We start from the raw sequence: 45,171 nt of genomic DNA on the forward strand, positions 1-45,171 counted from the left end.
CCCCCCCCCCCCCCCCCCCCCCCCCCCCCCCCCCCGACCCAAACCCAGCTGCGGCTTTGAGCCACCCCGCGAGGGGGTCCCACCCGTTCGATCACCCACCAATCGCACGGCGCGCGCCCAATTTGCCGCATAATCGACAGATGACCGAACACCGCATCATTGGCGCCGACGCCACCCGCGAGGATGACGCCGTCGATGCCAGCATCCGCCCCAAACGCATGGCCGATTACCTCGGCCAGGTGCCGGTGCGCGAGCAGATGGACATCTACATCCAGGCCGCCAAGGCACGCGGCGACGCGCTGGACCACGTGCTGATCTTCGGGCCGCCGGGACTGGGCAAGACCACCCTCAGCCATGTCATCGCCAACGAGCTCGGCGTGGCGCTGCGGGTCACCTCCGGGCCGGTGATCGAAAAGGCCGGTGACCTGGCCGCGCTGCTGACCAACCTGCAGCCGCACGATGTGCTGTTCATCGATGAAATCCACCGCCTGTCGCCGGTGGTCGAGGAAGTGCTGTACCCGGCCATGGAAGACTTCCAGATCGACATCATGATCGGCGAGGGGCCCGCAGCGCGCTCGATCAAGCTCGACCTGCCACCGTTCACCCTGGTCGGCGCGACCACCCGGGCCGGCCTGCTTACCGCGCCGTTGCGCGACCGCTTCGGTATCGTGCAGCGGCTGGAGTTCTATACCGCCGAAGAGTTGACGCGCATCGTGCGCCGCTCGGCGAAGATCCTCGGCATCGACTGCACCGCCGACGGGGCAGGGGAGATCGCACGCCGTTCGCGTGGCACTCCGCGCATCGCCAACCGGCTGCTGCGGCGCGTGCGCGATTATGCCCAGGTCAAGGCCAATGGGCATATCGACCAGGACGTCGCACAGGCCGCGATGGTGATGCTGAAGGTCGATCCGGAAGGCTTCGACGAGCTCGACCGGCGCTTCCTGCGCACCCTGGTGGACTACTTCGATGGCGGCCCGGTGGGCGTGGAATCGATGGCCGCGGCGCTGTCCGAAGAGCGCGGCACGCTGGAAGACGTGGTCGAGCCCTACCTGATCCAGCAGGGCTTCCTGGTGCGCACCGCGCGTGGCCGGATGGCCACGCATCGTGCGTATCGCCATCTGGGCCTGAAGCCGAAGGCGCCCCCGGTAGACCTTTTCGCCGAGCAATCCGACAATGAGTGAGCCGCGGTTCAGTTGGCCGACACGCATTTACTGGGAAGATACCGACGCAGGTGGGGTGGTCTACCACGCCCGCTACGTGGCTTTCATGGAACGGGCACGCACCGAATGGATGCGGGCGCTGGGCTTCGGCCAGGAGCGCATGCGCAGCGAACACGGCATGGTGTTCGCGGTCCGCTCCATGGAGATGGACTTCATCAAGCCGGCGCGACTGGACGATGCGCTGCAGGTGAGCGCCACGCTGGTGCAGTGCCGGCGCGCCAGCATGGTCTTTGCCCAGCAGGTGCTGCGCGATGGCCAGCTGCTGCTGGACGCGCAGGTCAGGATTGCCGCACTGGATGCGGAATCCTTCCGCCCGCGCGGCATGGACGATGCACTGCTGGCGGTCCTGAAGTCCCACGAACACCCTCTTACTCCTACTCCACACAATCCTAATTTGCAGACTGAGGAACAACGATGATCGCAATGCTTCTGGGCCTGCAGGCCACGGTGGTCGAGGCGCTGCCGGAGGACGTCACCAGCGCCGCCGCCGAAACCGCCGTACAGGCCTCGCGCAGCGGCATCAATTACTGGGAGCTGATGACCAAGGCCAGCATCCCGGTGATCATCATCGTGCTGCTGCTGCTGGCCGGTTCGTTCATCAGCTGGGTGATCATCTTCCGCAAGGCCCGCGTGTTCTCCCAGGCCACCCGTGAAGCCGATGAGTTCGAGAACCGCTTCTGGTCCGGTGCCGACCTCGGCAAGCTGTACTCCTCGGCCACCGACCGCAACCGCAGCGTGGGCGGCCTGGAAGCCATCTTCGAAGCCGGTTTCCGCGAGTACAACCGGCTGCGCGATCGTCGCGGGCTGGACGGCCGTGCCCTGCTGGAAGGCGCGCAGCGTGCCATGCGCACCACCTACACCCGCGAAGTGGACCGCCTGGAACGCAACCTGGAGCTGCTGGCCAACATCGGTTCCACCGCCCCCTACGTGGGCCTGGTCGGCACCGTGTTCGGCATCATGGTGACCATGCACGACATGATCAACAGCGGTGAGCAGGCCGGCATCGCGTCGGTGGCGCCGGGCATCTCCGAAGCCCTGTTCGCTACTGCGATCGGCCTGTTCGTGGCCATCCCCGCCGTGTGGGCGTACAACCGTTTCACCACGCGCGTGGAGCGCATGGCAGTGCGGTTTGAAACCTTCGCCGATGAGTTCAGCTCCATCCTGCAGCGCCAGACCGGCGCAGACGACTGAGCCCAGGCGAGGAGCCCACCATGAGTGCCATCGGTCGCCGCAAGCGGCGCAAGCTCAAATCCGAAATCAACGTCGTGCCGTACATCGACGTCATGCTCGTGCTGTTGATCATCTTCATGGTCACCGCGCCGCTGCTGACGCTCAGCTTCGAGGTTGAACTGCCCCGTTCCAACGCGAAGGCGCTGGAGAGCAAGCAGGATCCGATCGTCGTTTCCGTGCGCGCGGACGGCCAGCTGAGCCTGAAGCTGTCCGACGAAAAGCAGCCCACGGCGATGTCCGCCGAGGAGATGCAGGCCCGGCTGGGCGGCATCGTGGCGCAGGACAAGACGGTCCGCGTGATCGTCGCCGCCGACCGTGCCGTGGCCTATGAAAAGGTCGTGGCGGCAATGGACGTGCTGAAGCGCGCGAACGTGGAAAAGGTTGGCCTGGCCACCGATGCACAGTGACGCCTTGCCGCCGCCGCGCGACGAAGAACAGGGCTGGGCCTGGCCGGTAAGCCTTGCCGCGCTGGTCCACCTGCTGCTTGCACTGGTCTTCATCGTGGCCTGGCTGTGGTCGCCCGAGCGCAACACCGAAGCCGCTGCCGGGGACCCGGCGGTGCAGGCCGACATGGCCCTGTCCAGCGCCGAGGCCTCGGCGGCACGGCAGGCGCTGCGCCAGTCCGAGCGCCTGGAAACGCTGCCCGAGCCGATCCCCGAGCCCATCGCCGAGCCCGAACCGATCCCGGAAGACACCATCCCGCCGCCGCAGCCGACCCCCGAACCGCGCCCGATGGACGCGCCCACGCCGCAGCAGTCGCAGGCGCAGGAGCGCGTGGCGCAGCCAGACAAGGTCGACCAGGACGCGGTCAGCGCGCTGGCCATTTCGCAGGAAAAGGCCAGGCAGGAGCAGGAGGCGAAGCGTCGCCAGGAGCAGATCGACCTGACCGAGCGAAAGCGCCAGGAAGAGGCCGAACAACGCGCACGACTGGCCAAACAGCAGGAAGCGGACCGCCAGAAGAAGATCGCCGAGGACGAGCGCAAGGCCAACGAAACCAAGGCCGAGGCGGACAAGCAGAAGAAGATCGCCGAGCTGCGTTCGCGCCGTGAGCAGGCCGAGAAGGAAGCCAAGCTGGCCGAGCAGCGGCTGCGCCAGGTGGCGGCCGCGCGCAACGCGGCGGCCGCGTCCAATGCCAGTGCCAGCAGCAGTGCGGCCTCGCAGCCGGCGGGTGGGGCAGGCGGCACCAGTGACGATCTGACCGCCAAGTACGCCGCAGCGATCCAGGCCAAGGTGCAGGACGCCTGGATCCGTCCGGACAACATCGCCTCCGGCCAGCGCTGCCAGATCGTGATCACCCAGCTGCGCGGTGGCCGCGTGCTGTCGGCCAAGGTCGGCGCCAGCTGTCCGTACGACGAGGCCGGCAAGCGCTCGATCGAAGCGGCGGTGCTGAACGCCCAGCCGCTGCCGTACGCGGGGTTCGAGCAGGTGTTCAACCGCGAGCTGATCCTCAACTTCCGCCCGGATTGACCCGTGCCGGTGGGTGACGACCGTTGGTCGTCACGCCTCGGACAGGAAGAGCGTGACGACCAACGGTCGTCACCCACCGAAGCCCCATCCACCGAAGCCCCATCCACCGAAGCCCCCGTTAGCTCGTACCGACCTTGCTTTCACACCGGTCTGGTTCATGATTGCGAAACCGTTCACCCCGTTCCTGCTATCCCTCGCTGTGGTTCCTTGACTGAGCATTCCATGAAAAAGATGCCCCGCTGGATGGTCGCGTTCGCGGCCCTGTTGCTTCCCTTTGCCGCGCTCGCGCAGCAGAAGGGCCTTGAGATCGACATCGTGGGCGGCAGTGCCTCGGCCACGCCGATCACTGTCGTGCCGATGCCCTACGAGGGTTCGGCCGCCGCGCCGCAGACCGACGTGGCCGCGGTGATCCGCGCCGACCTGGACCGTTCGGGCCAGTTCCGCACGCTGCCCGAAGCGCAGATCGTGGAAAAGCCCACCCGCGGCGGTGACATCCAGTTCCCGACCTGGCGCGCGCTGAAGCAGAACTACATCGTGGTCGGCCGCGTGCAGGACGCCGGTGCCGGCGCGTACCGCGTCGAATACGAGCTGTATGACGTGCCCAAGGGCGAGCGCCTGCTGGGCTTGGCGATGACCGCGCGCGGCAACGCCATGCGCGATGTCGCCCACCAGATGGCCGATGCGATCTACGAAAAGATCACCGGCGTGCGTGGCGCGTTCTGGACCCGGATCGCCTACATCACCGCCAGCGGCCGCGGCGATGCCATGCGCTACGCGCTGATGGTGGCCGATTCGGATGGCTACAACCCGCAGACCATCGTGCGTTCGGCCGAACCGCTGCTGTCGCCTTCGTGGAGCCCGGATGGCGGCAAGCTGGCCTACGTCAGCTTCGAGCGCGGCAATTCGGCGATCTACATCCAGAACATCGCCACCGGTGCACGTGAGCTGGTGACCAGCTTCCGCGGCATCAACAGCGCCCCGGCGTTCTCCCCGGACGGCCGCAAGCTGGCCCTGACGCTGTCGCGTTCGGGCAATCCGGAGGTCTACTCGATGGACCTGGGCAGCAAGCAGCTGACCCAGCTGACCAACCACCTGGCCATCGACACCGAGCCGACCTGGGCCCCGGATGGCAGCGCGGTGTACTTCACCTCCGATCGCGGCGGCCGTCCGCAGGTCTACAAAGTTGCTGCAAGCGGCGGCAGCGCCGAGCGCGTTACCTTCCAGGGCAATTACAACGCCAAGCCGTCGGTTTCCTGGGACGGCAAGAAGATCGCCGTGGCACAGGGTTCGGGCAACAGCTACAAGGTCGCGATGATGGACAGCTCGCTGGGTTCGCCGCGCTGGAGCACGCTCTCCACCGGTTCGCTGGATGAGTCGCCCAGCTTCGCGCCGAACGCCAGCATGGTGCTCTACGCCGCGCGCGAAGGCGGCCGTGGCGTGCTGTACGCCGTGTCGGCCGATGCCCGTGTCCGCCAGCGACTGGTGCTGGCCGACGGCGATGTTCGCGAGCCCGCATGGTCGCCATACCGTACCAAGCGCTAAAAGAGTGTTAATATTTTCCGAGATTTACCCCATTCACCGGCTTAGGAGCCTCAAAGGTATCGCCATGAACAAGACCACCAAAGTTCTGCTTGTTTCCCTGTTGTCCGTGGCCGCCTTGGCCGGTTGCTCGAAGAAGGTGAAGGAAGTGCCGGCCGAGCCGGCCACCACGCCGACCACCACCCAGCCGACCGGCCCGTCGACCTCCGGCCTGTACGGCCCGGGCGACCTGGACACCGATGCCTGCCTGCGCCAGCGCGTTGTGTACTTCGACCTGGACCAGGATTCGGTCAAGGCCGAGTTCCAGGCGATCATGGCCTGCCACGCCAAGTACCTGCGTGACCGTCCGTCCTCGCGCATCACCCTGCAGGGCCACACCGACGAGCGCGGTTCGCGTGCGTACAATCAGGCCCTGGGCGAGCGTCGTGGCAACGGCGTCAGCTCCGCGCTGCAGGCCAACGGTGGTTCGGCTTCGCAGCTGACCGTCGTGTCCTACGGTGAAGAGCGTCCGGTCTGCACCGATTCGAGCGAGTCCTGCTGGTCGCAGAACCGTCGCGTCGAAATCGTCTACACCGCGCAGTAATCCATGCGCATCGGCATCAATCTGATGCTGGCCGTGGCGGCAGCCTTCATGGCTGCCGCCCCGGCGTACGCGCAGCGGCAGAGCCTTGCCGACCGCGTCGGCGCGATCGAGCAGCAGCTGTACAACAACAGTGCCAACACGGACCTGTTGAACCAGATTACCCAGCTCCGCCAGCAGGTCGGGCAGATGCAGGGCACGATCGAACAGTTGCAGCACGATAACGCCCAGCTCAAGCAGGGCAACCAGGACGCGTTCCTGGACCTGGACGAACGCCTGAACCGCCTCGAAGGTGGCGCAGCGCCGGTCGTTCCGTCGGCACCCGGCAGCAATGCACCGCTTCCCCCGGTTCCGGCCGTGCAGCCTCCCGCAGCGGCCACTTCAGAGCGGCCGCCTTCGGTACATGGCGACGCAGGCAGCCTGGCGGTCAGCGGCGATGAGCGCACCACCTACAACGTCGCCTTCGATGCATTGAAGGCCGGCAAGTACGATGACTCCGCGCAGCTGTTCCTGAGTTTCCTGGAGTTGTACCCCAGCGGTGTCTACGCCCCCAACGCGCTGTACTGGCTGGGCGAGAGTTATTACGCCACCCGCAATTTCCCGATGGCCGAGCAGCGTTTCCGTGAGCTGATCTCGCGCTATCCGACCCACGACAAGGCCTCCGGTGGCCTGCTGAAAGTCGGTCTTTCCCAGTTTGGCGCAGGCCAGGTGGAGCAGGCCCAGCAGACGCTGGAATCGGTCGTGGCGCAGTACCCCGGCTCGGACGCCGCGCGCACCGCGCAGGACCGCCTGCAGTCGATCCGCCTGGGCCAGCAGATCCGCTGAGGCCCGCATGGTGGTGATTTCCCGTAGAGCCGAGCCTAGCTCGGCTGTTTGCGTTTCAGAGTCCATGATCCTTGTATGAAGTCGATTCCCGCCAACGCCGTTGCCACGCCCAGTGACATCGTCCAGTCGCCGCTGCCGCGGCTGAAGATCACCGAGATATTCACGTCGCTGCAAGGCGAGGCGGATACCGCGGGCTGGCCCACCGTGTTCGTGCGCCTGACCGGCTGTCCGCTGCGCTGCCAGTACTGCGACACCGCCTATGCCTTCCATGGCGGTACCTGGTGGGATATCGACGATATCGTGGCCGAGGTGCTCGCCCAGGGCGTGCGCCACGTCTGCGTGACCGGCGGCGAGCCGCTGGCACAGAAGCGCTGCCTGATCCTGCTGCAGAAGCTGTGCGACGCCGGCATGGACGTTTCGCTGGAAACCTCCGGTGCGCTGGATGTGTCCGAGGTGGATCGGCGCGTGTCGCGCGTGGTTGACCTGAAGACGCCGGGTTCTGCCGAGATGGCGCGCAACAAACTGGAAAACCTGCCCCTGCTGACCGCGCGTGACCAGGTCAAGTTCGTGATCTGCAGCCGCGAGGACTACGACTGGGCCAAGGCCATGGTCGTCGAACACGCGCTGTCCGAACGCACGATGGTGCTGTTCTCGCCCAGCAAGGGTGAAATCACCGCCCGCGAGCTGGCCGACTGGATCGTCGCCGACCGGTTGCCGGTGCGCTTCCAGATGCAGCTGCACAAACTCCTCTGGAATGACGAGCCGGGCAGGTAAGCTGCCGCGTCGTTCCTGGTTCACCCCGGCGCGGGACAGCGTGCTGGCTCCCCTCCCCAAACCGGATGATTCACCCATGAAGAAGGCAGTCGTGCTTCTCTCCGGCGGCATGGATTCGGCCGCCGTCATTGCCCTCGCTCAGGAACAGGGCTTCGCCGTGCATGCGCTCAGCGTGCGCTACGGGCAACGCCACACCTCCGAACTGGAGGCCGCCGCCCGCGTGGCCGCCGCCCAGGGCGTGGTGCTGCACAAGACCGTGGACGTGGACCTGCGCAGCATCGGCGGTTCGGCATTGACCGATGACATCGACGTACCCGAGGCGGGCGGCGAGGGCATCCCGGTCACCTACGTGCCGGCGCGCAACACGATCATGCTTTCACTGGCGCTGGGCTGGGCCGAAGTGATCGGTGCCAACGATATTTTCTGTGGCGTCAACGCGGTGGACTACTCCGGCTATCCCGACTGCCGTCCGGAGTTCATCGCCGCGTTCCAGGCGCTGGCCAACCTGGCCACCAAGGCGGGGGTGGAAGGGGCGGGCATCACCGTGCACGCACCGCTGCAGTTCCTCAGCAAGGCGCAGATCGTCAGCGAAGGCGTGCGGCTGGGCGTGGATTTCGGGCTAACGGTGTCGTGCTACAACGCCAACGCCGAAGGTGCCGCCTGCGGCCACTGTGATGCCTGCCGGCTGCGCGCACAGGGCTTCGACGAGGCCGGCATCGCCGATCCCACCCACTACGCCTGACATGCGCGGGCGCTTCACCTCGGCACCCGAATCAGGGTAGAATGCACGCCCCCGGAGCAAGGCCGGGGCAGCAATGGGCCGTTAGCTCAGTTGGTAGAGCAGAAGACTTTTAATCTTTTGGTCGATGGTTCGAATCCATCACGGCCCACCATTGCAGGCAGTAGCAGAAAAGCGCCCCGGAGGCGCTTTTTTTGTGGGCTACTGATGGTCGAAATCGAAAATTTCCTGGCGCGGGAGCCCCGAGGTATTGGAGTCACCCCGCGGGGCGATGTAGTTGATGACCGACCACAGGACATAGCCCAGTGTCGCGGCACCCAGCACCTTGCTGCCCGCCTGCAGTGCACGTTGCCCGCACGCTATCGGCGTGTCCCTCCGGTTCGGCGGCAGCAGTGTGTTGCTGCGGGCTGGCAGGACACACAGTGACGGCGCTATAAAAATCGCTCAGCGGCACGCTGCCGGCGTGCACCATTCCGCGCTGCGCCATGATCGGCCGCGCGTCGCTTCTCCGTCTCATTCAGAGCTGACATGGCAGGCGAGTATGGTCAAGGTTGGTTCGGGAGGACAGCGCACAGATGGCGAAGTACGAACGGCAGGACAACTCTGAAACACGCTGGTTGAGTTTCAGGCTACGCAACGGGCAGTCGATCGCGCCAGCCAAGCTGCGTGCCGGCTGGGCGGCAGCCGCGGCGGTGCCGGGCATCTCGGTACGTCGGGAAGACATCGAAAGCGGGACGGTGGTCTACGCCCTGTACGGCCCCAGCAGCCTGGGCGCACCGCAGGTAGCGGAAATGCGCATGCGGCAGTTCCTGATGGACGAAGGCTACACCTTCACCATGGGCACTCTGGGTGCGCGGCCGGGCATCCGGCTCTGATCCGCTGAAAGGCGACGCCGGGTAATGCCCGGCACCGCAGGGCATCACGCCAGATACTTCCGGAACCACCCCAGCGTGCGCTCCCACGCCAGCGTGGCGGCAGCTTCGTCGTAACGCGGCGTTGAATCGTTGTGGAAGCCGTGGTTCGTGCCGGGGTAGACGTAGGCCTCGTACGTTGTCCCGGCCTTCTTCAGCGCCGCCTCGTAGGCCGGCCAGGTGGCATTGACGTTGTCATCCTTCTCGGCGAAATGCAGCAGCAACGGCGCCTTGATCCTGACCACATCGTCCGGCTTGGCCTGGCGGCCGTAGAACGGCACCGCCGCATCCAGTTCCGGATACGCCACGGCCGCCGCGTTGGACACCCCGCCGCCGTAGCAGAAACCGGTGATGCCGACCTTGCCGGTGCCCAGTGCCGACCCGCGCAGGTACTCGATGGCGGCGAAGAAATCATTCATCAGCTTTTCCGGGTCGACCTGCGCCTGCAGCTCGCGGCCGCGTACGTCGTTGCCCGGATAGCCGCCGACCGAACTCAGTCCATCCGGCGCCAATGCGATGAAGCCGGCCTTGGCCACGCGCCGGGCGACGTCTTCGATGTACGGATTCAGGCCACGGTTTTCGTGCACCACCACGATGGCGGGCAGCTTGCCGGCGGCCTTGGCCGGCTTGACCAGATAGCCACGCACCTGGCCATGGCCATTGGGCGAGGGATAGGTGATGTACTCGGCAACGATGTCCGGATCGGTGAACTGCACCTGCTGGGCCAGCGCGTAATCCGGGCTCAGCGCCGCCAGCAGGGTGGTGGCGGCCACGCCGGCCATCGCAAAGGCGGCAGCGCGGTCGAGGAACTCGCGACGGCTCAGGCGGCCATGCACATAGCCGTCATACAGTTCCAGCAGGTCCGGATGGAAATCCTTGGCGGTCAGTCGGGTCACGGGCGCAGCCTCTGCGAAAGCGGTGCACTGAATCTAGCACCGCTTCTGCGGGCGCGCCCGTGGCAGGCCACTCAGGCGGCGCGTGGCGCGTCGTGCGGCAGGCCTTCACCGGAATGGCGGAAGCAGATGCGGATGGCGTCGAGCAGTTCGCTCATGTTGTACGGCTTGGGCAGGAAATGGATGCCTTGGTGCAGCAGCGGCAACACCTCGTGCTGGCACATGCCGGAGGTGACCAGGATCGGCAGGCGCGGGAAGGCCGCACGCACACGGTTGGCGGCCTCGATGCCGCTGATGCCGCCCAGGCAGACATCGGTGAACAACATGTCGAAGCGCTCGCCGGCATTGAGCAGGCCCAGCGCGGCCTCCGCCGAACTGACGCCCACCACTTCACAGGCCTGGCTTTCCAGGGTGAGGCGGCTCAGTTCGAGGGTTTCCTCGGAATCTTCGATCAGCAGCACTCGCGGCTGCACATTCTGCTTTGACAACAACATGACGCACGGGCTCCGTGACACGATTGGAACAAGGGCGGCGGAGGCTCCAGGCCCCAGCGGCGCGCAAGTATGCGCGGGCCGTGGGTGAGCCCTGCGTGCAGGAATCGGTAAGTTCCGGTTACAACGGGGCGGTGCGGCGTGCACGGGGCGGCAGCAGTGCCCACAGCAGCAGCACGGCCAGCCCGGCCGCGCCAAGGCGCAGGCCGATACCCTGCCAGCCCATGGCGATCGCATCGGGCACGCTGATCACGTTCCAGGCCAGGTTCAGCGAGACGTGCAGGACCAGCCCGCTCCACAGGGTGTAGCCATCCAGGCGGTTCAACACGGCAAACACGAAGCCGCTTATGCCGGTCACCGCGAACACCAGCGCGGCCATCGCCCCGCCTTCCGGACCACCGAACCCGAGCCAGTGGACGGCGCCGAACAGCACCGCCTGCACGCTGGCGGCCAGCCACCAGGACCACCCCAATACGCGCTGGGCGAACACGAAGCCGAGGCCGCGGAACAGGATTTCTTCGGCGAGCGGAAACAGCAGGGCCAACATCAGCAGCGAAAGCAGGTCGATGTCGGCTGCCAGCGCGCCCAGCCACCACAGGCCGATCCAGCAAGGCACGGTGGCCAGCAGCACCAGCAGCGGCCCACGCGCGCCGTTCCACTGCAGGCCCAGGCTATGCAGCAGAGAGCGCCTTGGTGCCAACAGCAGGATGGCGGTGATCACGGCGACCAGCGTGGCCAGCAGATTGTCCAGCAGGCTTCCACCGAAGGGCATCGGCAACGCAGGGATAGGCATGCCGATGCCCTTGGCGATATCGCGCACCCATAACCCGAGCGCGACGGCGAGCACCAGCGCGACAGAGGCCGGCAGGACCGGAAAGCGGGAGGTCGTGTTCATCGGGGCATCCTTGCGTGGGTCACGTGGCACTATGCCGCCGCCGCAGCACGCCGGCATGCGCCGGAGGTCCATGTGCCGATCGTCAGGGCCGTTGCCATGCAGTCATCGGCGGGCGGTTACAGTGCAGGTCTCCCCCCTAGCAGGAGTGCCAGCGATGCTGTGCCCCGTTTGCAAGACCCAGGCGCTGACCATGTCCGAACGCCAGGGCATCGAGATCGATTACTGCCCGCAGTGCCGTGGCGTGTGGCTGGACCGTGGCGAACTGGACAAGATCATCGAGCGTTCGGCCTCCGCGCCGGCCGTGCCGCCGCCCGCACCGGTACAGGCTGCGGCCCCGGCTTACAGCCAGCCGCCACCGCCGCCGGTGGCCGTGCAGCACCGCGATACGCGCCACCTGGGCCAGCGCCACAACGACGGCTATGCGCAGCAGGGCCAGTACAACCAGCATGGCTACAGGAAAAAGAAGAAGGAAAGCTTCCTGTCGGACCTGTTCGACTTCTGAGGCAGTCAGGCGGGACGGTGCAGGATGTACTCGCGGTCACGCGAGTCGCCGACGATGAAATCGTACTCGCCCACCTTGTGGCAGCCATGACGCGCGTAGAAGCGCTGCGCGCCGTGGTTTTCCGACCACACGCCCACCCACAGGGTGCGCCGTGACGGGCTGTCCAGCCATTCCAGGAACGCGCCCATCAGCCGCTCGCCGTGTCCCGCATTCTGGTGGCTGGCCAACACGTACAGTCGCTTGAGTTCGATGTCCCCGGCCGCAGCCAGCGGATGCGGCAGGCTGTTCGGGCCGGCGGCCAGATACCCCACCGCGCGTCCATCGGCTTCCAACAGCCACGCTGCAGCGTGCGGGTCAGCCAGTTCGGCGCGTTGCGGTTCCAGGCTGTAGTGCGCGTGCAGGAAGGCCTGCAGGTCCTGCGGCGGATACGAATCGCCGAAGGTTTCGGTATAGGTGGCAATGGCGATGTCTGACAGTGCAGCGGCATCGTCCACGAAGGCGCGGCGCAGGGTGGTGGGCATGGCCCATTGTAGAAGGCCCCGGCACACAGCGTGCACCGGGGCCTGCGGCAACGCGTCCTAGAACCACATCCTGACGCCGGCCACCCAGCGCGTATCGCGGACATGATCCGCGTCGGCCCGGTCGGCGGTATCGCCGAACAGGCGCTCATGGCTGATGCCGATGTACGGTGCAAAGCGGCGGCTGAACTCATACCGCAGGCGTACGCCCGCTTCGACCTTGTTGAGTCCGCGCCCGATGCGCTGGGCCGGCTCATCACGTGCGGCCAGCGTGGCCTCGACCATCGGCTGCAGGATAAGCCGGTTGCTCAGCAGCACCTCGTATTCCACTTCCGCGGTGGCCATCACTTGGCCGCCGGAGCCGGCGTAGAGCGTGGCGGAGGTCTCGAACTTGTACGGGGCCAGGCCCTGGATGCCCAGTGCCGCCCAGGTGCGCGAGTCCGCCGGCCGGAAGTCCTGCTTCACACCGGCCAGCACGTCCCACCACGGGGAAATGCTGCGGCCGTACAGTACTTCCAGGTCCGCCGCATCGGTGCGGCCGCCGCTGCGTTCGCCTTCACTGCGCAGCCACACGCGGTTGATGTCACCGCCGATCCAGCCGCTGGCTTCCCAGGCCTGGCCGGTGCCATGGCGGCCGTCCCACTGTTCCAGCCGATCCACCAGGAGCAGGCTGTTGATGGAGGGGGCGTGCTGCATGGCGGCGTGGTCGATGGCGGGGAAAGCCGCTGCACGGTCGGCGGCGGTGACCGCGGGAATCGGCTCGCGCGGCAACGCGGCAGCATCATGCTGCGCGTGGCCCATCTGCGAATGATCCATGCCGGAATGGTCCATCGTGGAATGGTCCATCTTCGAGTGGTCCATCACCGACGCTGCGGGGGCGGCGTGGTGGTCGTGCGACTGCGCCAGCGCAGGCAACGCCGCCAGCATCGCCAGGCCCATGGCACTGCGCGCAAGGTTCAAGGAGACGCTCATTCTTCGATCCTCACTTCGCGCATCATGCCCGCTTCCATGTGGTACAGCAGGTGGCAGTGGAACGCCCAGCGGCCCAGTGCATCGGCGCGCACCCGGTAGCTGCGGCGGGTCCCCGGCGGCATGTCCACGGTGTGCTTGCGCAGCTGGAAATCGCCCTGTGCATCTTCCAGGTCACTCCACACGCCATGCAGGTGGATGGGGTGCTGCATCATGGTGTCGTTGACCAGCACGATGCGCATGCGCTCGCCGTAGTTGAGTCGCAACGGTTCGGCCCCGGCGAAGGGGATGCCATCGAAGGACCAGGCGAACTTCTCCATGTTGCCGGTGAGGTGCAGTTCCACCTCGCGTCCCGGCTCGCGTCCATCGGGATCTTCGAACAGGCTGCGCATCGCGCCGTAGGTCAGTACCTGGCGGCCGTTGTCGCGCAGGCCGATGCCTGGATCGTCCAGCTTCGGATCGGTGGCGCTGCTCTGCATGTCCACCAGCGGATTGCCGCGCTCGCTGTGCGGGTGGTCGACCTTCGTGGGCATGGCGGCGCCTGCAGCGTTAGCCCCACGGCCGGCGTGTGTGCCGTGATCCATGGCCGGCATGGTGTGGTCCATGCTGTGTCCGGACATGCCGCCGTGGTCCATCGCATGGCCCATGTCGTGCCCCATGTCGGCCATGGTCAGCAGTGGACGCGGATCGCGTGCCGGCACCGGTGCCTGCAGCCCGTGGCGCACCGCCAAGGTGCCGGCGGCAAAGCCGGTGCGGCCCATGTCCTGGCAGAAGATCGTATACGCGTCCTGGCCGCTGGGTTCCACCAGCACATCGAAGGTTTCGGCCGGGGCGATGCGGAACTCATCGATGCTTACCGGGTGGATGTACTGCCCATCGGCGGCGACCACGGTCATCTTCAGGCCGGGGATGCGCACGTCGAAATAGGTCATCGAACCGCCGTTGATGAAGCGCAGCAGCACTTTCTCGCCACTGCGGAACAGCCCGGTCCAGTTGCCCGCCGGCGCCGTGCCGTTCATCAGGTAGGTGTAGGTATTAGCGTTGACATCGGAGATGTCGGTCGGGGTCATCCGCATCCGGCCCCACATGCCACGGTCGGACAGCGCCGCGCCCCAGCCATCGCGGCGCGCATCGCGCAGGAAGTCGGGCAGGGTGCGCTTGTAGTAGTTGTCGTGCTCGGCGAGCTTCTTCATGCGCCGGAACAGCGCGCCGGGATCCAGGTCGGTCCAGTCCGAAAGAAGGATCACGTGTTCGCGATCAAACGCATACGGCGGCGGCTGCGCCGGGTCGATGATCAGCGCGCCGTACAGCCCTGCCTGCTCCTGGAACATGGAATGGCTGTGATACCAGTAGGTGCCGGACTGCTTGAGGGTGAAGCGGTAGTGGTACGCCTCGCCGGGGGCGATGCCGTTGAAGCTGAGGCCCGGCACGCCGTCCATGTTGGCCGGCAGCAGGATGCCGTGCCAGTGGATCGACGTGGGGTGGTGGGCCAGCGTGTTGCGCACGTGGATGTCCACGGTCTGGCCTTCGCGCCAGCGCAGGATCGGCGCGGGCAGGCTGCCATTGACCGTGATCGCCGGACGGGTGCGGCCGGTGAAATTGGCCGCCGATTCGCCGATCGCCAGTTCGATGTGGGAGTGGCCGAGGACCTGCGGCGCGGTGGCCAGGGCAGGACCAGCGGCAGCGAGCGCGCGCGAGGGAAGGCCGGTGACGGCGGCCCCGGCGACCACGCCACCGGCGGCCAGGCCCTGCACGAACAGGCGGCGTGACGGTTGGGCCGGGTGGCCCGGACCATTGGAAGAAGAAAAACGCATTGTAGGAAACTCCAGACGCAGGACATCACCGGTCCGGCGCAGGGGCGCGCGGGCCAGCATCGAGTCACGCCACGGGCGTGGGCGTTGGAATCAGCCGATGGGAGGGCGTTGGATGGGTGGCAGCGCGGGCGTGGGCCGGCCCGGTGCATGCTGCTGCGGGGGCCGTGTGCCGGCGTAGTCGGCGGCCAACAGGGCGAGTCCTTCGGCAGCCAGTGCCGGTTGCTGCGCGCAGGTACGCACGCATTCCTTCAGCTTGCAGTGGGCGTCGTCAGGCGCTGCCAGGGTCTGGTGATCGCTGGCGTGCGGCGGTTGCATGCCGGCCGGTGCGGGGGCGTGCCCGTGGCAGGGAGGCGCTGCAGCGGGCGCTGTTTCAGGCGCATCCATTCGGTGTTCTCCGGCCATGGCTGCGTTCAGTCCGTTGAGCAACAGACTGATCATCAGCACCACGCGCAGCAGGAGGGAGGCCACGGACATGCCGCTACCTTAGCCGGATCGGCGGATCGATGCAGCCCCGCCTGAACCGCTGGTTCAATCGTGGAGCAGCACAAGGCATCCGCGGTCAGCCTTGTTCACGCACCACCTCGATCAGCTGTGGGCCATAGCGCGACAGCTTGGTGCCGCCGATACCGCCGACCCGGGCCAGTTCGTCCAGCGACGTCGGGCGCTGTTCGGCGATGTTGCGCAGGGTGCTGTCGTGGAAGATCACGAAGGCCGGCACATTCTGCTCGCGGGCCAGTTCGGCGCGCAGCCCCCGCAGCGCGTTGAACAGCGCCAGGTCCTGCGGCAGCACCGACAGGCCGCTGCCGCTGCGCTGGGTGCTGCGTTCGCGGCTGCTGCTGGGGGCGCTGTCGCGGCGCATGCTGATCTGCCGCTGGCCCTTGAGCACCTCACGGCTGGCGTCGGTCAGGCGCAGGCCGCCGTGGCCGGCGGTGTCCACTTCCAGCACGCTGGTGGCCACCAGCTGGCGGAACACGCTGCGCCAGGTCCGCGCGTCCAGGTCCTTGCCGATGCCATAGGTGCTCAGCTTTTCATGGCCGCTCTGGCGCACCTTGTCGTTCTCGCTGCCGCGCAGGATGTCGATCAGGTGGCCCACGCCATAGCGCTGGCCACTGCGGTACACGCAGCTGAGCGCCTTCTGCGCCGGGATGGTGGCATCCCAGGCGGCCGGTGGGGTCAGGCAGTTGTCACAGTTGCCGCAGGCCTGCGGATAGGTCTCGCCGAAGCCCGCCAGCAGCACCTGGCGCCGGCATTGCATGGATTCGCAGTAGCCCAGCAGGTGGTCCAGCTTGGAGCGTTCCAGTTGTTTGCGTTCTTCCCCGGCCTCGGACTGTTCGATCATCTGCTTGAGCAGCACTACATCGCCCAGGCCGTAGCACAGCCAGGCTTCGGCGGGCTCGCCGTCACGGCCGGCACGGCCGGTTTCCTGATAGTAGCCTTCCATGGACTTGGGCAGGTCGGTATGGGCGACGAAGCGCACGTCCGGTTTGTCGATGCCCATGCCGAAGGCGATGGTGGCGCACATCACGATGCCGTCCTCACGCAGGAAGCGGCGCTGGTTGTTGGCACGTACTTCGGCCGGCAGGCCGGCGTGGTAGGGCAGGGCGGTGAAGCCCTGGCTGCACAGGAATTCGGCGGTTTCCTCGACCTTGCGCCGCGACATGCAGTAGACGATGCCGGCCTGGTCGCGGTGGCTGCGCAGGAAGCCGGTCAGTTGCTGGCGCGCATTGTCCTTCTGCACCACGGTGTAGCGGATGTTGGGGCGATCGAAGGAGCTGACGAAGTGCCGCGCCTGGGCCAGGTCGAGGCGTTCGGCGATTTCGCGCTGGGTGGGCGGGTCGGCGGTGGCGGTCAGGGCCAGCCGCGGGATGTCCGGCCAGCGCTCGTGCAGGACGGTGAGTTGGCGGTATTCCGGGCGGAAGTCGTGGCCCCACTGTGACACGCAGTGCGCTTCGTCGATGGCGAACAGGGCGATCCGGCTGCGCGAGAGCAACGACAGGAAGCGTCCGGTCAGCAGGCGTTCGGGAGCGACGTACAGCATGTCGAGCTCGCCGGCCAGCAGGTCGCGTTCGACGCGCGCAGCGGTTTCGCCATCCAGGGTGGAGTTCAGGAATTCGGCGCGCACGCCGAGCTGGCGCAGGGCTTCGACCTGATCCTGCATCAGCGCGATCAACGGAGAAATGATGATGCCGCAGCCGTCCCGCAGCAGGGCCGGGACCTGGTAGCAGAGCGACTTGCCGCCGCCGGTGGGCATCAGGACAAGGGCATCATGGCCGGCAGCGACGTGCTCGACGATGTCCCGTTGCGGGCCGCGGAAGTCGTCGTAACCAAAGACGCGGCGGAGCAGCTCGTGCGCGGGACTGGAAGGCATCCCGCTAGTTTACCCGTTCGGGCGGGGTGCTGTTCTGCGTTGCGTTCTGCGCGAACGTCAAAAGCGGCAGGGCTGGGTGGTGGGTGGGGCGGGGAGGCTGTGCAGGACGCGCCGTGAACCCGTCCATGGGGGCTCGCTGTTGCCATCCATGGCAACAGACGGTCTGTACAGCCTCCCCGCCCCACCTCCGACAGGTCCATGGCGGCCACGGGCGTGCGGTGAGGCAGGCCCTGGTAGCGCCGAGCCACGCTCGGCGGAAACCACCAGACACCAGGAAGGCCGCCCCCACATGACCCCCACCCTGTGCAAGCCCCCCTTTGTTAAGGGGGGCGCGCCGACAGGCGCGGGGGATAGGAGGGATGCGGGGGCAGTAAGGCAGCGGGGCTTCGCCCCGCGGCCTTACTGCAGCAGCGAGCGCAGCATCCAGGCGTACTTTTCGTGGGTCTGCAGGCGCTGGGTCATCAGGTCTTCGGTGGGGGCGTCGTCGGCGTCGTCGGCCACGTCCAGTACCTGGCGGGCGGTGCGGCAGACCGCTTCGTTGGCGACCACCAGCTGGCGTACCATTTCACGCCAGTCGGCGCTGTTGGTCAGGCCGGGCTCTTCCGGGATGGAGGTCAGCGCGGCGAATTCGCGGTAGGAGCCCGGTGCGTTGAAGCCCAGTGCGCGGATGCGCTCGGCCACTTCGTCCAGTGCGGCCCACTGTTCGGTGTACTGGGTCTCGAACATGGCGTGCAGCGAGTTGAACATCGACCCGGTCACGTTCCAATGGAAGTTGTGGGTTTTCAGGTACAAAGTGAACGCGTCAGCCTGGTAGCGCGACAGACCGTCGGCGATCTTCTTGCGCTCGCCTTCCTTGATCCCGATATCAATGCCAGGTGCGGAAGGTGCTGCCGAGGCGAGCTTCTGCTTGCCAGTCTGGGCGGCCTTCGCGTTGGCCAGTGCCGGGGCCTTGGTGATGCTCTTGGTCTTTGCCATGGGGACGTTTCTCCTTGTGGATGAGATGATCTTCACGATAGACCAGAACTAATGTCTGGTCGCTATCAAGTTTTTAAACGAATCGATTGATGAACTCTATTGAAAAAAACCCGGCCTCCCGCCTGTCGCAGCAGCGGACCGCCCTCGACGGCGCGATGACCCGCGACCGGGGGCGCCTGCTCGGCATGCTCGCGCGCTGGCAATCCAAACCGCAGGATGCTGGCTTGGCGCAAGCGTTCGAGCAGGCACTGCAGGCGTCGGTACAGCGCCGCCAGGCAAGGGCCAGCCAGAAACCGGCCATTACTCTGGACCCGCAGCTGCCGATCGCGCGTGAAGCCGAGTCGATCATCGCGCTGATCCGTGACCATCAGGTGGTGGTGATCGCCGGTGAAACCGGTTCGGGCAAGACCACCCAGCTGCCCAAGCTGTGCCTGGCTGCCGGCCGAGGCGAAGCCGGGATGATCGGCTGCACCCAGCCGCGGCGCATCGCGGCGCGTGCCGTGGCCAGCCGCGTGGCGCAGGAATTGAACAGCGAACTGGGCCAGCTGGTGGGGTTCCAGGTGCGCTTCAACGACAAGGTCAGCGAAGACAGCCGCATCAAGTTCATGACCGACGGCATCCTGCTGGCGGAAATCGCCAGCGATCGCTGGTTGTCGCGCTATGACACGATCATCGTCGACGAGGCGCACGAGCGCAGCCTCAACATCGATTTCCTGCTCGGCTACCTGAAGCAACTGCTGAAGAAGCGGCCGGACCTGAAGTTGATCGTCACCTCGGCGACCATCGATACCGGACGTTTCGCCGAACATTTCGACGATGCGCCGGTGATCAGCGTGGAAGGGCGCACCTACCCGGTGGAAGTGCGCTACCGCGCGCTGGAAGGCGAGGGCGAAGAGCAGGGCGAGCGCACGGTCAACGATGCCATCGTCAGTGCGATCGATGAGATCACCCGGATCGACGCGCGCGGGGATGTGTTGATCTTCCTGCCGGGCGAGCGCGAGATCCGCGATGCCCACCAGTCGCTGGAACGGCGCAAGTACCGCCAGACCGAGGTGCTGCCGCTGTATGCGCGGCTGTCCAACCAGGACCAGGACCGGGTGTTCAACCCGGGCCCGAACCGGCGCATCGTGCTGGCCACCAACGTGGCCGAGACCTCGCTGACCGTGCCGCGCATCCGTTACGTGGTCGATCCTGGCTTCGCCCGCGTCAAGCGCTACAGCCCACGGCAGAAGCTGGATCGCCTGCATATCGAGCCGATCTCCCAGGCCAGCGCCAACCAGCGCAAGGGGCGCTGCGGACGGGTCGCCGAGGGCATCTGCTACCGGCTGTACGCCGAAGCGGATTTCCAGGCCCGGCCGGACTTCACCGATCCGGAAATCCGGCGCTCCAGCCTGTCCGGAGTGATCCTGCGCATGCTGCAGCTGGGCCTGGGCCGGATCGAGGATTTCCCGTTCCTGGAAGCGCCCGACGAGCGCGCGGTTGCCGACGGCTGGCAGCAGCTGGCCGAACTGGGTGCCGTGGATGGCGAGCGCCGCCTGACGGCCGTGGGCAGGCAGATGGCGCGACTGCCGGTGGACGTCAAACTGGCGCGCATGCTGGTGGCCGCGCAGGCGGCCGGCTGCCTCAAGCCGATGCTGGTGATCGCCTCGTTCCTGGGCATCCAGGATCCGCGTGAGCGTCCGCCCGAAGCGCGTGGCGCGGCCGATACCGCGCATGCCCAGTTCGCCGATGGACGCTCTGAGTTCGTCGGCGTGCTGCGGCTCTGGGACGCCTACCGCCAAGCGCATGAAGACCTGACCCAGTCCAAGCTGCGTGACTGGTGCGGGCGCAATTTCCTCGGTTTCCTGCGCATGCGCGAGTGGCGCGAGCTGCACCGGCAGCTGCGCCTGCTGTGCGAGGAACTGGGCTGGACCGAAGAGGCTGCCGAGGCTTCGCTGGCGCCGCTGCTGGCGGGCAGCAAGGCACCGGCCGCGGCCAGCGATGACGCCACCGCGATCAAGGCCACGCGTGGCCAGCTGCACCGCGCTGCGCGATTGGCGCGCGAAGGCAAGCCGGCCGAGCTGGCGCCCGCGCCGGTGGCGGTGCGTGCGCAGAAGGAGCAGGCGCCGGAAGGTGGTGGCTTCAGCGAGCGCGCACGCTCTGCGGCCTACCAGACACTGCATCGCGCGCTGGTTGCCGGGTTGCCCACGCAGATCGGCCACCGTACCGAAAAGGGCGATTTCCAGGCGCCCCGGCAGCGCCGGTTCCAGCCGTTCCCGGGCTCTACGCTGGCCAAGCGACCGCCGCCATGGCTGCTCGCCGCCACCCTGCTGGATACGCAGAAGATCTGGGGCCTGACCAATGCGGCGATCGAGCCGGACTGGGTGATCGCCGAGCTGCCGCACCTGCTGCTGCGCAAGCACTTCGATCCGCACTGGTCGCGTGCGCAGGGACAGGTGCTGGCCTCGGAACAGATCAGCCTGTTCGGGTTGGTGCTGGCGCCGAAGAAGCCCGTGCACTACGGCCGCATCGAGCCCGCCGAAGCGCACGACATCTTTGTGCGCCAGGCACTGGTGACCGGTGAGATCACTACCCGCGCCAGCTTCGTCGCCGACAACCAGAAAGTCCTGGAACAGGCGCGCGAAGAGGAAGCCAAGCTGCGCCGCGCCGGTATCGTCGCCGACGAAGGCTGGCAGGCGCGCTGGTACCTGGACCGGATTCCGTCGGAGATCCACTCCGCGGCCGGACTGGATGCCTGGTGGAAGAGCCTGCCACCTGCGCAGCGGCATGGACTGTCCTGGTCACTCGTCGATCTGCTGCCCGGCGAAGGCAGCGAAGAAGACCGGTTCCCGAAGTATTTCGCGCTGGGCGATGCCCGGCTGCCGCTGAACTACCGCTTCGAACCCGGCGCGGACGACGATGGCGTAACGCTGGACGTGCCGCTGCACCTGCTCAATGCGCTGGATCCGGTGCAACTGGGCTGGCTGGCGCCGGGCTTCGTGGCGGACAAGGCCACGGCGTTGATCCGCAGCCTGCCCAAGGCCATGCGGCGCAACTACGTGCCCGCACCGGACTTCGCACGCGCCTTCGCCGAAGCGTTCCCGCAGCCCAGTGCCGATGACATCCGCGGCGAGCTCGCACGGTTCCTGTCGCGTGCGACGGGCGCGGCGGTGGCCGCGCTCGACTTCGACCTGGAATCGGTCGATACCCACCTGCACATGAACCTGCGCCTGCGCGACGAGCAGGGCAAGGTGCTGGCAACCTCGCGTGACCTGGAGGGGCTGCGCGCACGCTTCGGTGACAAGGCTGGCCATGCCTTCGCGGCACGCGCAGGGCGTGACATGGCAGCAGAAGGGCTGCGCGATTTCCCGTCTGCACCGATCCCGTTGCAGGTGCCCGGCGAAGCCGGCGTACCGGCCTACCCGGCACTGGTGGACGAAGGGGATTCGGCTGCGCTGCGCATCTTCGCCGATCCGCAGCAGGCCGCTGAAGCGCATCCACGCGGCGTACGCCGACTGCTGGAGATCGGCCTGGCCGAGAAGGCCAAGCAGGCGCGCAAACAGTTGCCGGTGTCACCGAAAACCGGCCTGTTGTACGCGGCCATCGAGTCGCAGGAAAGGTTGCGCGGTGACATCGTGGATGCGGCGATGAACGCCGTGCTGGCCGAGGGCCTGGACGCGATCCGGGATCCGCAGGCGTTCGCGCAGCGGCGTGACAGTGCGGGCAAGGCATTGTTCGGCGAGGCGATGGAGCGCCTGAAGCTGGCCGAGTCGATCCTCGGCCTGGTGGCCGAGATCAAACCCGCGCTGGAGGCACCGCTGATGGGCTGGGCGCGCGGCAATCTGGATGACATGGAGCGGCAGCTGGCCGGGCTGGTGCACGCCGGCTTCCTGCGCGACACGCCGGCCGACGCGCTGTCGCAGTACCCGCGCTATCTCAAGGCGATGCTGCTGCGGACCGAGCGGGCCAAGCGCGATCCGCCACGCGACCAGGCGCGGATGCTTGAACTGCACCCGTTCCTGGAAGCGCTGCAGAAGGGCCGTGAGCAGGGGATGCAGGATCGGCCACAGTGGCAGGCGCTGCGTTGGGACGTGGAGGAACTGCGTGTCTCACTGTTCGCGCAGGAATTGATCGGGCGGGGTGGCATTTCGGCCAAGAAAGTCGCCCAGCGCGCTGCCGAACTGCACAAGGCGCGCTAGCGCGCGGAGCATGGCCGGGCACTGTCGGCCCGGCCCGCCCTCACTTCACCCGCTTCACCTTGGCACGGGTGTTGACGCCGGGAATCTGCAGATACCAGGCGCCGCTGACCGATGGGGCGATGCTGACCTGCGGATCCTGCCGACGCACGCCGCCGACATTGGCACTGTCGGTCTGCTCCCAATGCTGGCCGTTGGCCAACACATACACCCGGCCCTGGGCGAAGCCGCGGAACTCGCCCGGCAGCACGCTGGTGATCGGTTCGCGGCTGCCGAAGTCGAAGAAGCCGCGGTGCTCTTCGACGACGGCCCTGCGGCCCTCTTCGCGCGCAACCTGGATGGCGGCGGCCGACGCGGCTTCCACCTTGCCCTGCAGCCAGCGATTCAGGTTGGCCAGCTCGATCGGATGCAGTTTGTCCAGTCCGGCGGCCTTGAACTCGGCCGGGCTCATCTGCTGCTGCAGGTCACCTTCCACGATGCGCTGGGCCCAGGCCGTGGACGAGACGGCCAGCAGGGCCAGCGAGCACGCAATCAGGCGGGGCGAGGGCAAGGTCATCGGGTGGTTTCCATGGGGATTGGGCCGAGTGTAGGGCAGCGGCGCCGGGAATGAACATGGGTGCGCGGATGTCCCCGCAACGATTGTTCCTGAACGGGTGCGGCGCTAGTGTAGGTCGTACCCGTCTTATCTGTGATCGTCGTGAACCGCGCTTCCGTACCTGGCCTGGATGCCCTGTTGAACCGCCCCTCCGCCTCGGCGGTCCACGAACCGTTGCGGGAGGCACTGCTCGGCGCGTGGACCCAGGTTGGGCACGGCGAGACGGTCGACGCCAACTGGTCGGTACTGGGCGATACGTTCGACGCCTTGGCGTTGCTCTCGGCCGACGAAAGCTCGCTGGTGGCCGCACTGCTGTTCGATCTACCCGCATTGCGCGGCCGCGTCGCCGGCCTGCCGCTGGCCAACCCGGCCGCCGTCACGGGCCTGCTGGACGGCCTGGATGCTGCAGACCAGGTGTGGGCGTTGCATGCCGGGCGCGAAGCGGGCCGCAACAGCGAAGGCCTGCGTCGGCTGCTGCTGGCGATAATCCAGGACCTGCGCGTGGTGCCCTTGCTGTTGGCCAGGCAGCTGGCGCGGATGCGCGCGGCGGACAAGCTGGACGACGAAGAACAGCGCCGCGCGCTGGCCCAGCTGACCCGTGACATCCATGCGCCGCTGGCCAACCGGCTGGGTATCTGGCAGCTGAAATGGGAGCTGGAAGACCTGGCGTTCCGGCATCTGGAGCCGGATACCTACCGGCGCATCGCACGCGAAGTGGATGAGACCCGCGTTGCCCGCGAACGTTACGTGGAGAACGTCAAGAAACTGCTGTCGCGTGACCTGGCGGGCAATGGCATCAACGCCGAAGTCAGTGGCCGACCGAAACACATCTACAGCATCTGGCGGAAGATGCAGAAGAAGCGCCTGTCTTTCGACCAGCTGTACGACATCCGCGCGGTGCGGGTGATGGTCGACGATGTCGGCGCCTGCTATGCCGCGCTGGGCGTGGTGCACGCACTGTGGGCGCCGGTGCCGAGCGAATTCGATGATTACATCGCCCGCCCCAAGGCCAACGACTATCGATCGTTGCATACCGCCGTGGTCGGGCCGGAAGGGCGCACGATCGAGGTGCAGATCCGCACCCATGACATGCACGCGCAGGCCGAACTCGGCGTGGCCGCCCACTGGAAATACAAGGAAGGCGGCAAGGGCGGCGAGAAGGCGTTCGACCGCAAGATCACCTGGATGCGGCAGTTGCTGGAGCAGGCACAGGAGGCTTCGGCCAGTGGACTGGCCGGTGCGCTGGATGCCGAGCTCACCGAGGACCGGGTGTATGCGCTGAGCCCCAAGGGCGAGGTGATGGACCTGCCACAGGGCGCCACGCCGCTGGATTTCGCCTACCACGTGCACACCATGGTCGGGCACCGGTGCCGTGGTGCGAAGATCAACGGCCGCATCGTGCCGCTGACCTATCGGCTGCGCAGCGGGGATCGGGTGGAGATCCTGACCGCCAAGGAAGCCGACCCGCGGCGCGACTGGCTGCTGCCGGCCAACGGTTACCTGGCCAGCAATCGATCACGCGAAAAGGTGCGCAACTGGTTCCACAAGCTGGATCGCGCGCGCAACGTGCAGGCCGGCCGCGAGCTGCTGGACCGGGAGCTCAAACGCCTGGGCCTGGCACAGGCTGATCTTTCCACGGTGCTGAAGAAATTCCATGCCGACAGTGCGGACGACCTGTACATACAGGTGGCACTGGGCGACACCGGCCCCAACCAGGTCAGCCGGGCCCTCCTGGAGGCCGAACGTGCCGCCAGCCAGCCCCCTGCGCCGCCGGCCCTGCCGCGTCCGACGGCACGCCGCGAGGGCCTGGGCAAGAGCAAGTTCACCGTGCAGGGCGTGGGCAACCTGCTGGTCCAGTTGGCGCGTTGCTGCCAGCCGGTGTCCGGGGAACCCATCGTGGGCTACCTCACGCGCACCCGCGGGGTGACCGTGCACCGCGCCGATTGCCCGTCGCTGGCCCGCCTTTCGGCAACCAGTCCGCAGCGCATCCTGCCGGTGGAGTGGGGCCAGGCCGGCAGCGGCTACGAGGTGGATGTGGTGATCGACGCGGTAGACCGGCGCTGGCTGCTGAAGGACATCACCAACCTGATCGCGCAGGAAGATGCCTATGTGCTGGACATCCACAGCGACAACGTCCGCAACAGTGGCCAGGCCCACCTGCGCCTGCGGCTGAAAGTCAGCGACTTCGACCAGCTTTCCGCGCTGCTGGGCAAGATGGATGCGCTGCCTGGTGTCAGCCAGGTCCGCAGGCTCGGCTGAATTTCACGTCATCCGGGCTAGTCTTCGCACATGGAAAGGAATTCGCGTCGCGCAGGCGGGCCGGGACACGATGCGCTGCAGCGCGTACGCCGGGAAGGGCGCTGGTGGTGGCTGCAGGCACGGCACACGCACAGGATCTGGCGCTGGGCGCTGCTGGCTGCCGTCGTGCTGTTCCTCGCCCTGATCCTGCTGCGAAGGCCGCTGGCCGACTGGTTCTGGGATGAGCCGCGCATCCAGCAGCTGCTGGAGCAGGGCGATCATGCCTTGCTGGCGGGCCGCCTGAGCGCAGCCGATGGCAGTGGCGCGCGCGAGTATTTCCAGGCTGCACTGGCGCTGGATGGCGACCGCAGCCAGGCACGCGAGGGCTTGGCGCGGACCGGCGCGGCGGCGCTGCGGTGGGGCGCCAACGCGCTGGCCCGGGACGACCTGGGTTCGGCCGCCGAAGCGCTTGCGCTGGCGCGGCAGTTGCAGGTGCCACAGCCGGCCAGCGAGGCCCTTGCGCGCCAGCTTCGCGACCGACAGGCAGCAGGCGCCGGGCTTGACGTGCTGCTGGGCCAGGCGCGCCAGGCACTGGCTGCCGGACGGCTGGACGACACCCCGGAGGATGCGCTGCCGCTGCTCCAGCGCGTGCTCGAACTGCGTCCTCTGGACGTGGCGGCGCTGGAGGCGCGTGAAGACGCGCTCAGCGATCTACTGCTGCGTGCACGCACGGCCAGCGAGCGCGGCGATGTGCAACAGGCCGCCCGGCTGTTACGGCGCGCACGTGATTATGATCCGGGCCATGCCGACCTTCCGGCCAGCCAGGAGGCGCTGTCGCGCGCGCTGGAATCGCGTGCGCGACAGGCCGCCCGTGAGCTGCAGCGTGGCCGGCTGGACGCTGCTCTGGCGCAGCTGCAACCTGCGCTGGACGCTGCGGGGGAAGATCCGGCCGTTGCCCTCCAGCGCGGGCGCCTGGCCGCCGCGTTGCTGAAGCAAGGCCAGCGCCTGGCGGCGGATTACCGCTTCGATGAGGCCGCGGCGCGGCTTGACGATGCGCAACGCCTGCAGGGAGCCTCGCGTGAGCTCACGGCGGCCCGCCAGCAGATAGAGCGTGCCCGCCTGGCAAGGCAGTCACAGCGCGGCAGCGGTGTGCGTCCCGGTGCCAGCACGAAGCAGCTCGGGCGCCTGCTGGAACAGTTGGGCGAGGCCGAGGCGCGCGGACAGTTGATCGCCCCGCCCGGTGCCAGTGCCTACGACGCGCTGCGCGAAGCCCAGTCGCTCGCCCCGGACGACCGGCGTGTCGTTGCGGCGGCCAAGCGCCTGCTGCCGGCCAGCCGCCATTGCTTCGAAGACGCACTGCGGCAGAACCGGGTCGAAGCGGCCGGCGGCTGCCTGCAGGCGTGGCAGACCCTGGCGCCGACCGATCCCGGGTTGGGGGTGGCACGCAACCGCCTTGCCCTGCGCTGGGTTGCCATCGGCAGTGAACGGCTGGGTAGTGGAGATGTCCGGTTCGCGGCGCGCGCCGCCCTTCAGGCCCGCCAACTGCAGCCCGCGCTTGCTGAACTTCCTGCGTTCGAGGCGCGGGTTCTCCAGGCAGGTGGGCTTCCGCGCTGAGCCGTTGCGCTGTCGGCCGCTGGCCGTGTCCGCTATAGTCCTGCCGCTGCATCCATCTGTCACGGTCTTCCATGCCTGCTGCTGTCCCTCTTGCCGATAACGCGGTCCGCCATGCGGACGGACAAGGACATGCAGCGCGTTTCGACGCGCAGTCTACCTGCGCGGTGATCGTGACCCATGGGCCGGACCCCGCGCTGCTGCAGCAGGTAGTGGCAAGCGTGGTTCCTCAGGTGGGACACGTGGTGGTGTTCGACAACGGCAGCGGTGGGGTGGACGTGGCCGGCCTGCTGGCGGGACATCGCCGCGTGAGTGTGATGCCATCGGCGCTCAACGTCGGCCTGGGCGCTGCGTTGAACCGGGCCTGCGAGCGCGCGCGCGAACTGGGTTTCCTGCACGTGCTGATGATGGACCAGGATAGCGTGCTGGCCGAAGGCATGGTGCACACCCTGGGTGCGGCGCTGGTCGAACTGCAGCAGGGCGGTGACGTGGCGGCGGTGGGGCCGCAGTTCCGCGATGCGCGCAGCGGCGAGCTGGCGCCGTTCGTGCGCTTTGGATTTCCGTTCAACCGTAAACTGCGCGGCGGGCCAGGCCAGCGGGTGTCCTGCGATTTCCTGATCACCTCCGGTTCGCTCGTTCCGGTGGAATCACTGGTGCGGATCGGACCGATGGACGAAGCACTGTTCATCGATAACATCGACATGGACTGGTGCTTTCGTGCCAAGCGTGCGGGGCTGTCCCTGCACGGCATATGCGATGCGCAGATGGCGCACAGCATCGGTGAGCAGCTGCTCGCTTCACGGGTGAAGCAGGACGGGGTGATCGTACACAAACCGTTCCGCCTGTATTTCATCATGCGCAACCGGGTGTTGCTGTATCGCCGCGGTTATACCCCGCGGGTATGGATCGCTCAGGATGTGCCGCGACTGGTGCTCAAGTTCATCGGCAACGCCTTGTTCCTTCCGGCGCGCTGGCAGCGGCTGGTGTTCATGTGCAAGGGACTGCGCGACGGCGTGGCGGGCCGCAGCGGTGGACTGCCGGGCTGACTGCGCTGCCTGACGCTCGAGGCGGAAAGCGCGGCGCGAAGGATACTCATCCTATTGAGTCAGCCTATAGGGTACGCGCGTAATGCGCGCATGACGGACACTGTTGCCCCTCCGATCATCCTTTGTGATCGAGATGGCCTTTGATGACGCGCTATGCGCCGTTTCTACAAGTCATTTTGAATACCGTCACTTTCCTCACCACGAGGAAGGGTATCCATCATGCGCAGCAGTGCGCCAGGTTCCACGTCGGCGCCGCGCGTAGGCGTCGTACTGTGTGCTTTCAACGGCGAGCGGCATCTCGCCACGCAGCTGGACAGTATCCTGGGGCAGACCCGGTCGGTGGATGAGATCGTGCTGGCTGACGATGCGTCGACAGATGCAACGGCGGCCATACTTGCAGCCTTCGCCCAGCGTGCACGCCGGCAGGGGGTGTCCGTGCTACTGCTGGAGAATCAGCGCACGCTCGGCTGTGTGCAGAACTTCGCTGCAGCACTCCAGCGCGCCACGGCCGACATCATCCTGCTGTGTGACCAGGATGACCGCTGGCATCCCACGCGCGTGCAGGATTGCCTGGGCCCGTTCGCCGCCGACCACTCGCTGTTGTTGCTGCATGCCGACGCGCGCCTGGTGGATGCCACCGGTACCGTCATGTCTGCCAGTCTGTTCGACACCCTGCGCATCCATCCAGCGGAGATTTCCCTGGAGCGTTCGGCCCTGCCCGTGGATGCGCTGCTGCTGCGCAATGTGGTGACCGGTGCGACCTGTGCGTTACGGCGGGAGCTGCTGGCTCTGGCCATGCCGATGCCCAGTGCGTGGTTGCACGACGAATGGCTGGCCCTGATCGCGGCGCTGCATGGCGGTCTGGATGTCCAGCGCGCTGCGTCCATCGACTATCGCCAGCATGCCGGCAACCACATCGGCGCGCGGCGCGAAACCCTTTTGCAGCGCATCCGGCGGCTGGATCTTCTGAGCAGGGAAGGCCGCGCGCGGATGCAGCAACGCTTTGCGGTACTGGACCAGACGCTGCAGCGGCAAGGGGTCTGCTTGGCGCCGCCGCGTTGGACCGGTCTGCAGGCGATCTGCTGGCGGATGGCCGCTTCGCGCTTGCTGCTATATCGGCAGGCGGAGGTGGAGTGGCGCTGGGTTCTGCACGACCTGACGCGCCTCATCGGCCGCGTGGTGGCGGCAAGCTGGGCCGGTGCGGGCTGGCGTGGGCCCTGCGCGGCTCTGCACGCTGCGGCCCTGGTCGCGCTGCGGCGTCGTCTGCCAGCTTGAACTGAACCCAACGGCGGGGACGGGAACAGGCAGCGTTCGCGGGGCCTGGGGTAGACTCGGCGCATTCAAATATCGCGCCCTGCCTGTGCCCCGACGCTACGATTCCGACGACATCGACGATCTCGACGACGACAACGACACCGGCGCTTCGCCCTGGCGCCGCCGGTTGATCACCTGGAGCATGGCCGCCGTTGCGCTGGGGCTGGGCTTCCTGATCCCGTATACGGTGTACCTGAACCATCAGGTCACCCAGCGGTTCGGGGAGCTGCGCTGGCAGATCCCCACGCGGGTGTACGCGCGTCCGCTGGTCCTGCTGCCGGGCAAGGCGATGGACGCGGCCACGCTGAAGACCGAACTGGCCGCGTCGGCGTACCGCGATGACGGCGTCGGCGAGGCGCCGGCGACCTACGCGGTGAAGGGCTCGCGCTTCACCATTTCCAGTCGTGGTTACAACGATGTTGACGGCCGCGTGGCGCCGCGACGGGTGGAGCTGACGCTGTCCGGTGGCAGCATCGCCTCGCTGCGTGATGCCGAAGGGCGCAAGGCACTGAAGGCCGCGCGCCTGGATCCGGCCCGCATCGCCACGCTGTACGGGCAGAAGCAGGAAGAGCGCCGCCTGATCCGCATGGAAGAGGCGCCGGACCTGTTGGTCACCGGCCTGCAGGCAGTGGAAGACAAGGACTTCAACCGCCACCACGGCATCGATCTGTCCGGCATCGCCCGCGCGGTGTGGGTGACGGTGCGGTCCGGTGGGCAGAGCCGGCAGGGTGCTTCCACGCTGACCCAGCAGCTGGCGCGCAGCGGCCTGCTCGGCATCGGCAAGGAACAGACCCTCACCCGCAAGTTCAACGAAGTGCTGTTCGCGCTGATCATGGAAGCGCGGTATGACAAGCGCACCATCTTCGAGGCCTACCTCAACCAGGTGTATCTGGGGCAGCGCGGCAGCCAGGCCATCCATGGCATGTCCTCGGGTGCCGAATTCTGGTTCGGGCGCGACCTGTCATCGCTGGAAAGCGAGCACATCGCGCTGCTGATCGGCCTGGTGAAGGGGCCGTCCTATTACGATCCGCGGCGCAATCCGGAGCGCGCGCTGGACCGGCGCAACTTCGTGCTGGGCAAGCTGCACGAGGCCACGCTGATCGATGATGCGGAATACCAGCGCGCCGTGAAGGCGCCGCTGGGCGTGCCGAAGAATCCCGGCATCGTGGCGGCCAACCGGTTCCCGGCCTACATCGACCTGGTGCGTCGCCAGCTCGGCCATGATTACCCTGAGTCGGTGCTGCAGGGCGCAGGGATGAGCGTGATGAGTGGCATGGCGCCGTCCGCGCAGGCTTACGCCGAAGGCGCGGTGACCCGCACCGTGAAATCGCTGGAGAACAAGAAACGGCCGGAGATCCAGGCCGGCCTGGTGCTGACCGACGTGCACAACGGGGACGTGTTGGCCGTTGTGGGTAACCGCGAAGTTTCCGCGCCGGGCTTCAACCGGGCCATCGAGGCACAGCGCCAGGTCGGCTCGCTGCTCAAGCCGTTCGTGTACCTGCTTGCGCTTGCCCAGCCGGATCGCTACTCGCTGGCCAGCTGGGTGGATGATTCCCCGGTCACCGTGAACCTCGGGCGCAACCGCAACTGGTCCCCGGGCAACGCGGACAACCGCAGCCACGGCACGGTCCGGCTGGTCGATGCGCTGGCACATTCGTACAACCAGGCCACCGTGCGGGTGGGCATGCAGGTGGGTCCGGAGCGGGTCACCCAGCTCATTCACGTGCTGGCCGGGATCAAGGCCGACCCGAATCCGGCGGTGATCCTGGGCGCGACCGACCAGAGCCCGTATGCGATGGCCCAGCTGTACCAGTTCCTGGCATCCGGCGGTGAAATACAGCCGCTGCATGCCGTGCGTGGCGTGCTGGACCCGCAGGGCAAGCTGCTCAAGCGTTATGACAAGACTCCGGCACCGGCCCAGGAAGGGGATTCGATTGCCGCCAACCTGATCAGCATCGGCCTGCAGCAGGTGGTGTCCAGCGGTACCGCCCAGCGCCTGAACGCCGATGGCCTGGCGCGCCTGCAGGCGGCCGGCAAGACCGGCACCTCCAACGACGGCCGTGACAGCTGGTATGCCGGCTACACCGGTGACCACCTGGCGGTAGTGTGGATGGGCAACGACCAGAACGAGCAGACGGGCCTGTTCGGCGCCACCGGCGCGATGCGGGTCTGGTCGGGCATCTTCTCGCGCCTGCCGACCGCGCCGCTGCGGGTCAGCGACAAGGGCCTGGACTACCAGTACGTCGAAGCCACCGGAACCGGCGCCACCGATGCGGGCTGTCCCGGCGCACGCCGCTTCCCGTTCGTGGTCGGCTATGCGCCAGCGTACGCGTCCTGTGCCCCGCCTGCCGCGTTGCCCGAAGAGGGCGGCCAGCAGGGTGGGGGCTGGCGCAGCTGGTTCGGCCTGGATCCCAAGCCGGATGCTCCCGCAGAACCTTCGGCGCAGCCAGCGCCTTCGACGTCCCCGAGGTAAGTGCCATGTCTTTCCGTACCCTGCGCGTGTCCCTGGTTGCGCTGGCGCTGAGCGCCTCGCTGGCTGCCTGTGTCAGCGCGCCACCGCCGGTGGTGGCGCCAGTGGATACCACGACGCCCGCCCAGCGCATGGCCGCAGTCGAGGCCGCCGCAGGTCCTGATGACAAGGAAGTATCGGTGGCGCCGCTGCGCGATCCGCAGGTCGACGATCTGCGCCAGTCGGCGCACGCGCAGCGCCAGGCCGGTGACTTGGCGGCTGCGGCAGCGCATCTGGACCAGGCCTTGGGCCTGGTTGCTGAAGATCCGGCGGTGCTGCAGGAGCGCGCCGAGATCGCGCTGCTGCAGGGCCAATGGGCCCCGGCCGAACAGTTCGCGCACCAGGCCCTGCAGCTCGGATCGAAAACCGGTCCGCTGTGCCGTCGTCACTGGGCCACGATCGAGCAGGCGCGCCTGGCGCGCGGCGAGAAAGAGAACGCCGTGTCGGCCCACGCGCAGATCGCCAGCTGCACCGTGCCGCCGATCATGCGCTACTGAGGTTGGCGAACGGGTAAGGCCCCCTCGCGGGTGGCTGCTATTTGAAGCCGCAGCGGGAAGTGGGCCGGGTGATGGGGCTGGTCGGGGGACGGCAGAAGCCGCATCCTGCGGGCCTCGTTTCGCGCCATCCATGGCGCGGGTCCACGTCATCGCATTCGCGCTGCCGCTCCCACGCTTTGCTGCGCAAACCGTGGGCCCCGTCTCACCAGTACCCACACCCCGCCGCTTCGCGGCCGCCCCTGACTCAGGGGCTCCCTTCACCTGACGAGCCCTGTCTTTCTCCAGCCCTTCCAATCCCGCTCTGTCCATGACTCTGCATGGACCCGTCGAAGGTGGGGCGGGGTGGGTTGGTGGGAACGCTCATCCGCATGGGTCCGGCGCATGCGCCGGACGCGCTGGGCAGGAGCCCAGCGCAGGTCTTGCCGCCTGTGCAGGACTGCACCGGCGAGCAAGCGGATGGCGAGCCTACAGGGACGTACTTGCGGCGATTCCCACGAACCCACCCCGCCCCGCCAACGCAACAGCCCTGCAGCTCTTGACGTTCGCTTTTGCACTTGAGCAAGTGCCGGCAAACACTCACCCTTGGACAGGCGCGCCGTGCAGATAATCCAGGCTGACCTGCAGCAACGCCCGCAGGCCGACATCCAGCGCCTTCTCATCCAGCAGGAACTTCGGCGAATGATTCGCCGGCGCCTTGGCCGGGTCGATGCCCTCGCTGGTGGAACCGACGAAGAAGAACATCCCGGGCACTTCCTGGGCGAACAGCGAGAAGTCCTCCGCGCCCATCTGCAGCGGCGGCTCGTACACATTGTCCTTGCCCACCACCGCCTGCAGGCTCGGCAGCATGCGGGCGGTCAGCTCCGGGTTGTTGACCGTGGCCGGGTTGCCTTCGGCCTCGTAGATCTCGGTCACCGCCGTCGCCCCATGCGCCGCCGTGGTGTGCTCGGCCACGTTGCGCAGGTCGGCGAAGATCTGCTGCCGCATGCCCTCGTCGAAGGTGCGGATGGTGCCGACCATCTCCACCTCGTCGGGGATGATGTTGTAGCGGATGCCGCCGTTGATCGCCCCGAAGGTCACCACCGCCGGCTGCTGGGACAGGTTGGTGCGACGGCTGACGATGGTCTGCGCAGTACCGATCAGGTCGGCCGTGGCCACGATGGGGTCCACCCCGTTCCATGGCGCCGAACCATGCGTCTGGCGGCCGATCACCTTGATCCCGAAACGATCCGAGGCCGCCATCAGCGGGCCACCACGCACGGCGATCTTGCCCGCCTGCACGCTGGAGAACACGTGCAGGCCGAACACCGCCTCCGGCTTGAAATCGGCGAACACGCCTTCCTTCAGCATCAACGCCGCACCGCCCTCTTCCGGCGGCGGCGCGCCTTCCTCTGCGGGCTGGAAGATCAGCATGACCTGGCCCGGGAGGTCCTTGCGCATCGCCACCAGCGCTTCGGCCACGCCCAGCAGCGTGGCGGTATGCGCATCATGGCCGCAGGCATGCATGACGCCGACCTGCTGGCCGCGGTACGTGCTGGTGGCCTTTGAGGCAAACGGCAGCCCGGTCTGCTCGGTCACCGGCAGCGCGTCCATGTCCGCCCGCAGCGCGATCTTCGGGCCGGGCTTGCCGCCTTCGATGATCGCCACCACGCCGTGGTGGGCGATACCGGTCTTCGGCTTCAGGCCCATTGCGCGCAGCCGCTTGGCGACTTCGGCCGAGGTGCGCTCCTCACGGTTGGACAACTCCGGATGCTGGTGGAAATCGCGACGCCATTCCACTACCTGGGCCTGCAGGCGCTCGGCGGCAGCGGCCACTTCGGGACGCTCGGCGGCCTGGCCATGGGCAAGCATCGGCAGGGCCAGCAGCAGGGCGGATGACAGCAGCGCGCGACGGGGCATCGGGATCTCCACGGTAGGGTTGCGCTTGAATGTAGGCCAAGCTGTCGCTTTCGGGAACCTTCGGCCGCTGGCAGGGTCGGAGCATCCGGCCCTTTTGGCATGCAGGCAGCGGCACCGCCCGCAGGTATGCTTGGCACCTTGCCAGCCGTGCGCCTTGCCCGGCCCAGCCCCCAGGAGTGATTGGAATGTCGCGTTTGTGGAAGATCGTGCTGCTGGTGGTGGCAGTGTTGGTGGTCGTCTTCATCGGCCTGCGCATGGCCGGTGGTGGCAAGGAAAAATCGTCCGGCGACGCCGCCGCGAGCGCTGAGCGCGGTGGACCGCCGGCCGACGCCGGCCCGGTACCGGTGACCGTGGTCCAAGCGCAGCGCCAGGACGTGCCGGTGTACGCCAGCGCTCTGGGCACGGTGAGCGCGATGAATACCGTCACCGTCAGTCCGCAGATCGGCGGCCAGCTGATGAGCCTGAACTTCCGCGAAGGCCAGGAAGTGAAGAAGGGTGACGTGCTGGCGGTGATCGACCCGCGCAGCGCGCAGGCGAGCTACGACGAGGCGGCTGCCGCCAAGCGCCAGAACCAGGCGCAGCTGGCCACCGCACGCTCCAATTACCAGCGCTCCAGCGCACCGGAGTATGCGCAGTACGTTGCCAAGACCGACCTGGATACCCAGCGCAATCAGGTGGCCCAGTACGAGAGCGCGGTGGCCGCCAACGAGGCCAGCATGCGCGCCGCCCAGGTGCAGTTGCAGTACACCCGGGTCACCGCGCCGATCACCGGCGTGGCCGGCATCCGTGCGGTGGACGCCGGCAACGTGGTCAGCGCCGGCACTGCCCTGGTCACCCTGACCCAGGTGCACCCCATCCACGTGGTGTTCAACCTGCCCGAGCGCCAGCTGGGCGACGTACGCGCCGCGCAGCAGGCCGGCGCGGTGCAGATCGCCGCGCTGGACCGCACCGATGCGCACGTGATCAGCGGCGACGGCACCCTGGACGTGGTGGACAACCTGATCAGCAGCGACAGCGGGACTTTCCGCGCGCGCGCCCTGTTCGCCAACCAGGACAACATCCTGTGGCCCGGCCAGTTCGTCAACGTGCGGCTGCAGCTGCGCACCATCGGCGGCGGCATCGTCATCCCGACCCAGGCCGTGATGCGCGGCCCGGACGGCGAGTACGTCTATGTCGTGCAGGCCGACAACACGGTCAAGATGCAGACCGTGCGCAGCGGCGTGGAAGTCGGTGACAGCCACGTGCAGGTGACCGAAGGCCTGAAGGGCGGCGAGCGGGTGGTCAGCGAAGGCCAGTTCCGGCTCAAGCCGGGCGCCAAGGTCAACGCGCTGAAGCCGGGCGAGACCCCGGCCGCGCCGACCGAAGCCGAACTGAAGGCGGCACAGCAGCAGAACGGCGGCGGCCGCCGCGGCGGTGGTCCGCGCTGAGCGCGGCGATCGCCTGAGTTACCGGCGCCGGCACTTCTGCCGGCGCTGTCATGACGTTCCAGCAAGGATCCGCCCGTGGGCTTTTCGACCCTCTTCATCCGCCGCCCGATCGCCACCTCGCTGCTGATGGCGGGCCTGCTGCTGCTCGGCATCCTCGGCTACCGCCAGTTGCCGGTATCGGCGCTGCCGGAAATCGATGCGCCCAGCCTGGTGGTCACCACGCAGTATCCCGGTGCCAATGCCACCACCATGGCATCACTGGTGACCACGCCGCTGGAACGGCAGTTCGGGCAGATCTCCGGACTGGAGCTGATGACCTCCGACTCGTCGGCCGGACTGTCCACGATCATCCTGCAGTTCTCGATGGAACGGGACATCGACATCGCCGCGCAGGACGTGCAGGCGGCGATCCGCCAGGCCACCCTGCCCTCCTCGCTGCCCTACCAGCCGGTCTACAACCGGGTCAATCCGGCCGATGCGGCCATCGTCACCCTGAAGCTGACCTCCGATACGCGCCCGCTGCGCGAGGTCAACAACTACGCCGATTCCATTCTCGCCCAGCGCCTGTCGCAGGTGCAGGGCGTGGGGCTGGTGTCGATCGCCGGCAACGTGCGCCCCGCCGTGCGCATCCAGGTCAATCCGGCGCAGCTGTCCAACATGGGCCTGACCCTGGAAGACCTGCGCAGCGCGCTGACCCAGGCCAACGTCAGTGCGCCGAAGGGCTCGCTGAACGGCAAGACCCAGTCCTACAGCATCGGCACCAACGATCAGCTGACCAGTGCCGCCGAGTACCGCGATACCATCATCAGCTACCGCAACGGGGCGCCGGTGCGCCTTTCCGACGTCGCCAACGTGGTGGACGGGGTGGAGAACGACCAGCTGGCGGCGTGGGCCGACGGCAAGCCGGCGGTGCTGCTGGAAGTGCGCCGCCAGCCCGGCGCCAACATCGTGCAGACGGTGGAGCGCGTGCGCGCCCTGCTGCCGCAGCTGCAGGGCGTGCTGCCCGCCGACGTGCACCTGGAGATCTTCTCCGACCGGACCGAAACCATCCGCGCCTCGGTGCATGAAGTGCAGTTCACCCTGATCCTGACCATCGGACTGGTGGTTGCGGTGATCTTCCTGTTCCTGCGCCGCCTGTGGGCCACCATCATTCCCTCGGTGGCGGTACCGCTGTCGCTGGCCGGCACCTTCGCGGTGATGGCCTTCGCCGGCATGTCGCTGGACAATCTTTCGCTGATGGCGCTGGTGGTGGCCACCGGCTTCGTGGTCGACGATGCGATCGTGATGATCGAGAACATCGTCCGCTACATCGAACAGGGCAAGAGCGGCAAGGAAGCGGCGGAGATCGGCGCCCGCCAGATCGGCTTCACCGTGCTGTCGCTGACCGTTTCGCTGGTGGCCGTGTTCCTGCCGCTGCTGCTGATGCCCGGTGTCACCGGCCGGCTGTTCCATGAATTCGCCTGGGTGCTGAGCATCGCGGTCACGCTGTCGATGCTGATCTCGCTGACCCTGACTCCGATGATGTGCGCCTACCTGCTCAAGCCGGACGAACTGCCGGAAGGCGAAGACGCGCATGAGCGCTCGGCGGCGGCCGGCAGGCAGAACCTGTGGAGCCGCACCGTCGGGCTGTACGAGCGCAGCCTGGACTGGGTGCTGGCCCACCAGCCGATCACCCTGGCGGTGGCCGGCGCTGCGCTGGTGCTGACCGTGGTGCTGTACCTGCTGATCCCCAAGGGCCTGCTGCCCGACCAGGACACCGGCATGATCACCGCCGTGGTCCAGGCCGACCAGAACGTAGCCTTCCCGCAGATGGAACAGCGCACCAAGGCCGTGGCCGAGGCACTGCGCAAGGATCCGGACGTGACCGGGGTGTCGGCGTTCATCGGCGCCGGCAGCATGAACCCGACGCTCAACCAGGGCCAGCTGTCGATCGTGCTGAAAGAGCGCGGCGAGCGCGACGGCATGGACGTGATCCTGCCGCGCCTGCAGGACGCCGTGCGTGACATCCCCGGCATCGCGCTGTACCTCAAGCCGGTGCAGGACGTGACCCTGGACACGCGCGTGGCCGCCACCGATTACCAGTTCGTGCTGTCCGACGTGCAGGCCGATGAAGTGGCCACCCATGCCACGCGCATGACCGAAGCGCTGCGCAAGCGCCCGGAGCTGGCTGACGTGGACAACAACCTGTCCACGCAGGGCCGCGCGTTGGAACTGAACATCGACCGCGACAAGGCCAGCGTGCTGGGCGTGCCGATGCAGACCATCGACGACACGCTCTACGATGCCTTCGGCCAGCGCCAGATCTCCACCATCTTCACCGAACTCAACCAGTACCGCGTGGTGCTGGAAGTCGCGCCGGAGTTCCGCACCAGCACTGCCCTGATGGAACAGCTGGCGGTGGCCTCCAACGGCACGGGCGCATTGACCGGCACCAACGCCACCAGTTTCGGCCAGGTGACCTCGTCCAACTCGTCCACGGCCACCGGCATCGGCAACCAGAACACCGGCATCACCGTCGGTGGCGGCGGCATCATTCCGTTGTCCGCACTGGCCGACAGCAAGGTGACCAGTGCCCCGCTGGTGGTCAGCCACCAGCAGCAGCTGCCGGCGGTGACGATCTCCTTCAACGTGGCCCCGGGCTACTCGCTGTCCGCTGCGGTGAAGGCCATCGAAGAGACCCAGGCCGAACTGCAGCTGCCCTCGCAGGTGCATGCACAGTTCATCGGCAAGGCCGCCGAGTTCACCGGCAGCCAGACCGACGTGGTGTGGCTGCTGCTGGCCTCGCTGGTGGTGATCTATATCGTGCTGGGCGTGCTGTATGAAAGCTACATCCACCCGATCACCATCATCTCCACCCTGCCGCCGGCCGGCGTCGGTGCGCTGCTGGCACTGATGCTCAGCGGCCTGAGCCTGTCGGTGGACGGCATCGTCGGCATCGTGCTGCTGATCGGCATCGTCAAGAAGAACGGCATCATGATGGTCGACTTCGCCATCGAAGCACGGCGCACCGGCGCCAACGCGCACGAGGCGATCCGCCGTGCCTGCCTGCTGCGCTTCCGCCCGATCATGATGACCACCGCCGCAGCGATGCTGGGTGCGTTGCCGCTGGCGCTGGGTACCGGCATCGGCTCGGAACTGCGCCGCCCGCTGGGCATCGCCATCGTCGGCGGGCTGCTGCTGTCGCAGCTGGTGACGCTGTACACCACGCCGGTGATCTACCTGTACATGGAGCGGTTCTCCGAATGGCTGGCGCGACGCCGCGAGCAGCGTGCGGCACGTCGCGGCGGAGATCCGGTACAGGAGCCACCGCTGCAGGAGCCGCAGGCGTGAGCATGACCGACGTGCTGGCGGGAGCGTGGCATTGAACATCTCCGGCCCCTTCATCCGCCGCCCCATCGGCACCGCGCTGCTGGCGATCGGCCTGTTCATCATCGGCCTGATCTGCTACCTGAAACTGGGCGTGTCGGCGCTGCCGAACATCCAGATCCCGGTGATCTTCGTGCATGCCAACCAGTCCGGCGCCGATGCCTCGACCATGGCCTCCACGGTCACCGCGCCGCTGGAACGCCACCTCGGCCAGCTGCCGGGGATCGACCGCATGCGCTCGTCGAGCTCGGAAGGCAGCTCGCTGGTGTTCATGATCTTCCAGAGCGATGTCGACATCGATTCGGCCGCGCTGGACGTGCAGACGGCGATCAATTCGGCCCAGGCCGACCTGCCGTCCGGGCTGGGGTCGCCAATGTTCTCCAAGGCAAACCCCAACGACGACCCGGTCATCGCCATCGCGCTGACCTCTGAAACGCAGTCGGCCGACGACCTGTACAACGTCGCCGATTCACTGCTGGCCCAGCGCATCCGCCAGATCACCGGGGTGTCGTCGGTGGATATCGCCGGCGCCTCCACGCCGGCGGTGCGCGTGGACGTCAACCTGCGACTGATGAATGCCCTGGGGCTGACCGCCGATGACCTGCGCAATGCGGTCCGCGCGGCCAACGTCACCTCGCCCACCGGCTTCCTCACAGATGGCAACACCACCACCGCGATCATCGCCAACGATTCGGTGGCACGCGCGGCGGACTTCGCCAACCTGATCATCAAGACCGGCGCGGACGGGCGCATCATCCGCCTGCAGGACATCGCCAACGTCTACGACGGCCAGCAGGATGCCTACCAGGCGGCGTGGTTCAACCACAAACCCGCCGTGGTGATGTATGTCTTCACCCGCGCCGGTGCGAACATCGTAGAGACCGTGGACCGGGTCAAGGAACAGATCCCCACCCTGCGCGATTACCTGCAGCCGGGCACCACGCTGACCCCGTATTTCGACCGCACCCCGACCATCCGCGGCTCGCTGCACGAGGTGCAGATCACGCTGCTGATCGCCTTGGCGATGGTGGTGCTGACCATGGCGCTGTTCCTGCGCCGGCTGGCGCCCACGCTGATCGCCGCCGTCACCGTGCCGCTGTCGCTGGCCGGTGCGGCGCTGGTGATGTACGCGCTTGGCTTCACCCTGAACAACCTGAGCCTGCTGGCGCTGGTGATCGCGATCGGCTTCGTGGTCGACGATGCGATCGTGGTGATCGAAAACATCATGCGCCACCTGGACGAGGGCATGCCGCGCATGCAGGCGGCCTTCACCGGCGCGCGCGAGATCGGCTTCACCATCGTCTCGATCACCGCTTCACTGGTCGCGGTGTTCATCCCGCTGCTGTTCGCCAAAGGCATGATGGGCGCGTTCTTCCGCGAGTTCACCGTCACCCTGGTGGCAGCCATCGTGGTGTCGATGATCATCTCCCTGACGCTGACGCCAGCGCTGTGCAGCCGCTTCCTGGACCCGCACGCCGATGCTGGCAAGCCGACCCGTTTCGGCCGTTGGCTCGATGCCGGGCACGACCGCATGCTGCGCGTCTATACGCGCCTGCTGGATTTCTCGCTACGCCATGCGCTGCTGCTGTCGTTGACCCCGCTGATCCTGATCGGGGTGACGATCTTCCTGTTCGGTGCGGTCAAGAAGGGCGCGTTCCCGCCGCAGGACACCGGCCTGATCTGGGGCCGTGCCAACTCCAGCGCGACGGTCTCCTTCGAAGACATGGTCAACCGCCAGCGCCGCATCACCGACATGCTGATGGCCGACCCGGCGGTGAAGACCGTCGGCGTGCGCCTGGGCAGTGGCCGGCAGGGCTCCAGCGCGCAGTTCAACATCGAACTGAAGTCGCGCAAGGACGGCCGCCGCGAAACCACCGCGCAGGCGTTGTCGCGCTTGAGCGCCAAGGCCGACCGCTACCCCGACCTGCAGCTGCGCCTGCGCGCCATCCAGGACCTGCCCAGCAACGATGGCGGTGGCTCCAGCCAGGGCGCGCAATACCGCGTGTCACTGCAGGGCAACGACCTGGCGCAGCTGCAGGAGTGGTTGCCCAAGCTGCAGGCGGTGCTGAAGAAGAACCCGAAGCTGGCCGACGTGGGCACCGATGTCGACGATGCCGGACTGCGCCAGAACATCGTCATCGACCGGGCCAAGGCCGCACGCCTGGGGATCTCGATAGGTGCCATCGACGGTGCGCTGTACGGTGCGTTCGGCCAGCGCCAGATTTCCACCATCTACTCGGACATCAACCAGTACAGCGTGGTGGTCAACGCGCTGCCCGAGCAGACCGCAACCCCGGGTGCCCTGGACCAGGTGTACGTGCGTGCGGGCAATGGCGAGATGGTGCCGCTCACTGCGGTGGCCGAGCAGGTCCCCGGGCTGGCGCCTTCGCAGATCACCCACGAAAACCAGTACACCACGATGGAGCTGAGCTACAACCTGGCGCCCGGTACCAGCATGGGCGAGGCCAAGGCGATCATCGACAGCACCGTGGCCGGCATGCGCATGCCCGGCGACATCCGCTTGGCTGAGGGCGGTGGATTCGGTTTCGATTCGGACCCGATGGAAATGCTGGTACTGGTGATGGCCGCGATCATGACCGTGTACCTGGTGCTGGGCATGCTGTACGAAAGCCTGATCCACCCGGTGACCATCCTGTCGACCCTGCCCGCTGCGGGCGTCGGTGCGCTGCTGGCGCTGTACGGCACCAACACCGAACTGTCGGTGATATCGATGATCGCGCTGGTGCTGCTGATCGGCATCGTCAAGAAGAACGCGATCATGATGATCGACTTCGCGGTGGTGGCCCAGCGCGAGCACGGCAAGAGTGCGCTGGAAGCCGCGCGCGAAGCCAGCATCGTGCGCTTCCGCCCGATCATGATGACCAGCATGGTGGCGATCCTCGCCGCGGTGCCGCTGGCCATCGGCATCGGCGAGGGCTCCGAACTGCGCCGCCCGCTGGGCATCGCGATGATCGGTGGCCTGCTGTTTTCGCAGAGCCTGACCCTGCTCAGCACCCCGGCGCTGTACGTGATCTTCTCCTGCCTGGCCCAGCACTGGCGCAGCTGGCGCACCCGTCGCCGCGAGAAGAAACAACTCAGGCGCGCCGCCCGCGCCTGAAAAAAGGGGACGGAGGGGATTAAGTCGCATTCGACCATAGGCGGCCGAATGCGACTTAATCCCCTCCGTCCCCTTTTTTCACGATAATGGAGGCTGATGCTGCTGCCGAGCCCGCATGTCCGCCCGCGAATCCCGTCTTAGCCGCCTGTGGGCGCACGAGAAGGCCAGTTATGGCCTGCGTGTTTTCATTGCCCTGAGCACGGCGATGGCCGTGTGCTGGCACCTCGACGCGCTGCCCGCACTGCCCGGCGTGTTCCTCGGCATCATCGCCAGCGCCATCGCCGAAACCGATGACAACGCCTGGGGCCGCACCAAGGCCGTGGTGCTTTCCTTGCTGTGCTTCTGCATCGCCGCCGCCGCGGTCGTATGGCTGTTCCCGCTGCCGTGGGTGTTCATCAGCGCGCTGGCGCTGTCCACCTTCTGCCTGACCCTGCTTGGCGGGCTGGGTGAGCGCTACGCCTCCATCGCCCAGGCCACCGTGACCCTGGCCATCTACACCATGATCGGGCTGGAACAGCATGGCGCCGGTGACTGGCGTACGGCGCTGGACGCAGTCAGCCACCTGCTGGCAGGGGCGACCTGGTACGGCCTGCTGTCGATCCTGTGGACCGCGTTGTTCGCCAACCGTCCGGTGCGCGAACGGGTGGCCCGGCTGTATGTCGAACTGGGCCGCTACCTGCAGTTGAAGGCCACCCTGTTCGAGCCCGTGCGCGAGGCCGACCTGCAACGCAGGCAGCTGGCGCTGGCTGAACAGAACCGCCGCGTGGTCGAAGCGCTGAACATCGCCAAGACCGCGATCCTGGCCCGTTTCGGCCGCTCCGGACGCCCTGCGGTGAACTCCGGATTGTACCTTCGCCTGTATTACACCGCGCAGGATTTCCACGAGCGCGCCAGCTCCTCGCACTATCCGTACGGGGCGCTGGTGGATGCGTTCTTCCACAGCGACGTGCTGTACCGCTGCCAGCGCCTGCTGGACCTGCAGGGCCAGGCGTGCGCCCGCCTGGGCGAAGCGATCCGCGTGCGCCGCCCCTTCGCATACGGCGACAGCAACCAGCAGGCGGCACGCGACCTGGTCGATTCGCTGGCCTTCCTGCGCGTGCAGGATCGTCCGCAGTGGCGCCGCCTGCTGGCCTCGCTGGACCTGCTGGTCCACAACCTGCAGAGCATCGGCCGCCGCCTGCTGGACGCCGAGAATTCGGACGCCACGCTGGACAACGTCGACACCCGGCTGCGCGACAACAACCCGCACACGCTGCGCGAGATGGCCACGCGCCTGCGGCAGCAGCTGACCCCGGGCTCGGTGTTGTTCCGCCATGGGCTGCGCATGGCCATCGCACTGGTCGTGGGCTTCGCCGCCATCTCACTGTTCAATTTCCAGAACGGTTCGTGGGTACTACTGACCATCGTGTTCGTGTGCCGACCGAACTTCGGCGCTACCCGGCAACGGCTTGCGCAGCGGATCGCCGGCACATTGGGTGGGTTGGTGCTGACCTGGGCGTTGCTGCAGCTGTTCCAGGATCTGCACAGCCAACTGCTGATCGCGCTGCTGTCTGCGCTGCTGTTCTTCTTCACCCGTACCGACCGCTACCTGGTGGCGTCCGGCGCGATCACGGTGATGGCGCTGACCTGCTTCAACCTGATCGGCGATGGCTTCCTGCTGATCGTGCCGCGCATGGTGGACACCGTGCTCGGCTGCGCGATCGCCGCCGCTGCGGCCTTCCTGATCCTGCCGGACTGGCAGGGGCGCCAGCTCAACAACGTGCTGGCGCGCGTACTGGACAGTGCCGCGCGCTACCTGGAAGCGGTGTTGGGCCAGTACCGCAGCGGCATGCGCGATGATCTTGCCTACCGCATCGCGCGACGCGACATGCACAATGCCGACGCAGCGCTTTCCACGGCGTTGTCGAACATGCTGCGTGAGCCCGGCCATGTCCGCCGCAACCTCGATGCGAGCTTCCGCTTCCTGGCGTTGTCCAACACGCTGCTGGGCCATCTGTCCGCACTGGGCGCGCATCGCGACCAGGTCGACAGCTTCGCCCAGGACCCACTGGCGTGGTCCGCCGGCGAACGCGTGCAGCAGTCACTGAAGCAGCTGGCCAGCGCGCTGGCCGAACGCCAGCCGATCGTGGACGATGACGGCGAGGGTGACCGCGGTCTTGCAGAGCAACTGGAGCAGTTCGACGATGCGATGCCACCGAAGCTGCAGTTGATCCGCACGCAGATTGCGCTGGCATTGCGATTGCTGCCGAAGCTGCGCAGGGCGGCCGATGAGGCGGTGCAGGGGCCGGTGCGGGAGCGGACTGCGAACGGGTGAGACCCCCTCGCGGGTGGCTGGTTCAGAGCTGCAGTTGGTTGGCGCCGGGCGGGTGGGATCTGCAGGACACGCCGCAAGTACGTCCATGTAGGCTGCGTCGCCGCATCCATGCGGCTCAGCGTCCTGCAGACCCCACCCGCCCGCCCCCCTGACAGGTTCCGGGGACCGCCACCCGCGAAAAAAAAGGAAGAACAAAGGCAGGGGTCAGAGTCCTTTCGCTGCGCGAAAGGACTCTGACCCCATCTTTCCCCCCTTCCAACCCCCCGCTCTATCCATGGCCACCATGGACCTGTCGAAGGTGGGGCGGGGTGGCTGTGCAGGACCGTCTTTTCGCATGGATGCGAAAAGCGAGCCT

The 45,171-nt window shown here is 67.2% G+C and carries 34 protein-coding genes and 1 tRNA gene; 24 read left to right on the forward strand and 11 right to left on the reverse strand.

Annotated elements, in window-relative coordinates; translation table 11 throughout:
- Nucleotides 1-140 precede the first annotated feature (140 nt).
- The 12 genes from ruvB (at nt 141) to H9654_RS16455 (ending at nt 9,249) form a co-directional block, all read left to right on the forward strand.
- Complete coding sequence (gene ruvB, locus H9654_RS16400) at nt 141-1,181, forward strand: Holliday junction branch migration DNA helicase RuvB (RefSeq protein ID WP_042613825.1); 1,041 nt, start codon at nt 141-143, stop codon at nt 1,179-1,181.
- Entirely contained in the window at nt 1,174-1,638 is a 465-nt protein-coding gene (ybgC, locus tag H9654_RS16405; RefSeq protein WP_191771809.1) for a tol-pal system-associated acyl-CoA thioesterase, read from the forward strand. The genes ruvB and ybgC overlap by 8 nt, the downstream gene beginning before the upstream one ends.
- Nucleotides 1,635-2,411, forward strand: coding sequence for a protein TolQ (gene tolQ / locus H9654_RS16410; RefSeq protein ID WP_042613823.1), 777 nt, complete (start codon nt 1,635-1,637; stop codon nt 2,409-2,411). Before ybgC ends, tolQ begins: the two co-directional genes overlap by 4 nt.
- Before the next feature lie 20 nt (nt 2,412-2,431).
- Complete coding sequence (tolR, locus tag H9654_RS16415) at nt 2,432-2,857, forward strand: protein TolR (RefSeq protein ID WP_042613822.1); 426 nt, start codon at nt 2,432-2,434, stop codon at nt 2,855-2,857.
- Entirely contained in the window at nt 2,847-3,917 is a 1,071-nt protein-coding gene (gene tolA / locus H9654_RS16420; RefSeq protein WP_191771810.1) for a cell envelope integrity protein TolA, read from the forward strand. The genes tolR and tolA overlap by 11 nt, the downstream gene beginning before the upstream one ends.
- A gap of 222 nt (nt 3,918-4,139) precedes the next feature.
- The gene (gene tolB, locus H9654_RS16425) at nt 4,140-5,459 is read left to right on the forward strand and encodes a Tol-Pal system beta propeller repeat protein TolB (protein ID WP_101098841.1); all 1,320 of its coding nucleotides are present in this window, start codon (nt 4,140-4,142) and stop codon (nt 5,457-5,459) included.
- 64 nt (nt 5,460-5,523) lie between these two features.
- Nucleotides 5,524-6,039, forward strand: coding sequence for a peptidoglycan-associated lipoprotein Pal (pal, locus tag H9654_RS16430; protein WP_042613819.1), 516 nt, complete (start codon nt 5,524-5,526; stop codon nt 6,037-6,039).
- A 3-nt stretch (nt 6,040-6,042) separates the two neighbouring features.
- Nucleotides 6,043-6,861 (forward strand): tol-pal system protein YbgF, encoded by an 819-nt coding sequence (ybgF, locus tag H9654_RS16435; RefSeq protein ID WP_191771811.1) that lies wholly within the window; start codon nt 6,043-6,045, stop codon nt 6,859-6,861.
- Between the two features lie 75 nt (nt 6,862-6,936).
- On the forward strand, nt 6,937-7,635 hold the full coding sequence (gene queE, locus H9654_RS16440) for a 7-carboxy-7-deazaguanine synthase QueE (RefSeq protein WP_191771812.1): 699 nt from the start codon (nt 6,937-6,939) through the stop codon (nt 7,633-7,635).
- A gap of 76 nt (nt 7,636-7,711) precedes the next feature.
- Nucleotides 7,712-8,377 carry a 7-cyano-7-deazaguanine synthase QueC gene (gene queC, locus H9654_RS16445; RefSeq protein ID WP_191771813.1) on the forward strand — a complete coding sequence of 222 codons (666 nt, stop codon included), beginning with the start codon at nt 7,712-7,714 and terminating at the stop codon, nt 8,375-8,377.
- Nucleotides 8,378-8,452: 75 nt separating this feature from the next.
- A tRNA-Lys gene (locus H9654_RS16450) sits at nt 8,453-8,528 on the forward strand.
- A gap of 421 nt (nt 8,529-8,949) precedes the next feature.
- Nucleotides 8,950-9,249, forward strand: coding sequence for a hypothetical protein (locus H9654_RS16455; protein WP_057687320.1), 300 nt, complete (start codon nt 8,950-8,952; stop codon nt 9,247-9,249).
- 44 nt (nt 9,250-9,293) lie between these two features.
- Here the strand turns inward: H9654_RS16455 and yghX are convergent, their stop codons facing one another.
- From yghX to H9654_RS16470, 3 genes are all read right to left on the reverse strand, one after another.
- Nucleotides 9,294-10,181, reverse strand: coding sequence for a YghX family hydrolase (gene yghX / locus H9654_RS16460; RefSeq protein WP_191771814.1), 888 nt, complete (start codon nt 10,179-10,181; stop codon nt 9,294-9,296).
- Between the two features lie 71 nt (nt 10,182-10,252).
- Complete coding sequence (locus H9654_RS16465) at nt 10,253-10,672, reverse strand: response regulator (protein ID WP_101098845.1); 420 nt, start codon at nt 10,670-10,672, stop codon at nt 10,253-10,255.
- Between the two features lie 118 nt (nt 10,673-10,790).
- Complete coding sequence (locus tag H9654_RS16470; RefSeq protein ID WP_191771815.1) at nt 10,791-11,564, reverse strand: CPBP family glutamic-type intramembrane protease; 774 nt, start codon at nt 11,562-11,564, stop codon at nt 10,791-10,793.
- Nucleotides 11,565-11,718: 154 nt separating this feature from the next.
- Between H9654_RS16470 and H9654_RS16475 the strand changes: the two genes are divergently transcribed.
- Nucleotides 11,719-12,066 (forward strand): TFIIB-type zinc ribbon-containing protein, encoded by a 348-nt coding sequence (locus H9654_RS16475; protein WP_057687323.1) that lies wholly within the window; start codon nt 11,719-11,721, stop codon nt 12,064-12,066.
- Nucleotides 12,067-12,071: 5 nt separating this feature from the next.
- On the opposite strand, the gene H9654_RS16480 is transcribed toward H9654_RS16475, so the two are convergent.
- The 6 genes from H9654_RS16480 to H9654_RS16505 form a co-directional block, all read right to left on the reverse strand.
- Complete coding sequence (locus H9654_RS16480; RefSeq protein WP_191771816.1) at nt 12,072-12,587, reverse strand: GNAT family N-acetyltransferase; 516 nt, start codon at nt 12,585-12,587, stop codon at nt 12,072-12,074.
- 57 nt (nt 12,588-12,644) lie between these two features.
- Complete coding sequence (locus tag H9654_RS16485) at nt 12,645-13,556, reverse strand: copper resistance protein B (protein ID WP_191771817.1); 912 nt, start codon at nt 13,554-13,556, stop codon at nt 12,645-12,647.
- The gene (locus H9654_RS16490; RefSeq protein ID WP_406833488.1) at nt 13,553-15,409 is read right to left on the reverse strand and encodes a copper resistance system multicopper oxidase; all 1,857 of its coding nucleotides are present in this window, start codon (nt 15,407-15,409) and stop codon (nt 13,553-13,555) included. Before H9654_RS16490 ends, H9654_RS16485 begins: the two co-directional genes overlap by 4 nt.
- A 48-nt stretch (nt 15,410-15,457) precedes the next feature.
- A complete protein-coding gene (locus H9654_RS16495) occupies nt 15,458-15,841 on the reverse strand; it encodes a CopL family metal-binding regulatory protein (protein ID WP_191771819.1) in 384 nt (127 codons plus the stop codon).
- A gap of 85 nt (nt 15,842-15,926) precedes the next feature.
- Complete coding sequence (gene recQ / locus H9654_RS16500) at nt 15,927-17,735, reverse strand: DNA helicase RecQ (protein ID WP_191771820.1); 1,809 nt, start codon at nt 17,733-17,735, stop codon at nt 15,927-15,929.
- A 399-nt stretch (nt 17,736-18,134) separates the two neighbouring features.
- Nucleotides 18,135-18,710 carry a Dps family protein gene (locus tag H9654_RS16505; protein ID WP_042615210.1) on the reverse strand — a complete coding sequence of 192 codons (576 nt, stop codon included), beginning with the start codon at nt 18,708-18,710 and terminating at the stop codon, nt 18,135-18,137.
- Between the two features lie 89 nt (nt 18,711-18,799).
- Here H9654_RS16505 and hrpA point away from each other — a divergent pair, with 89 nt between their 5' ends.
- Complete coding sequence (gene hrpA / locus H9654_RS16510; RefSeq protein WP_191771821.1) at nt 18,800-22,888, forward strand: ATP-dependent RNA helicase HrpA; 4,089 nt, start codon at nt 18,800-18,802, stop codon at nt 22,886-22,888.
- A 40-nt stretch (nt 22,889-22,928) separates the two neighbouring features.
- Here the strand turns inward: hrpA and H9654_RS16515 are convergent, their stop codons facing one another.
- Nucleotides 22,929-23,441 carry a hypothetical protein gene (locus tag H9654_RS16515; protein ID WP_191771822.1) on the reverse strand — a complete coding sequence of 171 codons (513 nt, stop codon included), beginning with the start codon at nt 23,439-23,441 and terminating at the stop codon, nt 22,929-22,931.
- A 141-nt stretch (nt 23,442-23,582) separates the two neighbouring features.
- Between H9654_RS16515 and H9654_RS16520 the strand changes: the two genes are divergently transcribed.
- From H9654_RS16520 to H9654_RS16545, 6 genes are all read left to right on the forward strand, one after another.
- On the forward strand, nt 23,583-25,739 hold the full coding sequence (locus H9654_RS16520; protein WP_191771823.1) for a RelA/SpoT family protein: 2,157 nt from the start codon (nt 23,583-23,585) through the stop codon (nt 25,737-25,739).
- A 30-nt stretch (nt 25,740-25,769) separates the two neighbouring features.
- Nucleotides 25,770-27,332, forward strand: coding sequence for a hypothetical protein (locus H9654_RS16525; protein ID WP_191771824.1), 1,563 nt, complete (start codon nt 25,770-25,772; stop codon nt 27,330-27,332).
- Between the two features lie 71 nt (nt 27,333-27,403).
- Nucleotides 27,404-28,375: a glycosyltransferase family 2 protein gene (locus H9654_RS16530; RefSeq protein WP_191771825.1), complete on the forward strand. Its 972-nt coding sequence runs from the start codon at nt 27,404-27,406 to the stop codon at nt 28,373-28,375.
- Nucleotides 28,376-28,594: 219 nt separating this feature from the next.
- Nucleotides 28,595-29,650, forward strand: coding sequence for a glycosyltransferase (locus H9654_RS16535; RefSeq protein ID WP_191771826.1), 1,056 nt, complete (start codon nt 28,595-28,597; stop codon nt 29,648-29,650).
- A gap of 85 nt (nt 29,651-29,735) precedes the next feature.
- Entirely contained in the window at nt 29,736-32,162 is a 2,427-nt protein-coding gene (mrcB, locus tag H9654_RS16540; protein ID WP_191771827.1) for a penicillin-binding protein 1B, read from the forward strand.
- A 5-nt stretch (nt 32,163-32,167) separates the two neighbouring features.
- Complete coding sequence (locus tag H9654_RS16545) at nt 32,168-32,695, forward strand: hypothetical protein (RefSeq protein ID WP_191771828.1); 528 nt, start codon at nt 32,168-32,170, stop codon at nt 32,693-32,695.
- Between the two features lie 576 nt (nt 32,696-33,271).
- Here H9654_RS16545 and H9654_RS16550 read toward each other — a convergent pair.
- Nucleotides 33,272-34,591, reverse strand: a complete 1,320-nt coding sequence (locus H9654_RS16550; RefSeq protein ID WP_191771829.1) for a M20 family metallopeptidase — start codon at nt 34,589-34,591, stop codon at nt 33,272-33,274.
- 185 nt (nt 34,592-34,776) lie between these two features.
- On the opposite strand from H9654_RS16550, the gene H9654_RS16555 reads away from it, so the two are divergent.
- The 4 genes from H9654_RS16555 (at nt 34,777) to yccS (ending at nt 44,816) form a co-directional block, all read left to right on the forward strand.
- Nucleotides 34,777-36,018, forward strand: coding sequence for an efflux RND transporter periplasmic adaptor subunit (locus tag H9654_RS16555; RefSeq protein ID WP_191771830.1), 1,242 nt, complete (start codon nt 34,777-34,779; stop codon nt 36,016-36,018).
- A 75-nt stretch (nt 36,019-36,093) separates the two neighbouring features.
- Nucleotides 36,094-39,348 (forward strand): efflux RND transporter permease subunit, encoded by a 3,255-nt coding sequence (locus tag H9654_RS16560; RefSeq protein ID WP_191771831.1) that lies wholly within the window; start codon nt 36,094-36,096, stop codon nt 39,346-39,348.
- A gap of 31 nt (nt 39,349-39,379) precedes the next feature.
- On the forward strand, nt 39,380-42,502 hold the full coding sequence (locus tag H9654_RS16565; RefSeq protein WP_191771832.1) for an efflux RND transporter permease subunit: 3,123 nt from the start codon (nt 39,380-39,382) through the stop codon (nt 42,500-42,502).
- Nucleotides 42,503-42,617: 115 nt separating this feature from the next.
- Nucleotides 42,618-44,816 carry a YccS family putative transporter gene (gene yccS, locus H9654_RS16570; RefSeq protein WP_191771833.1) on the forward strand — a complete coding sequence of 733 codons (2,199 nt, stop codon included), beginning with the start codon at nt 42,618-42,620 and terminating at the stop codon, nt 44,814-44,816.
- Nucleotides 44,817-45,171 lie beyond the last annotated feature (355 nt).

Source organism: Stenotrophomonas lacuserhaii (assembly GCF_014836545.1).
Taxonomy (GTDB): Bacteria; Pseudomonadota; Gammaproteobacteria; order Xanthomonadales; family Xanthomonadaceae; genus Stenotrophomonas; species Stenotrophomonas lacuserhaii.

What these genes read in the sequence shown, in the direction of transcription:
- H9654_RS16475 (WP_057687323.1), top strand. Translation starts at nt 11,719, where the DNA reads ATGCTGTGCCCCGTTTGCAAGACCCAGGCGCTGACCATGTCCGAACGC.
- H9654_RS16530 (WP_191771825.1), top strand. Translation starts at nt 27,404, where the DNA reads ATGCCTGCTGCTGTCCCTCTTGCCGATAACGCGGTCCGCCATGCGGAC.
- H9654_RS16480 (WP_191771816.1), bottom strand. Translation starts at nt 12,587, where the DNA reads ATGCCCACCACCCTGCGCCGCGCCTTCGTGGACGATGCCGCTGCACTG.
- H9654_RS16505 (WP_042615210.1), bottom strand. Translation starts at nt 18,710, where the DNA reads ATGGCAAAGACCAAGAGCATCACCAAGGCCCCGGCACTGGCCAACGCG.
- ybgC (WP_191771809.1), top strand. Translation starts at nt 1,174, where the DNA reads ATGAGTGAGCCGCGGTTCAGTTGGCCGACACGCATTTACTGGGAAGAT.
- H9654_RS16470 (WP_191771815.1), bottom strand. Translation starts at nt 11,564, where the DNA reads ATGAACACGACCTCCCGCTTTCCGGTCCTGCCGGCCTCTGTCGCGCTG.
- H9654_RS16515 (WP_191771822.1), bottom strand. Translation starts at nt 23,441, where the DNA reads ATGACCTTGCCCTCGCCCCGCCTGATTGCGTGCTCGCTGGCCCTGCTG.
- queE (WP_191771812.1), top strand. Translation starts at nt 6,937, where the DNA reads ATGAAGTCGATTCCCGCCAACGCCGTTGCCACGCCCAGTGACATCGTC.
- H9654_RS16455 (WP_057687320.1), top strand. Translation starts at nt 8,950, where the DNA reads ATGGCGAAGTACGAACGGCAGGACAACTCTGAAACACGCTGGTTGAGT.
- H9654_RS16465 (WP_101098845.1), bottom strand. Translation starts at nt 10,672, where the DNA reads ATGTTGTTGTCAAAGCAGAATGTGCAGCCGCGAGTGCTGCTGATCGAA.
- yccS (WP_191771833.1), top strand. Translation starts at nt 42,618, where the DNA reads ATGTCCGCCCGCGAATCCCGTCTTAGCCGCCTGTGGGCGCACGAGAAG.
- H9654_RS16555 (WP_191771830.1), top strand. Translation starts at nt 34,777, where the DNA reads ATGTCGCGTTTGTGGAAGATCGTGCTGCTGGTGGTGGCAGTGTTGGTG.
- H9654_RS16525 (WP_191771824.1), top strand. Translation starts at nt 25,770, where the DNA reads ATGGAAAGGAATTCGCGTCGCGCAGGCGGGCCGGGACACGATGCGCTG.
- ybgF (WP_191771811.1), top strand. Translation starts at nt 6,043, where the DNA reads ATGCGCATCGGCATCAATCTGATGCTGGCCGTGGCGGCAGCCTTCATG.
- H9654_RS16495 (WP_191771819.1), bottom strand. Translation starts at nt 15,841, where the DNA reads ATGTCCGTGGCCTCCCTCCTGCTGCGCGTGGTGCTGATGATCAGTCTG.
- recQ (WP_191771820.1), bottom strand. Translation starts at nt 17,735, where the DNA reads ATGCCTTCCAGTCCCGCGCACGAGCTGCTCCGCCGCGTCTTTGGTTAC.
- queC (WP_191771813.1), top strand. Translation starts at nt 7,712, where the DNA reads ATGAAGAAGGCAGTCGTGCTTCTCTCCGGCGGCATGGATTCGGCCGCC.
- ruvB (WP_042613825.1), top strand. Translation starts at nt 141, where the DNA reads ATGACCGAACACCGCATCATTGGCGCCGACGCCACCCGCGAGGATGAC.
- H9654_RS16550 (WP_191771829.1), bottom strand. Translation starts at nt 34,591, where the DNA reads ATGCCCCGTCGCGCGCTGCTGTCATCCGCCCTGCTGCTGGCCCTGCCG.
- hrpA (WP_191771821.1), top strand. Translation starts at nt 18,800, where the DNA reads ATGAACTCTATTGAAAAAAACCCGGCCTCCCGCCTGTCGCAGCAGCGG.
- H9654_RS16535 (WP_191771826.1), top strand. Translation starts at nt 28,595, where the DNA reads ATGCGCAGCAGTGCGCCAGGTTCCACGTCGGCGCCGCGCGTAGGCGTC.
- H9654_RS16545 (WP_191771828.1), top strand. Translation starts at nt 32,168, where the DNA reads ATGTCTTTCCGTACCCTGCGCGTGTCCCTGGTTGCGCTGGCGCTGAGC.
- tolR (WP_042613822.1), top strand. Translation starts at nt 2,432, where the DNA reads ATGAGTGCCATCGGTCGCCGCAAGCGGCGCAAGCTCAAATCCGAAATC.
- pal (WP_042613819.1), top strand. Translation starts at nt 5,524, where the DNA reads ATGAACAAGACCACCAAAGTTCTGCTTGTTTCCCTGTTGTCCGTGGCC.
- H9654_RS16485 (WP_191771817.1), bottom strand. Translation starts at nt 13,556, where the DNA reads ATGAGCGTCTCCTTGAACCTTGCGCGCAGTGCCATGGGCCTGGCGATG.
- tolQ (WP_042613823.1), top strand. Translation starts at nt 1,635, where the DNA reads ATGATCGCAATGCTTCTGGGCCTGCAGGCCACGGTGGTCGAGGCGCTG.
- tolA (WP_191771810.1), top strand. Translation starts at nt 2,847, where the DNA reads ATGCACAGTGACGCCTTGCCGCCGCCGCGCGACGAAGAACAGGGCTGG.
- tolB (WP_101098841.1), top strand. Translation starts at nt 4,140, where the DNA reads ATGAAAAAGATGCCCCGCTGGATGGTCGCGTTCGCGGCCCTGTTGCTT.